Annotated in this window: 48 protein-coding genes (2 of these 48 cut by a window edge); 22 read left to right on the top strand and 26 right to left on the bottom strand. The window is 60.9% G+C overall.

Annotated elements, in window-relative coordinates; genetic code table 11:
- The 8 genes from IE038_RS17645 to IE038_RS17680 form a co-directional block, all read left to right on the top strand.
- Window positions 1-603, top strand: the 3' portion of a protein-coding gene (locus IE038_RS17645) for a carbon-nitrogen hydrolase family protein (RefSeq protein WP_163939572.1). Its footprint begins 198 nt before the window's first position; the window shows 603 of its 801 coding nt (coding positions 199-801); the start codon falls outside the window, past its left edge; the stop codon is at window positions 601-603.
- A gap of 42 nt (window positions 604-645) precedes the next feature.
- On the top strand, window positions 646-2,988 hold the full coding sequence (pqqF, locus tag IE038_RS17650; RefSeq protein WP_189396018.1) for a pyrroloquinoline quinone biosynthesis protein PqqF: 2,343 nt from the start codon (window positions 646-648) through the stop codon (window positions 2,986-2,988).
- Between the two features lie 159 nt (window positions 2,989-3,147).
- Window positions 3,148-3,219, top strand: coding sequence for a pyrroloquinoline quinone precursor peptide PqqA (gene pqqA / locus IE038_RS17655; RefSeq protein WP_003243383.1), 72 nt, complete (start codon window positions 3,148-3,150; stop codon window positions 3,217-3,219).
- Window positions 3,220-3,286: 67 nt separating this feature from the next.
- On the top strand, window positions 3,287-4,198 hold the full coding sequence (pqqB, locus tag IE038_RS17660; RefSeq protein ID WP_189396019.1) for a pyrroloquinoline quinone biosynthesis protein PqqB: 912 nt from the start codon (window positions 3,287-3,289) through the stop codon (window positions 4,196-4,198).
- An 8-nt stretch (window positions 4,199-4,206) separates the two neighbouring features.
- Window positions 4,207-4,962, top strand: a complete 756-nt coding sequence (pqqC, locus tag IE038_RS17665) for a pyrroloquinoline-quinone synthase PqqC (RefSeq protein ID WP_189396020.1) — start codon at window positions 4,207-4,209, stop codon at window positions 4,960-4,962.
- A complete protein-coding gene (pqqD, locus tag IE038_RS17670) occupies window positions 4,959-5,234 on the top strand; it encodes a pyrroloquinoline quinone biosynthesis peptide chaperone PqqD (protein WP_189396021.1) in 276 nt (91 codons plus the stop codon). The genes pqqC and pqqD overlap by 4 nt, the downstream gene beginning before the upstream one ends.
- Entirely contained in the window at window positions 5,206-6,366 is a 1,161-nt protein-coding gene (pqqE, locus tag IE038_RS17675; RefSeq protein ID WP_163938132.1) for a pyrroloquinoline quinone biosynthesis protein PqqE, read from the top strand. Before pqqD ends, pqqE begins: the two co-directional genes overlap by 29 nt.
- On the top strand, window positions 6,332-8,167 hold the full coding sequence (locus IE038_RS17680) for a S9 family peptidase (RefSeq protein ID WP_163938134.1): 1,836 nt from the start codon (window positions 6,332-6,334) through the stop codon (window positions 8,165-8,167). Before pqqE ends, IE038_RS17680 begins: the two co-directional genes overlap by 35 nt.
- A 135-nt stretch (window positions 8,168-8,302) precedes the next feature.
- On the opposite strand, the gene IE038_RS17685 is transcribed toward IE038_RS17680, so the two are convergent.
- Genes IE038_RS17685 through IE038_RS17695 form a run of 3 tightly spaced genes read right to left on the bottom strand, consistent with a single transcriptional unit; the run spans window position 8,303 to window position 10,567 of the window.
- Window positions 8,303-8,590, bottom strand: coding sequence for a hypothetical protein (locus IE038_RS17685; RefSeq protein WP_229775686.1), 288 nt, complete (start codon window positions 8,588-8,590; stop codon window positions 8,303-8,305).
- Between the two features lies 1 nt (window position 8,591).
- The gene (locus tag IE038_RS17690; RefSeq protein ID WP_163938138.1) at window positions 8,592-9,872 is read right to left on the bottom strand and encodes an aspartate aminotransferase family protein; all 1,281 of its coding nucleotides are present in this window, start codon (window positions 9,870-9,872) and stop codon (window positions 8,592-8,594) included.
- Window positions 9,869-10,567 (bottom strand): MOSC domain-containing protein, encoded by a 699-nt coding sequence (locus tag IE038_RS17695; RefSeq protein ID WP_163938141.1) that lies wholly within the window; start codon window positions 10,565-10,567, stop codon window positions 9,869-9,871. Before IE038_RS17695 ends, IE038_RS17690 begins: the two co-directional genes overlap by 4 nt.
- 102 nt (window positions 10,568-10,669) lie before the next feature.
- Here IE038_RS17695 and IE038_RS17700 point away from each other — a divergent pair, with 102 nt between their 5' ends.
- On the top strand, window positions 10,670-11,590 hold the full coding sequence (locus IE038_RS17700) for a LysR family transcriptional regulator (RefSeq protein WP_065761424.1): 921 nt from the start codon (window positions 10,670-10,672) through the stop codon (window positions 11,588-11,590).
- 234 nt (window positions 11,591-11,824) lie between these two features.
- On the opposite strand, the gene IE038_RS17705 is transcribed toward IE038_RS17700, so the two are convergent.
- The 9 genes from IE038_RS17705 to bioB form a co-directional block, all read right to left on the bottom strand.
- A complete protein-coding gene (locus IE038_RS17705; RefSeq protein WP_163938144.1) occupies window positions 11,825-13,603 on the bottom strand; it encodes an acyl-CoA dehydrogenase C-terminal domain-containing protein in 1,779 nt (592 codons plus the stop codon).
- Window positions 13,604-13,728: 125 nt separating this feature from the next.
- Window positions 13,729-15,012, bottom strand: coding sequence for a GGDEF domain-containing protein (locus tag IE038_RS17710; RefSeq protein WP_163938148.1), 1,284 nt, complete (start codon window positions 15,010-15,012; stop codon window positions 13,729-13,731).
- A 198-nt stretch (window positions 15,013-15,210) separates the two neighbouring features.
- On the bottom strand, window positions 15,211-17,016 hold the full coding sequence (locus IE038_RS17715; protein WP_189396022.1) for a phenylacyl-CoA dehydrogenase: 1,806 nt from the start codon (window positions 17,014-17,016) through the stop codon (window positions 15,211-15,213).
- 271 nt (window positions 17,017-17,287) lie between these two features.
- On the bottom strand, window positions 17,288-17,584 hold the full coding sequence (locus IE038_RS17720) for a pyrroloquinoline quinone biosynthesis protein PqqE (protein ID WP_065761529.1): 297 nt from the start codon (window positions 17,582-17,584) through the stop codon (window positions 17,288-17,290).
- Window positions 17,585-17,691: 107 nt separating this feature from the next.
- Window positions 17,692-18,372 carry a dethiobiotin synthase gene (gene bioD / locus IE038_RS17725; RefSeq protein ID WP_163936552.1) on the bottom strand — a complete coding sequence of 227 codons (681 nt, stop codon included), beginning with the start codon at window positions 18,370-18,372 and terminating at the stop codon, window positions 17,692-17,694.
- A gap of 1 nt (window position 18,373) precedes the next feature.
- The gene (gene bioC / locus IE038_RS17730; RefSeq protein WP_163936549.1) at window positions 18,374-19,198 is read right to left on the bottom strand and encodes a malonyl-ACP O-methyltransferase BioC; all 825 of its coding nucleotides are present in this window, start codon (window positions 19,196-19,198) and stop codon (window positions 18,374-18,376) included.
- Window positions 19,191-19,922, bottom strand: coding sequence for an alpha/beta fold hydrolase (locus IE038_RS17735; protein ID WP_163936546.1), 732 nt, complete (start codon window positions 19,920-19,922; stop codon window positions 19,191-19,193). The genes bioC and IE038_RS17735 overlap by 8 nt, the downstream gene beginning before the upstream one ends.
- Window positions 19,915-21,087 carry an 8-amino-7-oxononanoate synthase gene (gene bioF, locus IE038_RS17740; protein ID WP_189396023.1) on the bottom strand — a complete coding sequence of 391 codons (1,173 nt, stop codon included), beginning with the start codon at window positions 21,085-21,087 and terminating at the stop codon, window positions 19,915-19,917. The genes IE038_RS17735 and bioF overlap by 8 nt, the downstream gene beginning before the upstream one ends.
- Before the next feature lie 7 nt (window positions 21,088-21,094).
- Complete coding sequence (bioB, locus tag IE038_RS17745) at window positions 21,095-22,153, bottom strand: biotin synthase BioB (RefSeq protein ID WP_163936543.1); 1,059 nt, start codon at window positions 22,151-22,153, stop codon at window positions 21,095-21,097.
- Between the two features lie 88 nt (window positions 22,154-22,241).
- On the opposite strand from bioB, the gene IE038_RS17750 reads away from it, so the two are divergent.
- The 5 genes from IE038_RS17750 to rarD all read left to right on the top strand — a co-directional run bounded on the left by IE038_RS17750 (window position 22,242) and on the right by rarD (window position 27,834).
- Window positions 22,242-22,979, top strand: coding sequence for a ComFC family protein (locus IE038_RS17750; RefSeq protein WP_189396024.1), 738 nt, complete (start codon window positions 22,242-22,244; stop codon window positions 22,977-22,979).
- Window positions 22,980-23,037: 58 nt separating this feature from the next.
- On the top strand, window positions 23,038-23,802 hold the full coding sequence (locus tag IE038_RS17755; RefSeq protein ID WP_163936540.1) for a TOBE domain-containing protein: 765 nt from the start codon (window positions 23,038-23,040) through the stop codon (window positions 23,800-23,802).
- A 64-nt stretch (window positions 23,803-23,866) separates the two neighbouring features.
- Entirely contained in the window at window positions 23,867-25,768 is a 1,902-nt protein-coding gene (locus IE038_RS17760) for a PhoX family protein (protein WP_189396025.1), read from the top strand.
- Between the two features lie 139 nt (window positions 25,769-25,907).
- Window positions 25,908-26,882, top strand: coding sequence for a serine/threonine protein kinase (locus tag IE038_RS17765; RefSeq protein ID WP_163936537.1), 975 nt, complete (start codon window positions 25,908-25,910; stop codon window positions 26,880-26,882).
- 64 nt (window positions 26,883-26,946) lie between these two features.
- A complete protein-coding gene (gene rarD, locus IE038_RS17770; RefSeq protein WP_163936534.1) occupies window positions 26,947-27,834 on the top strand; it encodes an EamA family transporter RarD in 888 nt (295 codons plus the stop codon).
- Window positions 27,835-28,044: 210 nt separating this feature from the next.
- Here the strand turns inward: rarD and IE038_RS17775 are convergent, their stop codons facing one another.
- Complete coding sequence (locus IE038_RS17775) at window positions 28,045-28,563, bottom strand: glycine cleavage system transcriptional repressor (protein ID WP_163936531.1); 519 nt, start codon at window positions 28,561-28,563, stop codon at window positions 28,045-28,047.
- Window positions 28,564-29,001: 438 nt separating this feature from the next.
- Here IE038_RS17775 and IE038_RS17780 point away from each other — a divergent pair, with 438 nt between their 5' ends.
- Window positions 29,002-31,179: a malate synthase G gene (locus tag IE038_RS17780; protein WP_163936528.1), complete on the top strand. Its 2,178-nt coding sequence runs from the start codon at window positions 29,002-29,004 to the stop codon at window positions 31,177-31,179.
- A gap of 67 nt (window positions 31,180-31,246) precedes the next feature.
- Here IE038_RS17780 and IE038_RS17785 read toward each other — a convergent pair whose 3' ends face one another.
- A complete protein-coding gene (locus tag IE038_RS17785) occupies window positions 31,247-31,693 on the bottom strand; it encodes a response regulator (protein ID WP_163936526.1) in 447 nt (148 codons plus the stop codon).
- A gap of 245 nt (window positions 31,694-31,938) precedes the next feature.
- Between IE038_RS17785 and IE038_RS17790 the strand changes: the two genes are divergently transcribed.
- Together IE038_RS17790 and IE038_RS17795 are read left to right on the top strand one after the other, a co-directional pair.
- A complete protein-coding gene (locus IE038_RS17790) occupies window positions 31,939-33,876 on the top strand; it encodes a DUF294 nucleotidyltransferase-like domain-containing protein (protein ID WP_163936521.1) in 1,938 nt (645 codons plus the stop codon).
- On the top strand, window positions 33,873-34,583 hold the full coding sequence (locus tag IE038_RS17795) for a 3'-5' exonuclease (RefSeq protein WP_163936519.1): 711 nt from the start codon (window positions 33,873-33,875) through the stop codon (window positions 34,581-34,583). The genes IE038_RS17790 and IE038_RS17795 overlap by 4 nt, the downstream gene beginning before the upstream one ends.
- A gap of 16 nt (window positions 34,584-34,599) precedes the next feature.
- Here the strand turns inward: IE038_RS17795 and IE038_RS17800 are convergent, their stop codons facing one another.
- The 8 genes from IE038_RS17800 to glnE all read right to left on the bottom strand — a co-directional run bounded on the left by IE038_RS17800 (window position 34,600) and on the right by glnE (window position 44,632).
- On the bottom strand, window positions 34,600-36,039 hold the full coding sequence (locus IE038_RS17800; protein WP_189396026.1) for a lipopolysaccharide kinase InaA family protein: 1,440 nt from the start codon (window positions 36,037-36,039) through the stop codon (window positions 34,600-34,602).
- Window positions 36,039-36,791, bottom strand: coding sequence for a lipopolysaccharide kinase InaA family protein (locus IE038_RS17805; RefSeq protein WP_163936516.1), 753 nt, complete (start codon window positions 36,789-36,791; stop codon window positions 36,039-36,041). The genes IE038_RS17800 and IE038_RS17805 overlap by 1 nt, the downstream gene beginning before the upstream one ends.
- A complete protein-coding gene (locus IE038_RS17810; protein ID WP_163936512.1) occupies window positions 36,788-37,522 on the bottom strand; it encodes a lipopolysaccharide kinase InaA family protein in 735 nt (244 codons plus the stop codon). The genes IE038_RS17805 and IE038_RS17810 overlap by 4 nt, the downstream gene beginning before the upstream one ends.
- Window positions 37,522-38,328 (bottom strand): lipopolysaccharide core heptose(I) kinase RfaP, encoded by an 807-nt coding sequence (gene rfaP / locus IE038_RS17815; RefSeq protein WP_163936509.1) that lies wholly within the window; start codon window positions 38,326-38,328, stop codon window positions 37,522-37,524. Before rfaP ends, IE038_RS17810 begins: the two co-directional genes overlap by 1 nt.
- The gene (locus IE038_RS17820) at window positions 38,325-39,449 is read right to left on the bottom strand and encodes a glycosyltransferase family 4 protein (protein ID WP_163936506.1); all 1,125 of its coding nucleotides are present in this window, start codon (window positions 39,447-39,449) and stop codon (window positions 38,325-38,327) included. Before IE038_RS17820 ends, rfaP begins: the two co-directional genes overlap by 4 nt.
- Complete coding sequence (waaC, locus tag IE038_RS17825) at window positions 39,449-40,507, bottom strand: lipopolysaccharide heptosyltransferase I (RefSeq protein ID WP_163936502.1); 1,059 nt, start codon at window positions 40,505-40,507, stop codon at window positions 39,449-39,451. Before waaC ends, IE038_RS17820 begins: the two co-directional genes overlap by 1 nt.
- Window positions 40,508-41,557, bottom strand: coding sequence for a lipopolysaccharide heptosyltransferase II (waaF, locus tag IE038_RS17830; protein WP_189396027.1), 1,050 nt, complete (start codon window positions 41,555-41,557; stop codon window positions 40,508-40,510).
- Window positions 41,558-41,701: 144 nt separating this feature from the next.
- Window positions 41,702-44,632, bottom strand: a complete 2,931-nt coding sequence (glnE, locus tag IE038_RS17835) for a bifunctional [glutamate--ammonia ligase]-adenylyl-L-tyrosine phosphorylase/[glutamate--ammonia-ligase] adenylyltransferase (protein WP_189396028.1) — start codon at window positions 44,630-44,632, stop codon at window positions 41,702-41,704.
- 386 nt (window positions 44,633-45,018) lie between these two features.
- On the opposite strand from glnE, the gene aceE reads away from it, so the two are divergent.
- Together aceE and aceF are read left to right on the top strand one after the other, a co-directional pair.
- Entirely contained in the window at window positions 45,019-47,664 is a 2,646-nt protein-coding gene (gene aceE / locus IE038_RS17840; protein ID WP_189396029.1) for a pyruvate dehydrogenase (acetyl-transferring), homodimeric type, read from the top strand.
- A gap of 13 nt (window positions 47,665-47,677) precedes the next feature.
- Window positions 47,678-49,306 (top strand): dihydrolipoyllysine-residue acetyltransferase, encoded by a 1,629-nt coding sequence (gene aceF / locus IE038_RS17845; RefSeq protein ID WP_189396030.1) that lies wholly within the window; start codon window positions 47,678-47,680, stop codon window positions 49,304-49,306.
- Window positions 49,307-49,408: 102 nt separating this feature from the next.
- Here the strand turns inward: aceF and IE038_RS17850 are convergent, their stop codons facing one another.
- Window positions 49,409-49,648, bottom strand: a complete 240-nt coding sequence (locus IE038_RS17850) for a DUF7683 domain-containing protein (RefSeq protein WP_163934968.1) — start codon at window positions 49,646-49,648, stop codon at window positions 49,409-49,411.
- A gap of 314 nt (window positions 49,649-49,962) precedes the next feature.
- Here IE038_RS17850 and IE038_RS17855 point away from each other — a divergent pair, with 314 nt between their 5' ends.
- The 3 genes from IE038_RS17855 to IE038_RS17865 all read left to right on the top strand — a co-directional run bounded on the left by IE038_RS17855 (window position 49,963) and on the right by IE038_RS17865 (window position 54,048).
- Window positions 49,963-52,656 (top strand): putative bifunctional diguanylate cyclase/phosphodiesterase, encoded by a 2,694-nt coding sequence (locus tag IE038_RS17855; protein WP_189396031.1) that lies wholly within the window; start codon window positions 49,963-49,965, stop codon window positions 52,654-52,656.
- Between the two features lie 87 nt (window positions 52,657-52,743).
- Window positions 52,744-53,406, top strand: coding sequence for a peptide-methionine (S)-S-oxide reductase MsrA (gene msrA, locus IE038_RS17860; protein WP_163934970.1), 663 nt, complete (start codon window positions 52,744-52,746; stop codon window positions 53,404-53,406).
- 9 nt (window positions 53,407-53,415) lie between these two features.
- Window positions 53,416-54,048, top strand: a complete 633-nt coding sequence (locus IE038_RS17865; protein ID WP_189396032.1) for a glutathione S-transferase — start codon at window positions 53,416-53,418, stop codon at window positions 54,046-54,048.
- A gap of 207 nt (window positions 54,049-54,255) precedes the next feature.
- Here the strand turns inward: IE038_RS17865 and creD are convergent, their stop codons facing one another.
- The 3 genes from creD to creB all read right to left on the bottom strand — a co-directional run.
- The gene (creD, locus tag IE038_RS17870; RefSeq protein WP_189396033.1) at window positions 54,256-55,596 is read right to left on the bottom strand and encodes a cell envelope integrity protein CreD; all 1,341 of its coding nucleotides are present in this window, start codon (window positions 55,594-55,596) and stop codon (window positions 54,256-54,258) included.
- Between the two features lie 96 nt (window positions 55,597-55,692).
- Complete coding sequence (gene creC / locus IE038_RS17875) at window positions 55,693-57,126, bottom strand: two-component system sensor histidine kinase CreC (protein ID WP_163939666.1); 1,434 nt, start codon at window positions 57,124-57,126, stop codon at window positions 55,693-55,695.
- On the bottom strand, window positions 57,126-57,671 hold the 3' portion of the coding sequence (gene creB / locus IE038_RS17880) for a two-component system response regulator CreB (protein ID WP_163939668.1). Its footprint extends 135 nt past the window's final position; 546 of the gene's 681 nt are visible here — the last part of the coding sequence; its start codon lies off the right edge, out of view; it ends in the stop codon at window positions 57,126-57,128. The genes creC and creB overlap by 1 nt, the downstream gene beginning before the upstream one ends.

Genomic DNA, 57,671 nt, shown 5'->3' on the forward strand with positions numbered 1-57,671 from the left:
ATGGCCGTGGTGGAAATCGCCCAAAGCAACCGTATTGCCATCGCCTATGGCTACCCTGAGCGGGCTGATGATGGTCGGCTGTACAACGCAGTACAGCTGATCGACGCCCACGGCAGCAGCCTGTGCAATTACCGTAAGACGCACCTGTTCGGCGGACTTGACCGGGCGATGTTCAGCCCGGGCCCGGATCACTTCCCCGTGGTTCAGCTCAACGGCTGGAGACTTGGCCTGTTGATCTGCTACGACATCGAGTTCCCGGAGAACGCCCGACGTCTGGCCCTGGCCGGCGCCGAATTGATACTGGTGCCAACCGCAAACATGGTGCCCTACGACTTTGTCGCCCAGGTCACCGTGCGTGCCCGCGCTTACGAAAACCAGTGTTACCTGGTCTACGCCAACTACTGCGGTGCCGAGGACACAATCCAGTACTGCGGGCAGAGCAGCATCGTCGGGCCGGATGGCAGCCTGCTCGCCATGGCCGGGCGCGAGGCCTGCTTGCTGGTCAGCGATCTGGAACGCCAGCAGGTCATACAGGGCCGTGCCAACACCCCTTATTTGCACGACCTGCGCCCAGAGCTGTACGGCGACCCGCGCAAAGGCTGAGTTATCCGCTAGCATGACGGTTCGCGTCCTGCCGGAGCCGTTATGCCTGCCACGTTTGCACACCACACCCTGGCCAACGGCCTGCAACTCACACTGCGTCATGCACCGCACTTGAAGCGCTGTGCGGCGGCAGTGCATGTGGCTGCTGGCAGCCACGATGCCCCGACAGCGTGGCCAGGGCTGGCGCACTTCCTTGAGCACCTGTTTTTTCTCGGCAATAGCCGCTTTCCGGCTGAAGACGGCCTGATGCGCTACGTGCAGCGCCACGGTGGCCAGGTCAATGCGAGCACGCAGGAACGGGCCACTGAGTTTTTTTTCGAAGTGCCGGTCGCGGCATTCAGCGGCGCCCTGGAACGGCTGTGCGACATGCTTGCGCGCCCCCGCCTGGACGACCATGCAGCGCAGTTGCGCGAACGCGAAGTACTGCATGCCGAGTTCATAGCCTGGTCTCGCGACCACGCCTCGCAGGCGCAATTCGCCTTGCTCCAGTGCGTTTCGGCAGGCCATCCACTGCGGGCTTTCCATGCTGGTAACCGCTACAGCCTGGGTGTTCAGCAGGCCGCCTTTCAACGGGCACTGCACGACTTCCACCAAGGCTACTACCAGGCCGGACAAATAACCCTGAGCCTGACCGGGCCACAGCCACTGAGCGAACTGCTGGCAATGGCCGAAACCTGTGGCCAGGTTTTCAAACCCGGGTTGAAAACAGCCCAAGCGCCGGTCGCCCCCCTGCAACTGTGCAGTGCCCCCACCCAACAGGCAGGCTTGCTGGACCTGCTGTTCGCCTGCGAACGCTTGCCTACCGGTAGCGAAGACGCCATTGCATTCCTCAGCACCTGGCTAACCGACAGCCAACCCGGTGGCCTGCTCGCACTGCTGCGCGAAAAGGGCTGGGTAACGAGCCTCCGTTTCAAAACACTTCACCAGTATGAGCAGCAGGCCCTGCTGCATGTGCAGTTCAGCCTGAAGGATGAGCCGCACCGCTACGACGTAGAACGACTGTTTTTTGACTGGCTGGCGTTTTTCAACAACGCCGACTGGACGCTGCTGATTGATGAGTACGCCCGGCTCCTGAGCTGCCAGCAAGGGCGCGCTGGCGCCCTGCAACTGGCACGTCAAGACAGCACGGGCAAAGCTCTCGGTACACCGGGCAGTGCTGGGTTGAGTGCGTTGCTCACCCAGCTTCGGGCTAGCGCATCCCCCCGGCGCGAAACAGCCACGGCTTGGAGGCTGCCGGAACCCAACCCGTTCCTGGTGGGCACCGATACAGCGGCTCAGGCTGCATCGAGCACTGCCGGCATCGCCTACAACTCGATCCTGCCGACCAAGCGCCAGACCGGCATCCTGTACCTGCGCTGGCAACTCGACTCAAGCAACCACGATAACCTCTACGCTCGGCTCAACACGGCGTTGCAAAAACTCACCGAGCGCGCAGCACAAGCCTGTGTAGAACTGGAGTTCAGCGCCTGCGCCCACTACTGGCAATTGCGCTGCGCTGGCGCCCCCAGAGCCGTCAATGCGGTCGTCACGCAAGCCCTCGCGGTGTTGCGTAGCCCTCCTGCGGACACCTGGCGAGCTGAGGTTGCCCCAGTCCAGGAACCACGGCTGATTCCGATCCGCCAACTGTTGCGACACTTACCAGAGGTTGTTCTGGGTGCGGTAAACGCAGCCACCCGGGAGCACGCCACAACCGAGGCAAACCTTGACGCCATGTGGGAACGCGCATGCTGGCAAGGACTGGCTACAGGCTTTTCGGCAACCGAACGGCCTCTACTGAACATTCCCGGCAGCGCGGGCAGCCACACCCTGCCGCGCCTCATCAGTGGCAGACAGTGGTACCGCTCGACCGATGACAGCGCAGAACACGCCCTGCTGTTGTTCTGTCCGGTAGCCGATGAGGCTGTCGGACGCTTGCTGGCACACCTGATCCAAGGGCCTTTTTACCAGCGTATGCGGGTTGAGCTGCAACTGGGCTATGCCGTGTTCAGCACCTTCCGTCAGGTTCAAGGCCATGCAGGGCTGTTGTTTGGCGTGCAGTCGCCGTCGGCTGGCCACGAACAGATCCTCGCACACATCATCACCTTCATCGATGAACTCACACTCTGGCTTGACGCTCATGCGGGTGGCCTGGAAAACCAACGTCGGGCACTGGCAGCGCAATTCGCTGAACCAGACATGAGCAACAACGATGTGGCCGAATGGGCCTGGCAGGCGCAACTGGCCGGGCACCCCAAACAGACCCTGGGGCAGTTGCAAGCGCGCATTCTGGCGGTAGACCTGGCAACCCTCAAAACAGCAACCGATGCCCTGCGCCAGGCTCATCAGGGCTGGCTATGCTTGGCCAACGGTACAGCGCCGTCCGCTGCCTGGCAGAGCACACGCTGATTTTTACGCCAAAGAAAATGGAATTCATCCTAGATTTAACCTTTCAGCTGCGCATTTTTAGTAAGATAGCGCAATCTCGGCCACCGAAAGCCCTTCATTACGAGGGTGGACTAAATAAGTAGCCGACTACCCCAAGACCTATCCGGAAGGAGTAATCCCATGTGGACCAAACCTGCATACACTGATCTGCGTATCGGCTTTGAAGTGACCATGTACTTCGCAAACCGCTGAGTTTGCGGTCAGTACAACGCCTCGGTCAGCCGGGGCGTTTTCATTTTCAGACGCGGCAGGAGTGGCCATGTACATCCAGATTCTCGGTTCCGCCGCCGGTGGCGGTTTCCCCCAGTGGAACTGCAACTGTGACAACTGCAGGGGCTTTCGTGACGGCACCCTGCGTGCCACGGCGCGAACCCAGTCGTCGATCGCCTTGTCCGATGACGGCGTTCACTGGGTACTCTGCAATGCTTCGCCAGACATCCGCGCCCAACTGCAAGGCTTTGCGCCGATGCAGCCGGCCCGGGCACTGCGCGACACGGGCATCAACGCAATCATCCTGCTCGACAGCCAGATCGACCATACCACCGGCCTGCTCAGCCTGCGCGAAGGCTGCCCTCATCAGGTCTGGTGCACCGACATGGTTCATCAGGACCTGAGCACCGGCTTTCCGCTGTTCAACATGCTCAGCCACTGGAACGGCGGGCTGGTCTGGAACCGTATCGAACTGGAAGGTAGCTTCGTTATCGACGCGTGCCCGAACCTGCGCTTCAGCCCTTTCCCGCTGCGCAGCGCAGCACCGCCTTACTCGCCCCATCGTTTCGACCCGCATCCGGGGGACAACCTCGGGCTGATGGTCGAAGACCTGCGCACTGGCGGCACCTTGTTCTATGCCCCGGGCCTGGGGCAAGTCGATGACGGGCTGATGGCGAAAATGGCCAAGGCCGATTGCCTGCTGGTCGACGGAACCTTATGGGACGATGATGAAATGCAACGCCGTGGCGTCGGCACCCGTACTGGCCGGGAGATGGGTCACCTGGCCCTGAACGGCCCGGGTGGCATGCTTGAAGTGTTGGAACACCTGCCAACGCAGCGCAAGGTGCTCATCCACATCAACAACACCAACCCGATCCTCGATGAGGACTCGGTCGAACGCGCCGAACTGAACCGCCGTGGCGTCGAAGTTGCCTTCGACGGCATGAGCATCGTGTTGTAGGAGCAGACATGAACGACGCCAAAGCGCTGTCCCCCGCCGAGTTTGAACAGGCCCTGCGGGCAAAGGGTGCCTACTACCACATTCATCACCCTTATCACGTGGCCATGTACGAAGGTCGGGCCAGCCGCGAGCAGATCCAGGGCTGGGTTGCCAACCGCTTCTACTATCAGGTGAACATCCCGATGAAGGATGCAGCGATCCTGGCCAACTGCCCGGATCGCGAGATCCGTCGCGCGTGGATTCAACGCCTGCTGGACCATGATGGCGCGCCCGGCGAAGATGGCGGCATCGAAGCCTGGTTGCGTCTGGGCCAGGCCGTTGGCCTTGACCCCGAGCAACTGCGTTCTCAAGAACTGGTGCTGCCCGGCGTGCGCTTTGCGGTAGACGCCTACGTCAACTTCGCCCGGCGCGCCTGCTGGCAGGAGGCCGCCAGCAGCTCCCTGACCGAACTGTTCGCACCACAGATCCACCAGTCACGCCTGGACAGCTGGCCGCAACACTACCCGTGGATCGACCCCGCCGGTTACACGTACTTCCGGACTCGCCTGGGCCAGGCACGCCGCGATGTCGAACATGGCTTGAGCATCACCCTACAGCACTACACTACAGTAGAAGGCCAGCAACGCATGCTGGAGATTCTCCAGTTCAAACTGGACATTCTCTGGAGCATGCTCGACGCCATGAGCATGGCCTATGAACTGAACCGCCCGCCCTATCACACCGTCACCCATGAGCGGGTCTGGCACAAGGGGATTGCCCTATGAGCTTCGATCGCAACCTGACCCCGCGCTGGCGCCCGGGTTATCGCTTCCAGTACGAACCGGCACAGAAAGCCCATGTACTGCTGTATCCGGAAGGCATGATCAAGCTCAACGAAAGCGCCTCGGCCATCGGCCAATTGATTGATGGTCAACGCACTGTCGCCGCGATCATCACCCATCTGGACGAACAGTTTCCCGGCGTACCCGAACTCGGTGATGACATCGAGCAATTCATGGAGGTCGCCCGTGCCGAACACTGGATCGAGCTTGCCTGACGTACCCGCCCCCCCACAGGTCGGCCTGCCGTTGTGGTTGCTGGCCGAGCTGACCTACCGCTGTCCGCTGCAGTGCCCGTACTGCTCCAACCCACTGGACTTCGCCGCCCAGGGTCAGGAACTGAACACTGAGCAGTGGTTCAAGGTGATGCGTGAAGCGCGGGAAATGGGCGCTGCGCAACTGGGCTTTTCCGGTGGTGAGCCGTTGGTTCGCCAGGACCTTGCCGAACTGATCGGCGAAGGCCGCCGCCTGGGCTACTACACCAACCTGATCACCTCAGGCATTGGCCTGACCGAACAGAAAATCGCCGACTTCAAGCACGCCGGGCTGGATCATATCCAGATCAGTTTCCAGGCCAGCGACGAAGAGGTGAACAACCTGTTGGCCGGCTCGAAGAAAGCCTTCACGCAGAAGCTGGAAATGGCCCGTGCAGTGAAAGCCCACGGCTACCCGATGGTGCTGAACTTCGTTACCCATCGGCACAACATCGACAAGATCGACCGCATCATCGAGCTGTGTATTGCCCTGGAAGCGGATTTCGTCGAACTCGCCACGTGCCAGTTCTACGGCTGGGCCCACCTGAATCGACTCGGCCTGCTGCCAACTCGCGCCCAACTGGAGCGCGCCGAACGCATCACCAACGAGTACCGGGAAAAACTGCAGGCTGCCGGCAACCCCTGCAAACTGATCTTCGTTACCCCGGACTACTACGAAGAGCGCCCGAAAGCCTGCATGAACGGCTGGGGCAGTGTATTCCTCACGGTCACCCCGGACGGCACCGCGCTACCCTGCCACGGCGCACGGCAACTGCCGGTGCAGTTTCCCAACGTGCGCGAACACAGCATGCAGCACATTTGGTACGACTCGTTCGGCTTCAACCGCTTTCGCGGTTACGACTGGATGCCTGAACCGTGTCGCTCCTGCGACGAGAAAGAAAAAGACTTTGGCGGCTGCCGCTGCCAGGCCTTCATGCTCACCGGAGACGCCAGCAAGGCTGACCCGGTATGCGCCAAATCGGCCGATCACGGGATCATCCTTGACGCCCGAAGAGACGCAGAGCATGCCAACCTGTCCATCGACCAGATGACCTTCCGCAATGATCGAAACTCCCGTGTCATCGCTCGCGGCTGACCGTTTCAGCGCCGAACAGGCCGTTGCCGCCGGCGCCGACTTTGCCGAACTCAAGGTCGGCCAGCACGGGCTGTTCTGGAATGCCTTTCGCCCTCAGGACGGTGCCTGCCGGATCTGGCATTGGCACAAGGGCCGCACCCGCTGCCTGACGCCCGATGGATTCAGCGTGCGCAGCCGGGTATACGAGTACGGCGGGGGCGCGTTCTGCCTTACACACAACGGCCTGGTGTTCGTTAACGAAACGGACCAGCAGCTGTATCGGCAAGGCCTCGATGGTGGTCAACCGCAAGCGCTCACCCACGGCCAGCGCCGTTACGGTGACGTGTACTGGGCCGACGGCAAGGTTGTGGCCGTAGAAGAAACGCACACGCCAGACCAGGTCGAACACCGCCTGGTCGCCATTGGCCAAGGCTCACGGGAAGTACTGGCCGAAGGTGCAGATTTCTATGCATCGCCAACCTTGAGCGAGGATGGTTCCCGTCTGGCCTGGATCGAGTGGAATCGCCCCGACCAACCCTGGACCGCCACCCGCCTGCTGTGCTGCCAGCGTCTGGCAGATGGCCGCTGGAGCCCGGCACAGTGCATCGCGGGGGACGGCGAACAGGAGTCCCTGCAGCAGCCGCGTTTCGACCGTAGCGGCCATCTCTACTGTTTGTCTGACCGCGAAGGCTTCTGGCAACCCTGGGGCGAAACCGAACACGGCTGGCGGGCACTACCTGCCACTGCCGCCGACCATGCCGGCGCGCCCTGGCAACTCGGGGCCAGCACTTGGCGACCGCTGGACCATGGCTGCTACCTGGCCAGTTGGTTTGAAGACGGTTTCAGCCGCCTGGGCGTACGTCATCCCGATGGTACGCTGGAGGACTTCAGCGGCACGTTCACCCGCTTTCGCTGCCTGGACCTGGACAACACACACCTGTATGCCATCGCGTCATCGGCCACCCGCCCACCAGCGGTCATTGCCATCCACCGGCGCAGCCACCATGTTGAGGTACTGAGCGGCGGTGCATTGCCGCTACCGGCCGAGCACATCAGCCGTCCACAAACCCTCCGCTACCCCAGCGGTGATGGTATTGCCCATGGTTTTTTCTACCCAGCCATGAACGGCACTTCACGCCCACCACTGGTAGTGTTCATCCATGGCGGCCCGACATCCGCATGCTACCCGGTGCTTGACCCGCGTATTCAATACTGGACCCAACGCGGCTTTGCCGTCGCTGACCTCAACTATCGAGGCAGCAGCGGCTATGGCCGCGCCTACCGTCAGGCGCTATGCGGGCGCTGGGGCGAAGTCGATGTGGAAGATGCCTGTGCCGTGGTCAGCTACCTGGCCGGGCGAGGCCTGATTGATCCAGCCCAGGCCTTTATTCGGGGAGGTAGCGCCGGTGGCTACACCACCCTGTGCGCGCTGGCCTTTCACGACGTGTTTCGCGCTGGCGCCAGCCTCTATGGGGTCAGTGATCCACTGGCACTGACCCGCGCCACGCACAAGTTCGAAGGTGACTACCTTGACTGGCTGATCGGCGACCCCGTGCAGGACATCGAGCGCTACCGACAGCGCACACCGCTGCTGCACGCAGCACAAATCAAGGTGCCCGTGATCTTCTTCCAGGGAGAACTGGATGCGGTGGTCGTACCCGAACAAACCCGCAGCATGCTCGATGCCCTGAAACGCCGCGGTATTCACGCCGAAGGGCACTTCTACGCCAACGAACGCCATGGCTTTCGCACGGCGGCGAACCTCGCCCACGCGCTGGAAGAAGAATGGAAGTTCTACCGTAACGTCCTGAGCACGGCGTAGGGTGTCAGCCGTGCCAACAGCCAGCCCTTGCTCGATGTGCCATTGAGTACCTGACGACCGATAAAAAAACGCCCCGAGCCAAAATGATCAGGCCCAGGGCGATGCGCAGGAACGCGAGACGGTTCGTAAAATTCGTTAGTGCAGCACGTTGCCAGAAAGAATCAGGTGGTCCAGTTGGTCCGCCACCAGCACTTGCTTGCCGGCACTCAAGGCCTTTTCAAGCAGGCGTCGCTCAGCATCACGCCAGGGCTCCAGAGCTTGCTCGGGCCCCAGGTCGATCAGTAGATCGAAGCTGTCCAGCCGTGGCATGCGGGCATGGGCGTAAAGGTGGCAGATGTGTACCGCTTCAGCGTTTTGCAACAGCCAGCGGTTGAGTGGCCCATGACGCTGGGCGGGCGAGTGTTGCAGGACAAGTACACGCATCTCAGGCAATAGCCTCGCGACGACGGTTCAATTGCGCGGTATGCACCCGGGCGAATGCCCGCGCCAGGCGCAGCAGCATTTCATCGATGTTGCCTTTGCTCACGGTCAGCGCTGGTGAAAAACGCAGCACGTTCGCTTGCGGTGCGTTCAACAGCAAGCCTTCCTGTAGCGCAGCCTTGACCACCGCTGCAGCCGAGTCATCCGCCAGCTCCAACCCCCAAAGCAAGCCCTGGCCACGGACTTCACCTTGGCCGTAGCGTGCTGTCAGACGCCCCAAGCCATCACGCAGATGCCGTCCGGCCTCCTGCACATGCTCAAAGAACCCCGACTCGAGAACCGTTTGCAGAACGGCCAGGCCAGCAGCACTCATCAATGCGTTACCGTGATGGCTACCCTCCAACTCGCCCGGCTCGGCACAGCAGGCCGCGCCACGCGCCAGCAATGCGGCCAGCGGCACGCCGCCACCCAAACCTTTGCCGAGGGTCACGATATCGGCACGCACACCGTAGGTTTGCTCGGCGAGCAAGGCACCACAGCGACCGATACCGGTTTGAACTTCATCGAGAATAAGCAGGATGCCCAACTCGCGGCACAGGCGCTCGACGCCCTGAAGATAGTCCTGGGTCGCCGGAATGACCCCGGCCTCTCCCTGGATCGGCTCCAGCATGATCGCAACCGTACGTGAGTCGACGGCGGCATGCAGGGCTGCCAGGTCGTTGTAGGGCACCTTGCTGAAACCTGGCAAGCCAGGTTCACAACGGTTGCACGGCGACGGATCAGAGGCCGACAACGCCCCGAGCGTGCGCCCATGGCAACTCTGGCTGGCAGTGATGATGTGATAGGCACCATTGCGATGCAGTTGGCCCCACTTGCGCGCCAGCTTGATCGCACCCTCACAGGCTTCTGCGCCACTGTTGAGCAGGTAGGCCTGATCACTGCCTGTGCTTTCGCACAGGCGATTGACCAGTTGCAACAACCCACGGTTATGAAACCCTGCCCCTGGGTTAATCAGCGCCTGGGCCTGAGCACCCAGTGCTTGAACCAGTGCTTTGGGGCTGTGGCCAAGACTGTTGACCGCACAACCCTGGGTGAAATCAAGGTACGCCCGCCCGTCGCTGTCCCACAGCCAGGAGCCCTGCCCACGGACAAAGACTTGTGCTGGGCGCTCTGCCACTGGCATCAGGTACTCACGCGACAACGACTCGACAGGTGCCGTGGCCACAGGAACGGGGTCGTGCTCTTCAGGTACAGCCGACGAACGACGCAGGTTGAACAGGTTCATGCGCGCAGCCCTTCCAGCGGCAAGCCGAGCAGACGCGAGGTCCAGTCTTCGACCTGGCCGGTACGTAGACGCTTGATCGCGGTATCGCGCCAGCGTGACGACAGGGCCGGACAATCCACCAGCTTTTTCAAACCTGCATGCTCCAGGGGTTCACGAAAAAAAGCATGTAACGCCCAGGCTACGGTGAGGCCTGGATAGCTACGCTGAATCAACTCAAAAGGCTCTTCGGCACTGACGAAACCTGGCTTGAGCACACGGTAAAACCAGCCACAACGGCCCGTTTGCTGAGCCAGCTCTGGCAAATCCGGCAGGCCCCAGCGATGACTGAGCCGGTAGCAAGGCGAACGGGGTTGGCTGACCTGCAACAACGCGCCCCCCCAACGAAACATGTCACCCAGGCACACAGACTCTTCGTTCATGCCGTGGGTAGAGAGGTTTTCGCCGAATGCCGGTGCACACCAGTCGATCTGCGGATAACGTTTGCGCCAATAGGCGTAGTGCTCGGCGGGGTAGTGATGCAAGGCCCGTTCAGGGCCGGTATGGAAGCGTGGGTCGCCGTGTTCATCGCTGCCCAATCCCTGTGGCCATAACCACAGCCTTCTTGCAACCTGTTCCTTATCGATATCGGTCATTAAGCCATGACCGATGTTTTTAGCCTTGCCTATGTAAACACCATCCACATACACGGTATTCATCGCGCCCTATGGCCCTGTAAACCTTGTGAATACGGGATAGACTAGGCTTCTTGAGGGCTAACAGCCATTTCGTTTTTCGAGCTTTTTTGATAAGTATTCCTTATGGATTTTCGCCAACTGCGTTATTTCGTCGCGGTCTACGAAGAAGGTCATGTCGGCCGGGCGGCCGAACGCCTTTCACTGTCCCAGCCGGCGCTGTCGCAACAGATCCGCCAGCTCGAACACAGCCTGGATGTCAGCCTGTTCGAGCGCGGTAACAAGCGCTTGCTGCCGACCTTGGCGGCACACACGCTGTACAACCATGCGCTGCCCCTGCTTGACGGCCTGCAGCGAGCGAGCGACGCCCTGCGCAATTTCAAGGGGCAGTCATTGCGTACTCTGGCCATTGGCGTGCTGCAGACCGTACGCCCAAGCCTGGTACCCCAGCTGCTCGACCGAGTGCGCAAGGCCCAGCCGCACCTGGTGGTACAGATCTACGAACTGTCAGGCATGGAAATCGAACGACGCTTGCTCAACGGCACGCTGGACATCGGTATCAGCTACCTGCCGCCGCGCCAGCCGGGCCTGCACGGCCTGATGCTGTACGAAGATGAATTGCAATTGGTGATCCCCAACACGCACCCTTTGCGCGAATTCAAGAAAGTCTCGCTTAAACAGGCCGCTGAGCTACCGATGCTGCTGCTGGGCGAAGAATTCCAAGTGCGTCAGATCTGGCAATCGCAACTGGCCAACCTCGGTCGGCGCCCGCAGGTACAAGCGGAAATGAACAACATGGGCGGGATCCTCGACAGCCTGCCACATACCTCACTGGCCACGGTTTTACCCGGCCGGGCTCAAGAGGTAACCGATGATCAGGAACTGCTCTGGAAGCCGTTGAGCGAGCCACGGGTGCCGTTGAAAGTGGGGTTGGTATTCCGGGATGCACAGCGCCAGCAAGCCTCGATCGAGTTGCTGCGTACGCTATTGGAAGAAGAGATCGACCCACGGCACATCGGCGTATCGCCGCTTGATGTACTAGGCTGACAGATCGCTGGAATAGCTGGAATAAGAAAACCCCGCCGAAGCGGGGTTTGCAGACTGTTTCCCTGACATCCATTTCACCCGCCATCCTGGCAGGAATCCTGCGTGTCCCTGTTCTGTACATTGCGCATCCTGCGCGACGTCCATGTGGCAAAGATTAGCAATGGATCCAATCTTTAGATAGAGGCTAAAAGTCACCACGCCGTGTAAGCATTTTCCTACACGACGTAATACAACTTAAAACTGTTCGGCACTGAGCAGGTAAAGCGACTCGCTACCGGCTTTTACCGAAGCACTCAAGGCATGGATACGCGGCAACAAACGGGCGAAGTAGAACTGTGCTGTGCCCAGTTTGCTGGCATAGAAATCATCCTGCCCTTGCTTGGCCAGCGCTGTACGCGCCATCAGCGCCCACATGTAGGCATAAGCAACGTAGCCGAACGCCTGCAAGTATTCCACCGACGCAGCCCCTATCTCGTTCGGATTGCTCTTGGCGCGGTCCAGCACCCAGTCGGTCAGCTCGTCGAGACTGTTCAAGGCGGCTTCCAGCGGCGTGCTGAATGCCTGCAAATCGCTGTCGGCCGAAGCGATGAACTGGCGGATTTCGTCGGCGAACAACCGATAAAACGCCCCGCCGCTACCAACAACCTTGCGACCGATCAAGTCCAGCGCCTGAATACCGTTGGTGCCTTCGTAGATCTGCGTGATACGCACATCGCGCACCAGTTGCTCCTGGCCCCACTCACGGATGTAACCATGGCCACCGAACACCTGCTGCCCATGCACGGTCGCTTCCAGACCCAGGTCCGTGAGAAACGCCTTGGCCACCGGCGTCAGCAAGGCCACCAGGTCTTCGGCCCGTTTGCGCACCGCCGGGTCTTCGCTGTACTTGGCCGTGTCCAGTTGCATTGCTACATAGCTGGAAAACGCGCGCCCGCCCTCGTTAAAGGCCTTCATGGTCAGCAGCATGCGCCGAACATCCGGGTGAACGATGATCGGGTCAGCCGCCTTGTCTTTCGCTTGCGGGCCAGTCGGAGCACGACTTTGCAGGCGGTCACGGGCGTATTCAATAGCGTTCTGGTACGAGCGCTCTGCCGACGCCAGCCCCTGAATACCCACCCCCAGGCGTTCATAGTTCATCATGGTGAACATGGCCGCCAGGCCCTTGTTTGGCTCACCGACCAGATACCCGACCGCTTCATCGAAATTCATCACGCAGGTAGCGGAACCCTGGATACCCATCTTGTGCTCGATGGAGCCGCAATTGACCGGGTTGCGTGCGCCGAGGCTACCGTCGGCATTGACCAGGAACTTTGGCACCAGAAACAATGAAATGCCTTTCGGCCCAGCGGGTGCATCTGGCAGCTTGGCCAACACCAGGTGAATGATGTTCTCGGTCAGGTCGTGCTCACCGCCAGTGATGAAGATCTTCGTGCCACTGACCTTGTAACTGCCATCGGCCTGAGGTTCTGCACGGGTACGGATGATGCCCAGGTCGGTACCGGCATGGGGCTCGGTCAGGCACATTGAGCCAGCCCAGACACCGGCATACATGTTCGGCAGGTAGGTCGCCTTGAGCGCCTCACTGGCGTGGGCATTGATCGACAGACAGGCGCCGGCGGTCAGCATCGGGTACAACCCAAACGCCAGGCTGGAGGCGTTGACCATCTCTTCGACCTGGGCAGAAATCACTTTGGGCATGCCCATGCCGCCAAACGCGGGGTCACCGCCAACACCTACCCAGCCGCCCTCGGCATAGGTGCGATACGCGTCGATAAAACCTGCTGGCGTACTGACGACGCCATTGTCCCAACGGCAACCCTCTTCGTCGGCGCCACGGTTCAGCGGTGCGATGCTTTTGCTGGTGACCTTTCCGGCCTCCTCGAGCACGGCCATGGCCGTCTCTTCATCAACGATTTCAGCCAAGCCGGGCAGCTGGGCCCACAGCTTGGCAACCTCGAAGACTTCATTGAGGACGAAGCGCATATCGCGCAAGGGCGCTTTATAGTCAGCCATGGCAACCTCTCACAGAACCAGTCAGGGGGCAGTCCCGGAGGACCGATACTCAGTTAGGAAACCAGTGTACCCGAACAACTTTTGTGAGACATAGGACCATCTTTTGACCATAAAGTCACATTCGGTCACGCAGTGCGCACGGCTCCTCGCTTGTTTTCCAAACCGTAGGCAACCACGCAGTTACGGCCCGCCCCCTTGGCGCTGTAGAGCGCCTGGTCGGCCGACTTGAGCACTTCGTCAGGCGTGCGATGCTCCATCTGCCGCTCGGCGACACCGATACTGATCGTCACCGACACACTGGTGGCCGCAGCAGAGCCACGACGCTGGCGCCCCTGAGTATCGTCCTGCGGGCGGTTATCCGGGTTACGCAGCAGGATATTGTAGTTGGCGATCACCTCGCGCACCGCTTCCAGGTGAGGCATGCACTCCTCGATACTCTTGCCGGCAAACACCAGGCAAAACTCCTCGCCACCATAGCGGTAAGCACGGCCTCCGCCGGTGACCTTGGACAGCTTGCTGGCCACCAGGCGCAACACCTGATCACCCACATCGTGACCATGGGTGTCGTTGAATTTCTTGAAGTGATCGACGTCGGTCATCGCCAGCACATAGGTGCGCCCCAGACGCTGCATTCGCTCGTTCAATGCACGTCGTCCCGGCAACCCGGTCAACTCGTCGCGAAAAGCCATTTGATAGGCCTCGTGGGACACCGCCGCGGCAATCATCAACATCACCTGACTGCACATGATGTTGAGGGTAAATGGCAGGATGAAAGTCTTGGGCAGCATCCAGAAAATGCCGAGCAGGCCAATGACCTGGGTCGCATGCAATGGCCGTGGCTGACGCAGGTACTGCACCACCAGCAGCCCGAAGGCAATCAGAAACACCGGGTACGCCATCTGGATCAGGCTCATCCATTGGCCATGCAGCGACGGCCAGCGAATCTCCGCCAACCACGCCAGCAACGGTTGCGGGAAGCTCTGCTCAAGCCCCAGGGCGACACTGCCAACAGCCAGCAACACGGCAAAGCGCGCCACCATATCCTGGAACAGATGCGTACGCTCCTGCCAGGCGCCAAACAGCCCGAACAACATGGGCAATAACAAACACACTAAATGGAAGACAACGGCCGCATCCTCGCGGACGCGACCATTGTCTCGATAAAAGTCGGTCTGGGTATCCAGCAGGAAGTAGGCGATATAGACCGTGACCATCAGAAACAGCTCACGCTGACGTCGGTAAACCGCGCAGTAGGCTCCACCAAGCAGTAACACCAAGGTTGGCAGCACGTTGAACAGTGATGTGAAAAAAACACTCAGGTCCCGCACATAGGCCGCCGCCAATCCGCAGAGCAGAAGGAACAGTGATGGCAGAAAGTGGCTGAGGCGTACAGCAGATAAACGAAACAAGGGAATCTCCGACCCGGCAGATCAACAATGGCATTGTGCCTTCACTGCATCGGCAACGCACATGAATAGATGAATATTTACCGGCACTTTCATTTAACGGCAGCACGAGACGAGGACTTGATGCCTCCTTCCCATTCGTACACACAAAAAAAAACGCCTGCCGGTTAGGGCAGGCGGTTTTTCAGCTCAGGCACGCTCTCAGTAAGCGAGGCCGAAGTCTTCTTCTTTCATGTCCATCAGGTTGTTGGCGCCCGACAGCATGGCTTCAACATGCACACGGGTACGCGGCAGGATGCGCTGGAAGTAGAAGCGTGCAGTCTGCAGCTTGGCGGTGTAGAACGCGGCTTCGCTGGTACCAGTTGCCAGTTTTTCCGCAGCCAGGCGCGCCATGTCGGCCCAGAAGTAGGCCAGGCAGGCGTAACCGGAGTACATGAGGTAGTCCACCGACGCGGCACCGACTTCCTCACGGTCTTTCATGGCGGCCATACCGACTTTCATGGTCAGCTCGCCCCACTCCTTGTTCAGCTTGATCAGCGGCTCGACGAACTCCTTGACCGCATCGTTGCCTTCCTGGGCCTGACAGAACTTGTGGACGATCTTGGTGAAGCCCTTCAGTGCTTCGCCTTGGGTCATCAGGACTTTGCGGCCCAGCAGGTCCAGTGCCTGGATACCCGTGGTGCCCTCATAAAGCATGGAGATACGGCTATCGCGCACGTTCTGTTCCATGCCCCACTCGGCGATGAAACCGTGGCCACCATAGATCTGCACGCCATGGTTGGCGGCTTCGAAGCCGACTTCCGTCATGAACGCTTTGGCGATCGGGGTCATGAAGGCCAGCAGCGCGTCGGCTTTCTTCCGCTCTTCCGCGTCCTGGCTGTACTTGACGATATCGACCAGTTTGGCCGTGAAGTAGACCATCGCCCGGTTACCTTCGGCGAAGGCCTTCATGGTCAGCAGCATACGCCGCACATCCGGGTGAACGATGATCGGGTCAGCGGCTTTGTCCGGTGCTTTCGGGCCGGTCAGCGAGCGCATTTGCAGGCGGTCGCGGGCGTACTTCAAACCACCCTGGAAGGCCACTTCAGCATGGGCCAACCCTTGCAGCGCGGTACCCAGACGTGCGGTGTTCATGAAGGTGAACATGCAGTTCAGGCCCTTGTTCGCCGGGCCGATCAGGTAACCGGTCGCGGCATCGAAGTTCATCACGCAGGTGGCGTTGCCGTGGATACCCATCTTGTGTTCGATGGAACCGCAGGCAACAGCATTGCGTTCGCCCACCCCGCCGTCAGCGGTAGGCAGGAACTTCGGCACGATGAACAGGGAAATCCCTTTAGTGCCAGCAGGTGCGTCGGGCAGGCGCGCCAGAACGATATGGACGATGTTGTCGGCCATGTCGTGCTCACCGGCGGAGATGAAGATCTTGGTGCCGGTGACTTTGTAGGAGCCGTCAGCCTGAGGCTCGGCCTTGGTGCGCAGCATGCCCAGATCAGTACCGCAGTGCGGCTCGGTCAGGCACATGGTGCCGGTCCACTCGCCGGAAACCAGCTTGGTCAGGTAGGTGTGCTGCTGCTCGGCAGTGCCGTGCTCGGAGATGGTGTTCATCGCACCGTGGGACAGGCCAGGGTACATGCCCCAGGACCAGTTGGACTCACCCACCATTTCGCTGATCGCCAGGCCCAGCGACTCAGGCAGGCCTTGGCCACCATGGTCGATGTCATGGGCCAGGCTCGGCCAGCCGCCTTCGACGAACTGCTTGTAGGCTTCCTTGAAACCGCTCGGGGTTTTCACGCCCGACTCGCTCCAGGTGCAACCCTCCAGATCACCAACACGGTTCAGCGGGGCCAGTACCTGTTCACAAAACTTGGCGCCTTCTTCAAGGATGGCATTCACCATGTCTGGTGTGGCGTCCTGACAAGCCGGCAGGCTCTGATAGTGCGCGTCGTAACCGAGCAACTCGTCACGAACAAAGCGAATATCACGCAAGGGGGCTTTGTAATCAGGCATAGCGATAAACCTCTGCTGATGAATCCTGGAAAGGGAGACCGTGACACACCGACCAGCTGTTGGCGACTTTCGGTCAAACAGTTGTTTGAAACATACGTTTACGCCAATGGGTTGTCAAGCATCGTCCAGAGGGCAATTCCGCCATCTCAAACTGCTGCACGGCCCTCATTGCGCGCGCCATGCACACACGAACGAGCGCCTGGCGACAAGGCCAAGGCGCTGATACATAAAGCGTAGTAGAGGGGTAAAGCGCCGGTAGACCGAGGGCCGGTCAGGCGTAGGTGTCGATCAGGGTGCCGAGCATTTCGTCCGATGCTTTGGCGACTTTGACACCCAGTTCGACCTGGAACTTGCCCAGGGCCAATTCGACCGTGCTGGTAGCAAGGTCCTGTTGCTGGCTGCGATCGACTGAACGCAGACGCTCAGCCTGATAGTCGCTGGACTGGCTGGTGGCGGCGCGCTCAACGGTGGTGTTGGCAATCTGGCTGGCGGCCTGATCGACACGGTTCTGCCCAGTCTGAATAGCGCCCAGACCGGCATAGAACGCTGAATTGCCCGAGATTTCCATTTCGACACTCCATGACGCTAACGGCAGGTACTGCCTATTGAAGCAGACCCGAAGGGAAAAGGCCCGTCAAAAACACTAATAGCCTATTGCCTGCCAATAGCCTTCCGCTAGTCCAACAGGTCCAGTTGCAGGTACTCAGCCACCGCGTCAGCCGTCACGTTCTTGAGTTTGGGAACACGTCCCAGGCAAGGAGCCGGCAACCGCTCAGCCAGGGTTGCGAGGTTCTCTTCCAGGCGCGACGTGCGTGGGTCGACGATGTTGGCCACCCAGCCGGCCAACTGCAGGCCGTCGCGTGCGATGGCTTCGGCGCTGAGCAAGGCATGGCTGATACAGCCCAGACGCACGCCGACCACCAGGATCACCGGCAGTTGCAAGGCAATGGCCAGATCTGAAAGATTGGCCTGATCAGACAGCGGCACCCGCCAACCGCCAGCCCCTTCAATCAGGGTGAAATCTGCCCGCTGCGCCAACACATGACGCATTGGCGCGAGCAGGCCCTGCACCGTCAATGCCACGCCCGCCTCACGTGCGGCCAAATGCGGTGCAATGGCCGGCTCGAAGGCGAAAGGGTTGATCTGCTCATAGGGCAATGCAATCGAACTTTGCGCCATCAGCGCCAGGGCGTCGGCATTGCGCAGGCCCTTGACGCTGACCTCACAGCCCGAGGCGACCGGCTTGGCACCCAGTGTACTGAGCCCCGCCTGGCGCGCAGCCTGCAGCAACCCGGCAGCGATCGTGGTCTTGCCGACGTCGGTATCGGTACCGGCGATGAAATAGGCTGCGTTCATTTCAGACTCCACCTTCCAGAGGTTTCTGCAGCACCCCGTAGACCACCTGATAGGTCGCCGGCAGGCCTTGCGGCTCACGGAAACGCTCGTAAGCCTGTAGCAAGCCTTGCATACGCGCCCGCCCCGTCAAGCCGGTGGGCCGACCTGGGTTGAGATTGTGGGCGCCCAGGGCCTTGAGCTCATGGGTCAGGCTGCGCACATCCGGGTAGTGCAATACATGCGGACGGTTCTCCAATACCTGCACCTGCATGCCGCTGGCAATGCACAGGCGCTGATACGCTTCCCATTGCCGAAAACGGTTAACGTGAACCAACCCGTCCACCGCCTGCCAGCTGTCGCGAAGCTCCTGGAGCGTACCGACACACAGGCTGGCAAACGCCAGCACGCCGCCGGGCTGCAAGACCCGCCGCGCCTCGCTGAGCACGCCCGCAAAATCGCCGCACCACTGCACCGCCAGGCTGGAGAAGATCAGCCCGACGCTAGCCTCTCGCAGCGGCAAACGCTCGGCATCACCCGCGACATGGTAATGCGCACCACCCTGTTCGCGAGCATGACGAAGCATGCCTTCGGCAATGTCCACCGCCACACCGACACACTGTGGGTAACGCTGTTTCAGCATCCGACTGAAGTAGCCCGTGCCACTGCCCAGGTCGACCCAGTTCGAGGGCTCCAACGAGGCGGGCAACTGCTCCAGCAAGGTACTTCCTACATCGCGCTGCAACTGCGCAACGCTGTCATAGCTGACGGCCGCACGGGAAAACGACGCCGCGACCTGGCGCTTGTCGGGCAAGGCGCCGGGCAAGCCCGGCTGGGATAGATCAGTCATCACCGCTCTCGTGCAAAAACGCTTTAATCGCGCAGGCCAGCTCGTGGGGCGACTCCATCAGGAAGCCATGGGCACTGTCTTCGATCAGGCCAACCTCCACATCGGGCAGCACATTCAGCAACTCACGTGCAGCCTCTGCCGGCACCAACGCATCGCTCCCGGCAAACAAGTGCAACTGCGGGCCATCAAACGCCTGCAGCGCCGCACGGGTATCCAGTTGCGCCAGCAGTTCCAGGCCCGTCACCAGAAACTCCTCACGGGTCTGCGGCATGCCGGCCGTCAACAGCCGAGCCAAGGTGCGCGGTTCCTGCGCCCCCTGGCTGCACAGTGAAATGAAGCGTTTGAGGGTTACCTGCGGATGGTGGCGGCAGCCGTCGAGAAACGTCTCGAACGTGGCGGGCGCCATCCCTTGTGGCCAATCTGGACGGGCGACAAAACTGAGGTTGCTGGCCAGGGTCAGAACGCCACAGCACTCATCGCCACGACGGGCGGCCAACTCAGCCGCCAGCATTCCACCCAGCGACCAGCCGCCCAACCAGGTATTGCGCGGCACGCTGCGATCCAGCGCCGAGAGCCAAGCGTCCAGATCACTGGTGTCGAGTTGTGGCAAGGCGTGCACCTCGACTTTGAGCGTCGGGTCCAATGCACGCAAGGCAGCAGCCAACGGCTCCAACGCCGAGGTCCCCAGCCCCCAACCCGGCAACAGTATCAGACGGTCACGCATCGACAGGCTCCAGCAGCGGGTAGCACTCGGCCAATGCAGTTAACAATAGCTGCACCTGTTCCTGACTGTGGGCCGCGGTCAGGGTGACACGCAACCGCGCCCCTCCCGCCGGAACCGTTGGAGGCCGAATGGCAGTGACCAGCAGGCCGCGCGCGCGCAGCAACTGCGACAACCGCACAGCCCGTGCGCTGTCACCGATCATGATCGGTTGGATCGGGGTGAAGCTGTCCATCAGCGTCAAACCGATCTGCTCGGCGCCACTGCGAAATTGTTGGATCAAGGCGGCCAGGTGCTCTCTGCGCCAGGTCTCAGTACGCAGCAGCTCAAGGCTTTTCAAGGTTGCACACGCCAGCGCCGGTGGCTGACTGGTGGTGTAGATATAAGGGCGGGCGAACTGGATCAGGCACTCGATCAGCTCTTCGCTGCCCGCAACAAATGCGCCCCCGGTGCCGAAGGCCTTACCCAGGGTGCCGACCAACACCGGAACGTCCTCCAGACCCAGACCGAAATGCTCGACCACCCCACCGCCTTGTCGGCCAAGGGTGCCAAAACCATGCGCATCGTCGACCATCAACCAGGCGCCTCGCGCCTTTGCCGCCTTGGCCAATGCGGGCAGGTCGGCCACATCGCCGTCCATGCTGAACACCCCGTCGGTGACCACCAGGGTGTTGCCTTGGGCTTTTTCCAGACGGCTGCTCAGGCTCAGGGCATCGTTATGCAGGTAGCGATTGAAACGCGCGCCGCTGAGTAGCCCGGCATCAAGCAATGATGCGTGGTTGAGCCGGTCTTGCAAGACCGTATCGCCCTGCCCGACCAATGCTGTCACGGCCCCCAGGTTGGCCATGTAACCTGTGGTGAACAGCAACGCCCTGGGGCGCCCGGTGAACTCGGCCAACGCCTCTTCCAGCGCGTGATGCGGGCCGCTATGGCCGATCACCAAGTGCGAAGCACCGCCGCCGACACCCCAGCGCTCGGCACCGTCGCGCCAGGCAGCAATCACATCCGGGTGATTGGCCAGGCCCAGGTAGTCGTTGCTGCAAAAGGCCAACAGCGGTTGGCCATCGACCACCACGCTGGGGCCTTGCGGGCTCTCCAGCAAAGGTCGTTGCCGGTACAGGGAGGCCGCGCGCCGTTCTTCCAGGCGCGCACGAAGATCGAAGCTCATCCGCACCTCAGACCGAGGCGGCGTTGTAGAACAACTCGTTGCTTTTCTGCTCGATCAAGGCCTGTTCGATCGCCGCTTGATGGACCTCATCGGCATGTTCTTCGCGGGCTTCAGGCTGGATACCAAGGCGCGCGAACAATTGCATGTCCTTGTCGGCTTGCGGGTTGGCAGTGGTCAGCAGCTTCTCGCCGTAGAAAATCGAGTTGGCGCCGGCGAAGAAGGCCAAGGCCTGCATTTCTTCATTCATGGCTTCACGGCCGGCCGACAGACGGACATGGGACTTCGGCATCAGAATGCGGGCAACGGCGAGCATGCGAATAAAGTCGAACGGATCGACAGCGTCAGCGTTCTCCAGCGGCGTACCGGCCACTTTTACCAGCATGTTGATCGGGACCGACTCCGGGTGTTCTGGCAGGTTGGCCAGTTGAATCAGCAGGCCTGCGCGGTCGTCCAGCGACTCGCCCATACCGAGAATACCGCCTGAACAGATCTTCATCCCGGCATCGCGCACGTAGGCCAGGGTTTCCAGGCGTTCGCCGTAGGTACGGGTGGTGATGATGTTGCCGTAGAACTCCGGCGAGGTATCGAGGTTGTGGTTGTAGTAGTCCAGCCCGGCTTCGGCCAGAGCCTGGGTCTGCTCACGGTCGAGCTTGCCCAGGGTCATGCAGGTTTCCAGGCCCATCGCCTTGACCCCTTTGACCATCTCCAGCACGTACGGCATGTCCTTGGCTGACGGGTGTTTCCAGGCGGCACCCATGCAGAACCGGGTAGAGCCGATAGCCTTGGCCCGTGCGGCTTCTTCCAGCACCTTCTGCACTTCCATCAGCTTCTGCTTGTCCAGGCCGGTGTTGTAGTGACCGGACTGTGGACAATATTTGCAATCTTCCGGGCACGCACCGGTCTTGATCGACAGCAAGGTCGATACCTGGACGCGGTTAGCGTTGAAGTGCGCGCGATGTACGGTTTGCGCCTGGAACAGCAAGTCGTTGAACGGCTGTTGGAACAGGGCTTTGACCTCAGCCAGGGTCCAGTCGTGACGAAGAGTTGCAGTTGTGCTGGCGCTCATGGGCGATTCCTTGTTTAGGCTTGACTGGCGCCGGGACAGGAAAGCCCGCCAGCGCATCACGGAGTGTTTGCATGATTAAGGAAGCCCCATGCACTGTCAACCGAAGCTTAAACAATGGGTTTACAAGTGGTTAAATAATAACCACGCGTGTTTATTGTGCGATGAGCCCACTCACGCCCCCATCCCTATCTGTATTGCCTGCGAGACTGAGCTGCCATGGCTTGATGAACGCTGCCGGGTATGCGCACTGCCCTTGCCCATGCAAGGGCTGCTCTGCGGGCAATGCAATCGCCGCCGCCCGGCCTTCCAACAGGTTGAGGCCCCCTGGCACTATGGGTTTCCAGTAGATGCGTTGATCACCCGGTTCAAGTATCACCGCCAGTGGCCATTGGGTCGGCTGCTCGCCGAACTGCTCGGCAACTGGCTGGCTTACCGATTCGCCGAGGGCCTGACACCGCCAGCACTTCTGCTGCCTGTACCGATGGCCGCCCGCCGGTTGCGTGAGCGCGGCTACAACCAGGCCGGGATGCTGGCCAACTGGCTTGGCACACAACTGAAGATCACCTGCGATGAGCGCCTGTTGGTGCGCACACTCGATACGCCGCCACAACAGGGCCAGAATGCCCGGACCCGCAAGCGCAACCTGCACCACGCCTTCGCGGTGACGGATGTGAACGCCGTGGCCGGCCGGCATCTGGCCTTGATCGATGACGTACTGACCACCGGCGCTACCGCACAGGCCTTGGCGAGCCTGCTGCTCAAGGCCGGCGCTCGACGGGTTGATGTGTACTGCCTGGCGCGCACGCCAAAGCCGGGCCGCGCTTGACTTGGCACCCGTGGGCGGGCACTTTCGCAGCGATCACCGTCACCCTGCGTAGCCATTCATGTCCCTGCCCGCCCTGCTCAACCAGTACCTCGTCAAACGCCCGCAACGCATCGCCCTGCTGCAGCACATCGGCGAGCAAGGCTCGATCACGCGGGCGGCCAAAAGCGCCGGCATCAGCTACAAGGCCGCCTGGGACGCTATCGACGAGCTGAACAATCTGGCTGGCACGCCGCTGGTCGAACGCAGCGTCGGCGGCCGGGGGGGTGGCGGCGCGAAACTGACCGAGGAAGGCGCTCGTGTGCTGCGCCTGTATCAACGCCTGCAAGCTTTGCAGGCGCAGATTCTCGAAGCCACTGAAGACGCCGCCGACCTCGACCTCCTCGGTCGGCTGATGCTGCGCACCAGCGCACGCAACCAGTTGTATGGCAAGGTCCGGGCCGTCAATGCGCAGGGCCGCAATGACCTGATCGAGTTGGCGCTGGCCGACAACCTGAGCCTCACCGCGCAGATCACCCACGACAGCACGTTGCGCCTGGAACTGGCTCCAGGTGACACCGTCGTTGCGCTGATAAAGGCTGGCTGGTTGACGCTGCTGGCAACCACTGTGCAACCCACGCCGGGCTACAACTGCCTTCAGGCGACCGTCGAAGAACGCCTCGACGATAGCGAAGGCCCCAGCGAAGTGCGTTTGGTGCTCAGCAACGGCCAGACCCTTTGCGCCCTCGCCGAAGCCCAGTGGCTGGATGAACTGCGCGTAGCACCTGGAAGCCTGCTGCAGGTTCAGTTCCCGCCGTCCCACGTACTGCTCGGAACCCCAGTCTAAAATTCGACACATTACCGTCATATAGGCTGACTAAGGTGACTGCCAAAACAGCAGGAAGCCGATCATGACCCTCTTAGACGAAAACCAGCCTACCGACCTCGAACAGATGGTCGGCCTCAGCCGGCGCCGTTTCATCGGCGCCGGCGCCTTGTGTGGTGCCGCGCTGTTTCTTGGCGGCAGCCTGCTGAGCCGCAGCACACTGGCGCAGAGCGTCAAGGCCGCCAACGATAGCCTGCTGGGTTTTCCGTCGATCCCTGCCGCAACCACTGACAGCATCAGCCTGCCGCCAGGCTACAACGCCTCGGTGCTGATCAGTTGGGGCCAGCCGCTTCATGCCGATAGCCCGGCCTTCGACGCCTCGGGCAATGGCAGCGCCAAAGCGCAGGAACTGCAGTTTGGCGACAACAACGATGGCATGAGCCTGTTCCCCTTCCCTGGCGATGAAAACCGGGCGTTGATGGCCATCAACAACGAGTACACCAACTACCGCTACCTGTTCCCTCACGGTGGCCAGCCAACGTCCGCCGAAGACGTGCACAAAGCCCAGGCAGCCGAAGGTGTGTCGGTAATCGAAGTGCAACGCAACAATAGCCAGTGGCAGTTCGTCCAGGGCTCGCCCTACAACCGCAGGATTCACGGCAATACGCCGATCCGCATGAGTGGCCCGGCCAGCGGCGATGCGTGGCTCAAGACCACTGCCGACAACAGCGGCAGCAAGGTACTGGGCACTTTCCAGAACTGTGCCAATGGCAAGACGCCGTGGGGCACCTACCTGACCTGCGAAGAAAACTTCACTGACTGCTTCGGCAGCAGCAACCCTCAGCAAACGTTCGATGCTGGCCAGAAACGCTACGGTGCCTCGATAGCCAGCAAGGACATTGGTTGGCACCCGCACGACCCGCGTTTCGATTTGGCGAAAAACCCCAACGAACTCAACCGGCATGGCTGGGTGGTCGAAATCGACCCCTTCGACCCACATTCGACACCGGTCAAACGCACCGCACTGGGCCGCTTCAAACATGAAAATGCGGCGCTTGGCGAAACCCGCGACGGCCGGGCGGTGGTCTACATGGGCGACGACGAACGCGGGGAGTTCATCTACAAATTCATCAGCCGCGACCGCATCGACCACAAGCACCCCAACGCCAACCGTAACCTGCTCGACCATGGCACCCTGTATGTCGCCCGCTTCGATAACGGCGACGGCAACCCTGACCAGCCGAAAGGCAAAGGCCAGTGGCTGGAACTGACCCACGGCAAGAACAGCCTGAACGCGGCCAATGGCTTCGCCAATCAGGCTCAGGTGCTGATTCATGCGCGCCTGGCAGCCAGCCTGCTCGGCGCCACACGCATGGACCGCCCGGAATGGATTGTGGTCAGCCCCAAGGATGGCCAGGTCTATTGCACCCTGACCAACAACGTCAAACGTGGTGAGGAAGGTCAACCCGTGAACGGGCCGAACCCCCGCGAGAAGAACATTTACGGACAGATACTGCGCTGGCGGGAAAGCGCCGACGACCAGGGCGCCATGACCTTCAACTGGGACCTGTTCCTGATTGCCGGCAACCCGGGTGTTCATCCCGGCGACGCGAAAGCCGGCTCTGCCAACATCAACCCGCAGAACATGTTCAACAGCCCGGATGGACTGGGTTTCGATGCCGACGGGCGGCTGTTGATTCTCACTGATGGCGACTACAGCAACCGTGGCGATTTTGCCGGCATGGGCAACAACCAGATGCTCTGCGCCCACCCGACGACCGGCGAGATTCGCCGTTTCATGGTCGGCCCCGTCGGCTGTGAAGTCACCGGCATCGCCTTTGCGCCAGACCAGCGCACACTATTCGTGGGCATCCAGCACCCAGGCGAGAGCGGCGGCTCGACGTTTCCCGAGCACCTGCCCAACGGCAAGCCACGTTCGTCAGTCATGGCGATCCGCCGGGAGGACGGCGGTATCATCGGTGCATGACGCACCCAGCAGGCGCCGGTTGTGCGGGGGACAGGGCCGTCAGCCGTAACCCGCCCCCTGCACTTCGGCGCACGCCTCGGGTGGATTGCGATACCATGCCAGACATGATGCGGCTGTCTGCCGCACGGCAGGAGCGCGTATGTCACACCCCTTCGATACCCTCACCCCCGACCTGGTACTGGATGCCGTAGAAAGCACCGGGTTTCTCAGCGATGCCCGGGTATTGGCCCTCAACAGCTACGAGAACCGCGTCTATCAAGTCGGCATCGAAGACGCCGAGCCGTTGATCGTCAAGTTCTACCGGCCCGGTCGCTGGAGCAACGAGGCCATTCTCGAAGAGCACGCCTTCACCGCCGAGCTGGCCGATTGCGATGTACCTGTGGTCGCACCACTGGTCCACAACGGCGCCACCCTGTTCGAACACGCCGGCTTTCGTTTCACCCTGTTCCCACGACGTGGCGGGCGAGCGCCCGAGCCGGGCAATCTTGACCAGCTCTATCGCCTTGGCCAACTGCTGGGACGCTTGCATGCTGTAGGCGCAACCCGCCCATTCCAACACCGTGAAACCCTCGCGGTGGATAACTTCGGCCATGCTTCGCTCGCCACCTTGCTCGAAGGCAACTTCGTCCCCAAGAGCCTGCTGCCAGCCTATGAGTCCGTCGCCCGCGACCTGCTCAAGCGCGTCGAGGCCATCTATGCGCAAACGCCGCATACGCTCATCCGCCTGCACGGCGACTGCCACCCCGGCAACCTGATGTGCCGGGATGACGTGTTCCATATCGTCGACCTGGACGATTGCCGCATGGGGCCAGCCGTTCAAGACCTGTGGATGATGCTTGCTGGCAGCCGACAGGAGCGCCTGGGGCAACTGGCCGAGCTGATGGACGGCTACAACGAATTCCACGATTTCGATCCGAGGGAACTGGCCCTGATTGAACCGCTGCGCGCCCTGCGCCTGCTGCACTACAGCGCCTGGCTGGCACGTCGCTGGGATGACCCGGCCTTCCCCCGCAGTTTCCCCTGGTTCGGTCAGGAGCGTTACTGGGGCGACCAGATCCTCGCACTACGTGAACAACGGGCCGCACTGGATGAAGAACCGCTGAAATTGTTCTGACATCCGAAGCCGTCTGTCTACAATGGCAGCTGCTTTTAGTTAGCTGCCTAAGCAAGGAATCTGCATGCACGCCGCCAACCCGCGCCGCGGGTACATCCTGGGCCTGACCGCCTATATAATCTGGGGCCTGTTTCCCCTCTACTTCAAAGCCCTGCAGGCCGTTCCCGCAGTCGAAATCATTGTTCACCGGGTGCTCTGGTCAGCCTTGTTCGGCGCCCTGTTGCTACTGGTCTGGAAACACCCCGGCTGGTGGCGCGAGCTCCGCGAAAACCCTGGTCGGCTGGCGACCCTGGCCCTGAGTGGCGCGCTGATCGCCGGTAACTGGTTGACCTATGTCTGGGCCGTGAACAACGGTCGTATGCTCGAAGCCAGCCTGGGCTACTACATCAATCCGCTGGTCAACGTACTGCTGGGCATGCTTCTGCTGGGCGAACGCCTGCGTCGCCTGCAATGGCTCGCCGTGGGCCTTGCGGGACTGGGAGTGGCACAGCAGGTATGGCAGGTCGGCAGCCTGCCGTGGGTCTCGCTGACACTGGCATTGAGTTTCGGTTTCTACGGCCTGATCCGCAAAAGGGCACCTGTTGCGGCGCTGCCAGGGCTAGTGGTGGAAACCTGGATGCTGGTGCCGCTGGCCCTCGGCTGGCTGCTGCTCAACCCGCAAGCCAACAGTGCTCAGGCCAGCTTCTACAGCAGCAGCGAAGCGCTCTGGCTGATTGCCGCCGGGCCAGTCACGCTGGTACCACTGGTCTGCTTTAACGCCGCTGCGCGCCACCTGCCCTACACCACCTTGGGCTTCCTGCAGTACCTGGCGCCGACGCTGGTCCTGCTGCAGGCGGTGTGGTTGTTTGGTGAGCACCTGTCGAGCAGTACGCTGGTCGCGTTCATCTTCATTTGGACGGGCCTGGCGCTGTACAGCCTCGAAAGCTGGCTACGCCTGCGCAAAAACAACTGATCAAAAAATACACAAATCACTGCAGGCCACATAGCACGTGGCCTGTAGTAACCTCTCCCAAGGTTATCCACAAGCTGATCCCCGTGCTTTGTGAACAAGCCCTTGAATGTGCTCATTTTTTGCTCAAACCTCTGCACGCCCCAGCCAGCCTGGCGTTGCCATGAGGCTCCCCAGGTTATCCACAAGGGCATCCCCGGTAAAACGGGATAACTATTCTTCCGCTCGCAAGGTGAGTTCTACCATCAGGTCGTCTGCCAACGCTTCCAGGTGTTTCTGCAACTGTTCGAGCGACAAGGTCAACGGCAGCGCCAGCAGCGCTTCGGCGTAGAACAGTGGCTCACTGCTCATTGGCGCCGGTCTTACATCGGTGTTCAAGCGTTCGACGTTGATTCCCAGCTCGGCCAACAGACGCGTGATATCGCGAACGATGCCTGGCCGGTCATTGCCCACCAACTCCATCGCGATAGGCTTCCAGGTACAGGAAGGTTCGATGCCGCTTTCGGCGATCAGCACGCGAATACCCTGGCTGGCCAGCGCCTGCAGGGCTTCGACCAACTCATCATAAGACTCGGCCGGCACGGCCACGCGCAAAATCCCGGCAAACTGACCGGCCATCCGCGCCATGCGGCTCTCAAGCCAGTTGCCGTTATGCTCGGCAATGCACTCTGCGATGCGCTCCACCTGGCCCGCCTTGTCGGCGGCAATCACTGTCAATACGAGATGATTCACGCGGCAGCCCTCTGCGTTTAACGGTTCGATTCGCCCGAATTGCCAAGGCGCGGAGAAAGTATAGGCAAGGCGCGGCAACCTGCCGCAGTCGTCTGGAAAGACAAATCGTGTACCGTTTTAAGATTTATCTGGAACAATCTCTCTGTTTTTTGAGAACATGCTGTCTTCCAGCGTGACCCCATGCGACCAAACGGTCGCAGAACGACGTATTTAGTCTAATTTTCACAACCGCCGCGCATCATGTAGTATGCCGCAGCGCGGACTACATAACGTTGATTCGATGTCTGCCAAGGCGCCTGTGAAAATACGCAACCGCCCACCAGCACGCCTGGTTGGCGGCACCCAGCCGCCCTCCGGGCAAGTTCTGGTGCCGTGTTTAGAGAAGCGCTACAGGCTTTAAATAGAAGAGCTGAATAGCTGAGCAGAGTGAGGCAAGCAATGACTGAACACGTTCAAGTCGGTGGCCTTCAGGTCGCCAAAGTCCTGTTCGACTTCGTGAACAACGAAGCCATTCCTGGAACCGGCGTCAACGCCGAACAGTTCTGGGTGGGTGCGGAAAAGATCATCAACGACCTCGCTCCAAAGAACAAAGCCCTCCTGGCCAAACGTGACGACCTGCAGGCGAAGATTGACGCCTGGCACCAGGCACGCAAAGGCCAGGCACACGATGCTACGGCCTACAAAGCCTTCCTTCAGGAAATCGGCTATCTGCTGCCAGAAGCGGCAGATTTCCAGATCTCCACCGAAAACGTCGATGACGAAATCGCTCGCATGGCCGGCCCACAACTGGTGGTTCCGGTAATGAATGCGCGCTTTGCCCTGAACGCATCCAACGCCCGCTGGGGCTCGCTGTACGACGCCCTGTATGGCACCGACGCCATCAGCGAAGCTGGCGGCGCGGAAAAAGGCAAAGGCTACAACAAGGTCCGTGGCGACAAGGTCATTGCCTTCGCCCGCGCCTTCCTCGATGAATCCGCGCCACTGGCAGCCGGCTCCCATGTCGACTCCACCGCCTACCGTATCGAAGGCGGCAAACTGTTGGTCGCCCTCAAGGGTGGCAGCAACAGCGGCTTGCGTGATGACGCACAACTGATTGGCTTCCAGGGTGATGCGGCGAAACCGACCGCCATCCTGCTCAAGCACAACGGCCTGCACTTCGAGATCCAGATCGACGCCAGCACCCCTGTCGGCCAAACCGACGCTGCGGGCGTGAAGGACATTCTGGTCGAAGCCGCCCTGACCACCATCATGGACTGCGAAGACTCCGTCGCAGCAGTCGATGCCGATGACAAAGTGGTGATCTACCGCAACTGGCTCGGCCTGATGAAGGGCGACCTGTCTGAAAGCGTCAGCAAAGGCGGTCAAAGCTTCACCCGCACCATGAACCCGGACCGCGAGTACAGCACACCTGAAGGCGGTTCGTTGAGCCTGCACGGTCGTTCGCTGCTGTTTGTGCGCAACGTTGGTCACCTGATGACCATCGACGCCATTCTCGACAAAGACGGCAACGAAGTGCCTGAAGGCATCCTCGACGGCCTGATCACCAACCTGGCGGCGATGCACAACCTCAACGGCAACACCAGCCGCAGGAACAGCCGTACCGGTTCGGTGTACATCGTGAAACCGAAAATGCACGGTCCTGAAGAGGCCGCGTTTACCAATGAACTGTTCGGCCGTATCGAAGATGTTCTGGGCTTGAAGCGCAACACGCTGAAAGTCGGCATCATGGACGAAGAGCGCCGCACCACGGTCAACCTGAAGGCCTGCATCAAGGCTGCCAGCGAGCGTGTAGTGTTCATCAACACCGGCTTCCTCGACCGTACCGGTGACGAAATCCATACCTCCATGGAAGCGGGCGCCATGGTGCGCAAAGGCGCCATGAAAGCCGAGAAGTGGATTGGTGCCTACGAGAACTCCAACGTCGATATCGGTCTGGCCACTGGCCTGTCAGGTCGTGCACAGATCGGTAAAGGCATGTGGGCCATGCCGGACCTGATGGCTGGCATGCTTGAACAGAAGATCGCTCACCCGATGGCCGGTGCCAACACCGCCTGGGTGCCGTCGCCAACAGCCGCTGCACTGCACGCGCTGCATTATCACAAGGTCGACGTCTTCGCCCGCCAGGCGGAGCTGGCCAAGCGTACGCCGGCTTCGGTCGACGATATCCTGACCATCCCGCTGGCAACCCATACCAACTGGTCCGAAGAAGAGATCCGTAACGAGCTGGACAACAACGCCCAGGGCATCCTCGGCTATGTTGTGCGCTGGATCGACCAAGGCGTTGGCTGCTCGAAAGTGCCGGACATCAACGATGTCGGCCTGATGGAAGACCGCGCCACCCTGCGGATTTCCAGCCAACTGCTGGCCAACTGGTTGCGTCATGGCATTGTCAGCGAAGCCCAGGTCATGGAAAGCCTCAAACGCATGGCCCCAGTGGTCGACCGGCAGAATGCCAACGACCCGCTGTATCGCCCACTGGCACCAGACTTCGACAACAACATCGCGTTCCAGGCGGCAGTCGAACTGGTGGTAGAAGGCACCAAGCAGCCAAACGGCTACACCGAGCCGGTCCTGCACCGCCGTCGTCGCGAGTTCAAAGCGCGTAACGGCCTGTAATGCAATCGCCAGCAACACGGCCTTTCAACAGGCCCGTGTTGCTGGCGGCGGCACGCGTGGTTGCCCGTCAGCACATACCCAGTTCCCGCCGCACCAAGACCAGCAACGTCTCCATATCGATTGGCCTGAGCAGAAAGTCCACCACGCCCAGGTGCATCGCCGAAATCGCATCCTGCACCTCAGCCTCGCCCGCAATGATTACAACGGGCAAAGCCGCACGTTCCGACGCCCGAATCAATCGAATCAGTTCCAGGCCTTCCACCGGCGCCATATGCAGGCCGGTGATCAACAGACCTATCGTCCGGTCCGTCTGCAATCGCTCAAGTGCGGCATTACCGTTATCCAGCACCTGGCACTGGAAGCCATGCGCGCAAAGCTGCTCAGCCACATGGTTCGCGGCATCGCGCTGATCATCAACGATCAATACGCTGAGGACCGTCGCCACCGGAGCGTGCATGACCGCACTGAGCGCTTCACGCTCGGCATCGCTCAAAATGTTTTCATGATCGGTCATGGCCGCTCCGTGCGCTGTGAAATTGCCCACCTCATCAAGTTCAGACTGCATTACGACGCCTTGCAACCTGCCTTTCGTCGCTCAATGGATGACCGACAACCCACTCCTGACGCCAATCAGCCTGCCTACACCGCGCTTTTTAGACTTACGTCCAATGGGCACTGCCGTGCCTGCGACCGACCATGGAGGCAGACAAGAACAATCTTCGGCGCTGCGCCGCCGAGCCCAGAGATTTGGTCGAACACATGAGTAAAATGGACGCCTTCGCCCAAGCCGGCAAGACGGCAGTCATGCAGAACATTCAGGGAACCATGCAGTTTTTGCAACGTTTCCCTCCGTTCAACCAGATGGAGAACACCCATCTGGCCTTTCTGGTGGAACAGTGCCAGCTGCGTTTCTATGCTGCCGACGAAAGCATCATCAAGCCCGCTGACGGGCCGGTGGAGCATTTCTACATCGTCAAACAAGGCCGTGTGGTCGGCGAACGCCCACACACGGCCAAGCGCGGCACTGAAACCACCTTTGAAATCACCAGCGGTGAGTGCTTCCCACTGGCGGCACTGCTGGGTGAGCGAGCGACTCGCACTGAGCATCTGGCAGCCGAGGACACCTTCTGCCTGCGCCTGCCGAAAGCGGCGTTCATTCGCCTGTTCACCCTGTCCGACGTGTTCCGGGACTTCGCCCTGCGCGGTGTCAGCAGCCTGCTCGACCAGGTGAACCAGCAAGTTCAGCGCAAGGCCGTCGAAACCCTCGGCACCCAGTACTCGCTGAACACGCGCCTGGGTGAACTGGCGATGCGTCACCCAGTGGTCTGCGGCCCCGAAACAGCCCTGCGCGAAGCCGTCCGGCTGATGCATGAACAGCAGGTTGGCAGTATTGTCATCGTCGACCCGCAGCGCGCGCCCATTGGTATCTTCACCCTGCGCGACCTGCGTCAGGTAGTGGCCGACGCCAGCGCCGACTTTTCGGCGCCGATCGAACAACACATGACCCATGCGCCGTTCTTCCTCAGCCCCGAGGCCAGTGCCTTCGATGCGGCCATTGCGATGACCGAACGGCACATCGCCCATGTCTGCCTGGTGGAAGACAAACGCCTGTGCGGCGTGGTGTCCGAACGTGACCTGTTCTCCCTGCAGCGGGTAGACCTGGTACACCTGGCCCGTACCATTCGCAACGCTCCGCGCATCGAGAACCTGGTATCGATGCGCGGCGAGATCGGCCAACTGGTCGAACGCATGCTTGCCCACGGGGCATCCTCGACCCAGATCACCCAGATCATCACCCTGCTGAATGACCATACCGTCTGCCGGGTCATCGAACTGGCGATTCAGGACAAGGGCGATCCGGGCGTGCCGTTCAGTTGGCTGTGTTTTGGCAGCGAAGGACGACGCGAACAAACCCTGCATACCGATCAGGACAACGGCATTCTCTTTGAAGCACGCGATGCAGCTGACGCCGAAGAGATACGCAGCAAGCTGTTGCCACTGGCACTGCACATCAACCAAGGCCTGGCCCAGTGTGGTTTCACCCTGTGCAAAGGCAACATCATGGCCAGTAATCCGCAACTGTGCTTGTCGCGCGCCGAATGGGCCCGTCGCTTCGCCGCCTTCATTCGTGAGGCCACGCCGGAGAACCTGCTGGCCTCAAGCATCTACTTCGACCTTCGGGTGGTCTGGGGCGACGAGAGTGCCTGCGAGCAACTGCGTCAGGGCATTCTTGAGCAAGTGGCCGACAACCGTCTGTTCCAGCGCATGATGGCCGAAAATGCCTTGCGTCAGCGTCCACCGGTTGGCCGCTTCCGTGACTTCGTTCTGACTCGCCAGGGCGACGACAAGGCCGCGACGCTCGACCTCAAGGTCCAGGGCCTGACGCCGTTCGTCGACGGCGCACGCCTGCTGGCGCTGTCCAACGGCATTGGCGCCAACAACACCCTGGAGCGTCTGCGCCAACTGGTCACCAAGGATGTCATCGACCCACTGGACGGTGCAGCCTATGAAGAGGCCTACCACTTCATCCAGCAGACCCGGATGCAACAACACCAGTTGCAAACCCGGCATAACCTGCCCTACTCCAACCGCGTCGACCCAGACAGCCTGAACCATCTGGACCGACGCATCCTGCGTGAATCCCTGCGCCAGGCCCAACGCCTGCAAGCCAGCCTGACCCTGCGGTATCAGTTATGAGCCTGTTTGCCTGGCTGCGTCCCCGCCAGCCCCGTCTCAATGAACACCAAGCCCGACGCCTGGCGCAATTGCCTGGCGCGGTCGCACTGGACGAGCGCCCGTTAAACGCACAACGCTGGGTTGTTCTCGACCTGGAAACCAGCGGGCTGAACGTCAACCGTGACCAGGTGCTGTCCATTGGTGCGGTGGTCATTGAGGACGGCGCTATCGACTTAGGCCAACAGTTTGAGCGCACCCTGCACCGGCATGACCACAAGCTCAGCCCCAGCGTGCTGATCCACGGCCTTGGCCCAAGCGCCATTGCTGCCGGTTGCGACCCGGTCGAAGCCTTGCTCGACCTCATGGAGTTCATCGGCGAAAGCCCGATACTGGCGTTCCATGCGCCTTTTGATCAGCGCATGCTCAGCCGCGCCCTGAAAGACAGCCTGGGTTATCGCCTGCAACACCCCTTCATCGACGTGGCCGAACTGGCTCCCCAGCTCAACCCCAACGCCACCTTGCGTGAAGCTGGGCTCGACGACTGGACCTATTACTTCGGCCTTGAAGCCAGCGAGCGCCACCATGCCAGCGCTGACGCCCTGGTCACTGCCGAACTGGCACTGATCCTGTTCAGCCAGGCCAAACGGCAACACATCGACAGCCCCTTGGCACTTGAACAGCGGTTAAGCGGCTGGCGTCGGCGCCAGCAGCAGCGTCAGCTCTTCTAAGCGAGCACGCTGACGCTCAGACAAGCGTTGGCAGTTCTCGATCCAGCCGCTGGTACAGGGCGCTGCCCGTTGGCCAGTTGCGCAGCAAACGCGCACGGTCGCGGGCAAATGCCGGTGCGAAGCTGAGCTGGGTGGCATGGTGGCTCATCGCATCAAGGTCAATCAGCGCCCAGTTGCCATCCTGCCAGAACAGATTATGCCCCTTGAGGTCACCGTGGCTGATGCGCTCGTGGATCAAGCGCTCCAGCAGGTGCTGCAAGGCATGCAACTGCTCCTGAGGCACGTCGCCGCTTTCGACATACGGCGCAAAGCACTCGACCAGATCAGGACCACCGAGGTACTCGGTCACCAGGTACGCACGGCCACGCAAGCCACAGGTGCGCCGCTCCAGTACCGCTAGCGGCTTTGGCGTGGCGATATCCAGAAACGCCAGGCGATGCCCTTCGATCCACGAATGCCAGGCTCGGCTAGGGCGCCAGAAGCGCTTGAGCCAGTGTGTGGCATTCTTGATGTTGTAGCGTTTGATCACCAGACGGCGACCATCGACCTCAACCCGCGCGACGCTGGCTGCCCCGCCGGTCTTGTACATATGCCCCTGCTCGATCAACGTATCGGCCTGCTCCAGCACGGCACTCATCGCGGCCAACTCATCGCGGCGAATTGCCCTCAGCCCGGAAAGCCCACGTTCGACGCTGAACAGCGTGCATTCACGGCCCGCCTTGTCCAGGTAGTCCTTCAGGCGCCAGGCACGCACCTTGTCGATCTGCTTCTGCAGCGCTTCCAGCACCAGCGCATGCTCGCCGTTAGCCAACAGGTAATGCACCAGCAACTCTTCGATGTAGGGTTCAAGGCGCTTGGGCAGTTGCGCAAACAACACCCCAAGGTTCTGCTGCACCTGATCACGCGACAGCGGCTGCCCTGGGGTTTCGGCCTTGATGCCGGCGCCATCGATCAGGTACAGCTGACCGTTATGGCGCAGCAGGTTGTCCAGGTGCAGGTCTTCCTGCCAGAGGCCCTTGGCATGCATCTGCGCCACGGCAGCCAATGCATCACCGAGCACGTGTTGTTGTTCATCGGCCAACAACGGCAGGTTTTCCACCTCGGCCCACGCATCGGCCAGGCTGGTAGCGCCTTCAAGAAACTCGAACAGCAACCAGCCACCTTCGCCCTCGCGCAGGCCATCGGCCAATAGCTGTGGCGTGGTCAGCCCTTGCCCGGCAAGCAAGCGCACGCCTTCCAGCTCACGCTGAAAGTGCCGTGCAGCGCTGCTGCCCACCAACAGCTTGGCCAGCACGGGCTTACCACGCCAGACTCCGGCACCGACATAGCGCTGCCCAGGCAGCACCCTCAACAGCGTCAGCAGTTGCAAATCGGCAGCACCGGCCGCATCGGCCAGGGAAATGCTCAGTGGCAGCGTCGGGCTGCGTCCGGCGCTCTTGAGTTCAGACAATTGCATCAGCGGGCCTCTTTATTACTGCGGCGGCGCATCAGGCGCTGCAACCAATTATCGACCAAGACGCTGTCCGCAGCCTGCTCCAGATAAGCGGCCAGCAACGCGCGCACATCGCCATCACTCCAGGACCGGGCACGCCGAAACAGCGGCTCCAGGTCTTTCAGGCGGTCACGCATGCCAAACAACAGCGGTCGTGTTTTCTCCAGATCGATCAGTTGCGCCTGCCAGGCCTCGCGGCGTTCACGCAGGAAAATATGCTTGGGATAGAAGCAGCCGTGCACCTGACCGGCACGGTGTAACGTACGCGCCAATAGGCCACAGGCCTGAAGAATGGCATGACGCTTCGACACCTGCAGTTGCGGCCATTGTGCCAGCAGGCTTTCCAGGTCGCTCCAGTCATCCAGTGCGCGGGTCATCAGGATCGCACGGCGCTCACCCTCGATACGCCGCTCACCATAATAAACCGCCTGTAACGCCGGAATGTGCAGGGTCTGGTAACGGCTGATGTTACGAAACTCGCGGGCAAAGGTCGGCTCACCGAGCGGCCGGTGCAGCGTGCGGGTCAAGTAATTGCTCTGACGCTTGAGGTAGTAGCCCTTGCCCTCCAGCTCCAGGCGATAAACGCTGCTCCAGCCGCCACGCCCGGTGTTGGGTTCATCGACCGCATCGAGCTGCAACGCCCAGAGCTGGTCGAAGGTGTTCAGGCCATGGCGGTCGAGCAATGCCGACTCGGCGCTGGCCAGAAAATCGCTCATTCGCGCCCCTCAAAAAACCTTACAACATGCCGAATGCGCCGCTTGTCTGCCGCATTCAGCCGTTTGCACCCACGGTACTGCAGGTAGAAACGCAGCCGTTGGGTCGCAGACAATTGATACTTGGCCACTTTGTCCAGGCATGCCAAATCCTTTGTAATCCGGTAGCGCAACATGAAGCCCCACCAGAAATCACCCGTCGGGCAGTCGATCAGGAACAACGTACCCTGATCGTCGACCAGCAGGTTGCGCCACTTCAAGTCATTGTGGGTAAAGCGCTGGTCATGCATGCAGCGGGTATGCCGCGCCAGTTGCCGACTCAGGTGGTCAACCCAGGCGCGGTCACGCAAGCGAGGATCACCGCGCTCGGCCAGCACAGACAGGTCTTCGGTATGCGGCAACTCACGGGTAATCATTGCCCCGCGACTGAAACTCAGGCCATTACGCTCCAGGCCCCAGGCGATCACTTCGGCAGTAGGAATGTTCCATTTGGCAAACAGCCGGAGGTTCTGCCATTCCGCTTTGATCCGTGGTCGCCCGAGGTAGCGGCGCAAGCCTTTGCCAGCACCGACATAGCGTTTGACGTAGTAGTTGATACCGTCGCGCTGAACCCGGATCACCTCACTCAACAGGTCATGAGTCAAACGCTCACCCTGAAGTGCGAAGACCGCCTCGATACTGCCAAAATCGGCTGCAAGTGCCGCATAGGCAGGGTCAAGTGTCCAACCCGCCATCAGAGCGCATCCCCATACCGTTGTTTGCGCGCATAGAGCTTCTGGGCCTTGCCCTCCAGCCAGCGCAGCAAGGCTGCTTCTTCAGCCAGGACCTGACGCAACGGCTGCTGGAAGTAGCCGCGCAGGAAACGCAACTTGTCGCGCGGGGTCAGGCCAATATCCAGTGCGGAGAAGTACAGGGCCGCCAGGTCTTTGTCGCGCCAGCGCCGGGAGATCTGCGCACGGGTTTGGGCGCGGTGCAGGTCGATCACCGAAAGCTTGAAGTCGTCCGCCGTCACTGGACGGTCGGTATGCAGCAGGAAGTGACAGATGTAACAGTCACGGTGATTGACCCCCGCGCGGTGCATGGTTCCGGTCATGCGTGCCACTTCGGCAATCAACGCCCTTTTCAGACGCGGCGCGGGTGGCTGCTGGACCCAGTTCAGGCTGAAATCTTCCAGGCTGACAGTGGGTGCCAGTTCCTCGGTCACGATGAACGAGTGCTGGGTCGCCGGGTTGCTGCCGCGCTCACCGTAGGCGACCGCGGTCATGGTCGGTACGCCTGCCTGATGCAAGCGCTCGATGGCGCGCCATTCCTGGCCGGCACCAAGCACCGGCAGCTTGGCGGTGAACAGGTTCTTGAAGATCTCACCCCAGCCAATGCCACGGTGAATCTTGACGAAATACCCCCGCCCCTCGACCTCGGTGCGCAGGGTACGGCGGCCTTCCAGCTCGCGGTACACCTGACCTTGCAGGGCTTCAACAGCCTCGAAGGCATCACACCCGGCCCACAGGCGCTTGAAGGGTTCAGCCAGTTTCAGTTTCATGCGCGCTCCTGCGCCAGAATCACATCGGCGGCATGCTGCGGCATGCTGTACAGGTCGGCGCTGTCGGCAAACGCCAGGCCATTACGCGCCCAAGCGGCCCGAGCGCTGCTGTCTTCGAGCATGCGCTGCAGGTACTGATTGAGTTGTTCCTGCTCGAATGGCTCATCGAGCACCAGGCCGCTGTCGGCCTCGGCAATGTAGTGGGCATAACCGCAGACCGCCGAGACCAACACCGGCAGGCCGGCCACCAGGGCTTCCAGCAACACCGTCCCGGTGTTCTCGTTGTAAGCCGGGTGAATCAGCAGGTCGGCCCCAAGCAGAAAGCGCGGAATATCGCTGCGCCCCTTGAGAAACTGCACGTGATCGCCCAGCCCCAGCGCAGTGCTCTGCAGCTGGAAGACCTTGGGGTCGTCCTGACCGATGACCATCAGTCGAGTACGTTTGCGTAACTCAGAAGGCAGCGCCGCCAAGGCTTTCAGGCTGCGGTCAACGCCTTTGGTCTTGAACCCCGAGCCGATCTGGACCAGCAACAGGTCATCATCGGACAACGCGAATTCACGGCGAAACGCCGCACGAACTTCAGCCGCATTGGCCGGTGCCCGACGGTCCTGGGAGATGCCGGGTGGCAGCAAGTGGAAACGTTGCAGCGGCGTGCCGTAGTGCTTGATGAACAGCGGCTGCTGCACTTCGGAGATCATCAGGACTTCGGTCTTGGACTCTGGTGCGAACACCGCCCGCTCATACTCGGCGAAGTGCCGGTAGCGTCCCCAGCGCCGGTACAGCGAGTTACGCAAGGTCTGCGCCTTGTCCTCGAAGCACCCATCAGCCGCATAGTAAACGTCCAGGCCAGGCATCTTGTTGAAACCGATCAACCGATCGACTGGGCGTTTGGCCAGGTCGGCGGCCATCCAGGCACTGAGCTTTTCATTACGCCGGTGATTGAACAGCGCCTTGACCGGCGCCACCAATACTTCAAAGCCTGGCGGCACATCGCCTTCCCAGATCAACGTATAGACACGAATCTGGTGCCCGCGCCGCTGGCACTCCAACGCAATACGCATGAAGTCGCGCTGCAGACCACCGAAGGGGAAATACTTGTAGAGCACAAAAGCCAGTTGCATCAACGAACATCCTCAGCCAGCAGCAGCGCGCTCAGTCGGCCCGCTACGTGCTCGGGATTCAAGCGAGTGAAGCACAGCGGCCACTCGCGTTTGAGATCGAACCGACGCTGATCCTCTGCGCTCGGTTTGTAGGTGCATTTCTTCTGCAGGCACGGCGCACAGGGGAAATTGCTGCCCAGGTGTATCTGCGCCTTGCCATAGGCACCGGTCAGCCCGGGGTTGGTTGGTCCGAACAACGACAGGGTGGGCACATCCAGCGCTGCGGCCAGGTGACCAAGCCCAGTGTCGACCGCCACACAGGCCTTGGCCGAAGCCAGCACCCGGGCGACACCGGCAAGATTCAATTTCGGCAAGACCTTGGCATTGGCCAGTCCTTGGGCAATACGCTCGGCGCGCGCGCGCTCAGCCGGGTTACCCCACGGCAGACGTACCTCGACACGCAAGCGGCCCATACGCTCGGCCAACTCACGCCAGTAGGCTTCAGGCCAGTGCTTGGTGTCCCAGGTGGTGCCATGGAGAAACACCACGAACGGTGCGGCCGGGCCTTCCTGCAAACGCGAGCGGTCCAGGCCGTAATCACCTAGCCCGGAAGGCAGGTCGTACCCCAGCGACAGGGCGAACAACTGACGCACCCGCTCCACCGCGTGCTGGCCGTTGGCAACCGACAGTCGGCGGTCATAAAACCGGCTCGACAGGCCTTCACGTGCCGAATAGCGGTCAAGTCCGGCCACCGGCGCCTTGACGTAACGGGTCAACCAGGCGCTCTTGACCAGGCCTTGGGCATCGATCACCAGGTCGTACTGGCGCTCACGCAGACGCTGCTTGAACTGGCGCCATTCGCCGTTCTTGAAGGTCTGCCAGAGGTTCTTGCGCCAACGGCGGATGGCCACCGGAATGACCTTGTCCACCGCAGGGTGCCAGCTGGGGATCTCCGCGAACCCCTCTTCGACCACCCAGTCGAAGCGGATGCCGGGAATCGCCCGGGAAGCATCGGTCAGCGCTGGCAGCGCGTGAATCACGTCACCCAGCGAGGACGTCTTGATCAGCAATACCCGCACTTAGTCGACCTCGGCCATGACATCGATCAGCGTTGGACCGTTCAGCCGCTGCAGCGCGGCAGCCACGGCCTCCGGCTCCAGCTGGCGCAGGCAGTTGTAATGGCCAAAGCGGCAGGTACGCTCGAAACACGGGCTGCACTCCAGGCCCAGGCGAACAATTTCCACCTGGTCGGCCAACGGCGGAGTGAAGCCCGGCGAGGTCGAACCATAAACCGCCACCAGCGGACGGTTCAGGGCCGCAGCCACATGCATCAGGCCAGAGTCGTTGGACACCACGGCGTCACTGCAGGACAGCAGGTCGATCGCCTCGGCCAAGGAGGTTTCGCCACTGAGGTTGGTCGACTCTTCGCGCAGCCCAGGGATCAGCCGCTCACGGATTGACTCGCCCACGGCATGGTCGTTCTTCGAGCCAAACAGCCATACCTGCCAGCCTTCACGGATCTTGATCTCGGCGACCTTGGCGTAATGCTCGGACGGCCAACGCTTGGCCTCACCGAACTCGGCGCCTGGGCACAACGCCAATACCGGGCGATCCAGTGCCAGGCCGAATTTGGCCAAGGCGGCATCACGGCTTTCGGCCTCGATGCGCAGGTTCGGACGCGGGTATGGCGTGGGCAACTCGGCGCCAGCCGGGTACGCCAGGGCCATGAAGCGCTCGATCATCAATGGATAACGCGCCTTGTCGAGCGTGCGCACGTCATTGAGCAGGCCATAGCGAAACTCGCCACGCCAGCCCGTACGCCGAGCGATCCCGGCAAAGAACGGCACCAGCGCCGACTTCATCGAATTGGGCAGCAGGATCGCCTGATCGTACTCGCCCACCAGGGACTTGCCGATGCGTCGACGGGTCGCCAACTCCAGCGCGCCGTGGCCAAGCGGAAAGCTCAAGGCCTTGCGCACTTCAGGCATGCGCTCAAGGATCGGCCGGCTCCACTCAGGTGCCAGCACATCGATCACACACTCGGGGTGATGCTGCTTCAGGCAATGGAACAGGGTCTGTGCCATTACCATATCGCCCACCCAGCTGGGCCCAATGATCAAAATTCTCATGCTTTATCCAGAAACGATCAGGGAGGCTGCAGCCTGTTCATCAACAGCCTGGCCTCCCCTCTTTATAATCAGGCTTGATCCGACCAGTGTACGCCATGTGGTCGCAGCAGGCCTTCCATCGCCTGAATCAACGGCTCGAACCCCTCACTTCAGACCCAGCTCAGCCCAGATACGTCGCACCTCGCGACGCTCGCTGACGAACTGCCCCGCATCGATGACCCCGGCCTGTTTCTGCAAGGCCTGGCGATGCGCAGCCGAGCGGAATGCCTTATAGACCTCACGCAGCAGCACGGCATCGCTGACCGGCATCAATCCAGCCTCCTCAAGCCCTTCGAGGATACGGATGTTATCGGTGTAGCGGAGCAAGGCCGGATGCTTGTCAGACCAGGCCAAAGCGGCGTATTGCACCATAAATTCGATATCGACGATACCACCGGCGTCCTGCTTGATATCGAAGGGCACGCCGGTTTCATAGGCATTGGTCGCCGTACCGGCGGCTGTCGCCTTGGTCCCCAGGTTGTCGCGCATCTTGGCGCGCATCTCACTGACCTCGGTCTGCAGTTTCTCCAGGTCACGGTGCTGACCAAGGATCCGGGCACGTACGGCCTCAAATGCTGCGCCGACCTGCGGGCACCCGACCAACACACGGGCACGTACCAGCGCCTGATGCTCCCAGGTCCAGGCCTCATTCTGCTGATAACGCTCGAACGCACCCAGTGAACTGACCAGCAACCCCGAAGCGCCGGACGGACGCAGGCGCATGTCGACATCGTACAACTGACCAGAGTTGGTCTGCGTGGTCAGCAGGTGAATGATCCGCTGCCCCAGACGCGTGAAAAACTGCGCGCTGTCGATCGGCTTGGCACCATCGGTCTCCGCCTGCGGGTCACCGTCATGAATAAACACCAGGTCCAGGTCCGAGCCATGACCCAGCTCGATACCGCCCACCTTGCCGTAACCCACAATAATGAAGCCCGGGTCGCACAGGCTGCCGTCGCTACGCTTGGGCTGGCCATGCCGGGCCACCGTCTGGCGCCAAGCCAAGGCCAGTACCTGATCGAGGATCGCTTCAGCCAACCAGGTCAGGTAGTCACTGACCTTCATCAGCGGCAGGTTGCCGGCAATTTCCGACGCGGCAACACGCAGACTGTGCGCCAGCTTGAAGTGCCGCAGCGCCTCCATCTGCTGCTCCAGATCGTCTTCGGGAATACGCGTCAGCCGCTCGCGCAGCTCGGCCGCCAGCTCCGGCGCGTGGGGCGGGCTGAACAGGCGACCTTCGTTAAGCAATTCATCAAGCAGCAGCGGGAAGCGCGCAATCTGCTCGGCAATCCAGGGACTGGCGGCGCAGAGGGTCAACAAGCGCCGCAAGGCACCCGGGTTTTCCGTCAGCAGAACCAGATAGGCGGAACGCCGGGCTACCGCCTCGACCAGCGGCAGTACCCGCTCCAGTACCAGATCAGGATTGGCATGCTCCACCGCTTGAGCCAGCAGGCGTGGAATAAAGGCATCAAGACGCTCACGACCGAGGCGTTGCATGGCGCGCAACTGCGGGCTGGCGCGCAGCCCGGCCAGTTGTTTCAGCGCCTTGGGCCCGTCAACAAACCCAGCATCCTGCAACTGGCGGCACGCGGCCTCTTCATCCTGAACCTCTTCCCACAACGGCAGCCATTCACCACCGACAACCTCTTCACCGGCTTCGCTGTCTTCGTCAGGGTCGGCAATGACCTGGCGGAAATGCCAGTCGATTCGCCCACGCCAGTACATCAACTGTTCATGGAAGGCTGCCCAGTCGGCAAAACCAAGCATGAAGGCGATACGCACACGGTCCTGCTCGCTGTCAGGCAGCATTTGAGTCTGGCGGTCGGCAATCGCCTGAATGGCATGCTCGGTGTAGCGCAGAAACTCATAACCCTCACGTAGCTCAGCGACCACCGCCGGCGGCAGATAACCCTGCCCTTCGAGCGTCGCGAGCACTTTGAGCAACGGCCGTTGCTGCAGGCTCAGGTCGCGCCCGCCGTGAATCAACTGGAATGCCTGGGCGATAAACTCCACCTCGCGGATACCGCCGGCCCCCAGTTTTATATTGTCGGCCATCCCTTTGCGCCGAACTTCCTGCTGGATCAACTGCTTCATGGTGCGCAGCGCTTCGATCGCCGAGAAGTCCAGATAGCGCCGGTAAACGAACGGTCGCAGCATTTCCTGCAACTGCGCGCCAGTGGTCTGATCGCCAGCCACTACCCGCGCCTTGATCATCGCGTAGCGTTCCCAGTCGCGCCCCTGGTCCTGGTAGTACTGCTCAAGGGCATTGAAGCTGAGCACCAGCGCGCCAGCCGAGCCATAAGGGCGTAAACGCATGTCGACGCGGAACACGAAGCCATCGACGGTGACCGGGTCCAACGCCTTGATCAGACGCTGGCCAAGGCGGGTAAAGAACTCCTGGTTGTCCAGGGAACGCTTGACCCCCTCGGTTTCCCCACCTTCCGGGTAGGCGAAGATCAGGTCAATGTCCGAGGACAGGTTCAGCTCGACCGCACCGAGCTTGCCCATGCCAAGGACCACCATGTGCTGCGGTTCGCCGCTGCGGTGGCCCATGGGGGTACCGAACTGTTGGCACTGGCGCGGGTACAGCCATTGATAGGCCTGATCGATAGCCGCGTCGGCCAGGTCGGAAAGGTCGCGGCAGGTTTGTACCAGATCCGCCTGGCGATTCAGGTCGCGCCAGATTATCCGCACCTGCTGGCGCGTGCGCTGACGACGCAGGTTGCGCGCCAATTCGTCTTCGGTCGTAGCCGCCTGGGCGACGGCAGCCACCTGCGCGCACAGCTCGCCAGCGGCGAACGGGCGGTCCAGCTCGCCACTGGCCAGCAGGTCCAGGAGCATCTGTGGGTCACGCAGCGACTGCTGCAGTACGAAGTCACTGGCCGCACAGACCCGGTCGAACTGCTGCCAGCGCTCGGCGCTCCAGTCGTCCAGTTGCAGGCAAGCGTCTGCGACAGCACTGCGCAATGACTGTTTATTGCGCTCGACCAGCGGCGCGAGGGTGGCGGGAAACTCGGCCAGCGGAGGCAAGCTCATGGTCTATCCTTGATCGGCGTGAAAAGAGGGAGGGCTGCGAGGCAGGTAAAACACGACCTCGGGCAGACTGTCGTACAAAAGTTATAAATAGCTGAAAAAGTCGATTTCTTGGTAGAAAACATCACGGCGACCCCTTTGGTGACGGAGCTTTTACCACCCATATCGATTTTTCCCACAACCCGAGCAGAGGCCACGAGCCATTTTCATGTAGTTTTACTACTGTCATTTCGCCTCAAAAGCATGAAATGCCGATTGATTTGTAGTAAAACTACACAGCGCCGGGACCCACTCCGGTAATCCAAGAATTCATGTCGCCTGCCCACAAGGCCAGGCGCAAAAAAACTCAGGCCACCGATTCTGGTAGCCTTTCCGCCCTGGAGCAAGCCATGCAAGACCTCGATCCCGTCGAAACCCAGGAATGGCTGGACGCCCTGGAGTCGGTTCTCGACAAAGAAGGCGAAGACCGCGCTCACTACCTGATGACCCGTATGGGCGAGCTGGCAACCCGCAGTGGTTCGCAGCTGCCATATGCCATCACCACGCCATACCGCAATACCATCCCCGTCACCCACGAAGCACGCATGCCTGGCGACCTGTTCATGGAACGCCGCATCCGCTCGCTGGTGCGCTGGAACGCGCTGGCCATGGTAATGCGTACAAACCTGAAAGACTCGGATCTGGGCGGCCACATCTCCAGCTTCGCCTCCAGCGCCACCCTGTATGACATTGGCTTCAACTACTTCTTCCAGGCCCCGACCGATGAACACGGCGGCGACCTGATCTTCTTCCAGGGTCACGCCTCGCCTGGCGTCTACGCCCGCGCCTTCATGGAAGGCCGCATCAACGAAGACCAGATGAACAACTTCCGTCAGGAAGTCGATGGCAATGGCCTGTCGTCGTACCCGCACCCTTGGTTGATGCCTGACTTCTGGCAGTTCCCGACCGTTTCGATGGGCCTGGGCCCAATCCAGGCGATCTACCAGGCACGCTTCATGAAGTACCTGGAAAGCCGCGGCTACATCCCTGAAGGCAAGCAGAAAGTCTGGTGCTTCATGGGCGACGGCGAGTGCGACGAGCCGGAATCCCTGGGCGCAATCGCCTTGGCAGGCCGCGAGAAGCTGGACAACCTGATCTTCGTCATCAACTGCAACCTGCAGCGCCTCGATGGCCCGGTTCGCGGCAACGGCAAGATCATCCAGGAACTCGAAGGCGTGTTCCGTGGCGGTGGCTGGAACGTCAACAAAGTCGTCTGGGGCCGTTTCTGGGACCCACTGCTGGCCAAGGACACCCACGGTATCCTGCAGCGCCGCATGGACGAAGTCATCGACGGCGAGTACCAGAACTACAAGGCCAAGGACGGCGCGTTCGTCCGTGAGCACTTCTTCAACACCCCGGAACTCAAGGCCATGGTCGAAGACCTGTCCGACGACGAGATCTGGAAGCTCAACCGTGGTGGTCACGACCCGTACAAGGTCTATGCGGCCTACCATCAGGCGGTCAACCACAAAGACCAGCCGACTGTCATCCTGGCCAAGACCATCAAGGGTTACGGTACCGGTGCAGGCGAAGCCAAGAACACCGCGCACAACACCAAGAAGGTCGACATCGACAGCCTGCGGCTGTTCCGCGACCGCTTCGACATCCCGGTCAAGGATGACGAGCTGGAAAATCTGCCGTTCTTCAAACCGGAAGAAGGCAGCGCCGAAGCCCGTTACCTGAGCGAGCGTCGTGCCGCCCTGGGTGGTTTCGTGCCTCAGCGTCGCGCCAAGAGCTTCAGCATCCCGACGCCGCCACTGGAAACCCTCAAGGCCATCCTGGACGGCTCGGGCGACCGCGAAATCTCCACCACCATGGCGTTCGTGCGGATCCTCGCGCAACTGGTCAAGGACAAGGAAATCGGCCAGCGCATCGTTCCGATCATCCCGGACGAAGCCCGTACCTTCGGTATGGAAGGCATGTTCCGCCAGCTGGGCATCTACTCCTCGGTCGGCCAGCTCTACGAGCCAGTCGATAAAGACCAGGTGATGTTCTACCGCGAAGACAAGAAGGGCCAGATCCTCGAGGAAGGCATCAACGAAGCAGGCGCCATGTCCTCCTTCATCGCTGCCGGTACCTCGTACAGCTGCCATAACCAGCCGATGCTGCCGTTCTACATCTTCTATTCGATGTTCGGCTTCCAGCGTATCGGCGACTTGGCCTGGGCCGCTGGCGACAGCCGCACCCGTGGCTTCCTGATCGGCGGTACCGCCGGCCGTACCACCCTCAACGGTGAAGGCCTGCAGCACGAAGACGGTCACAGCCACATGCTGGCCGCGACCATCCCGAACTGCCGCACCTACGATCCGACCTACGGCTACGAGCTGGCGGTGATCATTCAGGACGGCATGAAGAAGATGACCGAAGAGCAACAGGACGTCTTCTACTACATCACCGTGATGAACGAAGCCTACACCCAGCCAGCCATGCCGGCCGGTGTCGAGGAAGGCATCATCAAGGGTATGTACCTGCTCGAGGAAGACACCCGCGAAGCGGCGCACCACGTTCAGTTGATGGGCTCCGGTACCATCCTGCGTGAAGTCCGCGAAGCGGCGAAGATCCTGCGTGAAGAGTTCAACGTCGGTGCCGACGTCTGGAGCGTTACCAGCTTCAACGAACTGCGTCGCGACGGCCTGGCCGTAGAGCGCAGCAACCGCCTGCACCCTGGCCAGAAACCACAGCGTACCTACATCGAAGAGTGCCTGACTGGCCGTAAGGGCCCGGTCATTGCCTCCACCGACTACATGAAACTGTTCGCCGAGCAGATTCGTCAGTGGGTACCGAGCAAAGAATTCAAAGTCCTGGGTACCGATGGCTTCGGTCGCAGCGACAGCCGCAAGAAACTGCGTCACTTCTTCGAAGTCGACCGCAATTTCGTTGTGCTGGCTGCCCTGGAAGCCTTGGCTGACCGTGGCGATATCGAACCGAAAGTGGTGGCTGAAGCCATCGCCCGTTTCGGCATCGACCCGGAAAAACGCAACCCACTGGACTGCTGAGGAGTATTTCTAAGTGAGCGAACTCATTCGCGTACCTGACATCGGCAGCGGTGAAGGTGAAATCATTGAGCTGTTCGTCAAAGTTGGCGACCGCATTGAAGCAGACCAGAGCCTGCTGACCCTGGAGTCCGACAAGGCCTCCATGGAAATCCCGGCCCCGAAAGCCGGCGTGATCAAGGCACTGAAGGTCAAGCTGGGTGATCGCCTGAAAGAAGGCGACGAGCTGATGGAACTGGAAGTCGAGGGCGCCGCTGCGGCGCCTGAGGCTCCGGCCGCTGCGCCTGCAGCCGCCCCGGCACCTGTTGCAGCGCCAGTCGCTGCAGCTGCGCCAGCGGCTGCCCCTGCGGCTGCCACTGTTCAGGACATCCATGTTCCGGACATCGGCTCCTCGGGCAAGGCCAAGATCATCGAAGTACTGGTCAAGGTCGGCGACAGCGTCGAAGCTGACCAGTCGCTGATCACCCTGGAATCGGACAAGGCAAGCATGGAAATTCCATCGCCTGCCGCTGGCGTGGTCGAAGCGATCATTGCCAAGCTGGACGACGAAGTCGGCACTGGCGACCTGATTCTGAAGCTGAAGGTTGCAGGCGCAGCTCCGGCTGCGGCGCCTGCCCCTGCCAAGGCCGAAGCGGCTCCAGCAGCTCCAGCGGCCGCACCTGCTGCAGCACCAGTCGCAGCGGCCAAGGTTGAAGTAGCGCCAGTCGCAGCTCCAGCCGCCAACAACGGTGCCAAGGTTCACGCCGGTCCTGCCGTTCGTCAGCTGGCCCGCGAGTTCGGCGTCGAGCTGAGCGCTGTTTCGGCAAGCGGCCCGCACGGTCGTGTGCTCAAGGAAGACGTGCAGGCCTACGTCAAGGCCATGATGCAGAAGGCCAAGGAAGCTCCGGCCGCCGGTGCTACCGGTGGTGCAGGCATCCCGCCGATCCCGGAAGTCGACTTCAGCCGTTTCGGCGAAGTCGAAGAAGTGGCGATGACCCGTCTGATGCAGGTCGGTGCTACCAACCTGCACCGCAGCTGGCTGAACGTGCCTCACGTTACCCAGTTCGATTCGGCCGACATCACCGAACTGGAAGCCTTCCGTGTTGCACAGAAAGCCGTTGCCGAGAAAGCTGGCGTCAAGCTGACCGTGCTGCCACTGCTGCTCAAGGCCTGCGCACACCTGCTCAAGGAACTGCCAGACTTCAACAGCTCGCTGGCTCCAAGCGGCAAGGCCATCATCCGCAAGAAGTACGTGAACATCGGCTTCGCCGTGGACACCCCGGATGGTCTGCTGGTTCCGGTCATCAAGAACGTCGACCAGAAGAGCCTGCTGCAACTGGCTGGTGAGGCTGCGGCCCTGGCTGAAAAAGCCCGGACCAAGAAGCTCTCGGCTGACGACATGCAAGGCGCCTGCTTCACCATCTCCAGCCTCGGACACATTGGCGGCACCGGCTTCACGCCGATCGTCAACGCGCCGGAAGTGGCGATCCTTGGTGTCTCCAAGGCCACCATCCAGCCAGTCTGGGATGGTAAAGCCTTCCAGCCGAAGCTGATGCTGCCGCTGTCGCTGTCCTACGACCACCGCGTGATCAACGGCGCCGCAGCAGCACGCTTCACCAAGCGTCTGAGCGACCTGCTGGCCGACATCCGCACCATGCTGCTGTAATCGCTGTTCCCTGTCTCCCTCTGCCGGGGGAGACAGCCCCTTTTTCGAGCTGCCACGCTCGTACCTCAACCCCGCCAATTTGGCGGGGCTTTTTTTTGCCTGTTATTTGTGCTTTGCAATACACGCCAGTTGGATGATGTTATTCGACCCGGCTAATTGCGTACCTGTCCATTCTTCAATTCGGTGCAATTGCTCAGGGGACAGGTCATATACATAAATGGCATCTTCAGGCTCTTTCCAACCCATCAGAGCAACGAGCTCGGCTTGCCGAGCAAATGGGATTTCAACGGTTTTTAGGAGCTCTTCTGTTTCGCGATCAAACACTTCAATGACGTGATTCATTTCTCTACTGTCCTTGCCGGGTTCTCAGGCTTGGTTTGCTCGCCGATATTGGACCGTACTCCCCTTGTCGCGAAACTAGCAGGTGAACGGCGCCAAGCATGGGCAAAAGCATGCCTCGGTGGAAATTCGGCCCCCTCAAACCAAACAAGGCCCACGCCCATTAACTTCAGAAACTGTCGATCCGGCCGATAACCTGAAAAGTCGTAACCTCGTGTTGCGCTTGTAAGCCAGCACGGCATGATGCAACCTTGCGGGACGCATTTTTCCACGAGTTCCAGGCCACTGCGCATTCGTACTTTTGAAGCGAGCTCTCCATGAAAAGCCAACCCGATGCCGCCAGCCGTATGGTGGCCGAGGTAGTGACGCAATTGCCCGTGCCTTCGCGGCTCGGGATGCTGCGTTTCGAGCGGCTGAATGAAGCCAGTTGGGCCATGCTGTTTCTCGATCCAGGCTGCGAACGCCAATTCGGCATACCCGCTGTCGACCTCTGCGCGCTGATCGGCTCCCCTTACGCGAGCCTGATGGAGCCTGAGGCGCGCTACAAACTGCATGACACGATTGAGCTGCAGCTGAGCCAGCGCAGCCATTACCTGGTGCGCTACACGCTGCATACAAGCGAAGGGCCACTGCACCTGCTGGAAGTCGGCGAGGCTTACAAACAGCACAATCGCCAGCTGCTGCGCGGGTATCTGCTGGTGATCGACGGGCAGCCGGGCGATAGCCCTGAGCTTTCGGCCAACGAACTGGAAAACCGTAACAACCGCTTGCAGATCGCCCTGCAACTCAACCAGCAAGCGCAGCAGGAACAACTTGAGCACCTCGAGCGGGTACGTGCCCAGCAAGACCTGATCCTGCGCCTGGCCCGTCAGCGCTACAGCGCAGACAACTCGCTGCAGGAAGCTGCCGAACTGATTACCCGCAGCGCCTGCGAGATCTACAAGGTCGACTGTGCAAGTATCTGGAACCTGGAAGACCAACGCCTGGTACCCATCTCGGCCTACTACCGCGAAACCCAGGAATACCGCTTGCCCGAGGCGCTCGAAATCAGCCGGTTTCCCAACTACCTTGAGGCCCTGCACACCAGCCGCGCCATCGACGCCCACAACGCCAACCACGACCCGCGCACACGCGAACTGGTTGATCACCTGCGTCAGCGCAACATCAGCGCCATGCTCGATGCCAGTATCCGCATCGATGGCCAGGTAGTCGGTGTGCTGTGCCTGGAGCACGGCGGCTCGACACGCACCTGGCAGTCGGATGAGCTGGCGTTTGCCGGTGAGCTGGCCGACCAGTTTGCTCAGGTCATCAACAACCACAACCGCCGTACCGCCACCAGCGCACTGCACCTGTTCCAACGCGCCGTGGAGCAAAGCGCCAACGCCTTCCTGCTGGTCAACCGCGATGGCGTGGTCGAATACGTAAACCCCAGTTTCACGGCGATCACCCAGTACAGCGCCGAAGAGGTTCATGGCCACCGGCTGTCAGAGCTGCCGGCCCTGGAAAACCTCAACGACCTGCTCTTCGATGCGCCCTCCAGCCTGGCCATGAACAACAGCTGGCAAGGCGAGTTCAAGAGCCGACGCAAGAACCTCGAACCGTACTGGGGGCAGTTGTCGATTTCCAAGGTCTATGGCGATAACCGCGAACTGACCCACTACATCGGCATCTACGAAGACATCACCCAGAGCAAGCTGGCACAACAGCGCATTGAACGCCTGGCCTACACCGACAACCTGACCACCCTGGGCAACCGCCCTTCGTTCATCCGCAACCTCGACGAACGCTTTACCAGCGACAGCGACCGCAAGATCAGCCTGTTGCTGGTGGACATCGACAACTTCAAGCGGATCAACGACAGCCTCGGCCATCAGACGGGTGACAAACTGCTGATCAGCCTGGCCCGGCGCCTGCGCAACAGCCTGAGCCCCGGTGGCAGCCTGGCGCGGTTTGCCAGTAACGAATTTGCCGTACTGCTCGACGATACCGACATGGAGGGTGGCCAGCAGGTTGCCCAACAGTTGCTCAAGACCCTCGACAAGCCACTCTTTGTCGATAACCAGCTGATCAACGTCACCGCGTCGGTCGGCCTGGCCTGCGCACCGCTGCACGGGCGTGATCCACAAACCCTGATGAAGAACGCCGGGCTTGCGTTGCACAAGGCCAAGGCCAATGGCAAGCACCAGGTCCAGGTCTTCACCGAAGCGCTCAACGCCGAAGCCAGTTACAAACTGTTCGTCGAAAACAACCTGCGTCGTGCGCTGACCCAAAACGAACTGGAAGTGTTCTATCAGCCTAAACTCTGCCTGCGCAGCGGTCGCCTGCTGGGCATGGAGGCGCTGCTGCGCTGGAACCACCCGGAAAAGGGCATGATCCGCCCAGACCAGTTCATCAGTGTCGCCGAAGAAACCGGCCTGATCATTCCAATCGGCAAGTGGATCGCGCGTCAGGCCTGCCGCATGAGCCAGGAACTCGCAAGTGAAGGCCTCGGCAACCTGCAGGTGGCAATCAACCTGTCACCCAAGCAGTTCTCCGACCCGGACCTGGTTGCCTCGATAGCCAAGATCCTCAAGGAAGAAGCCCTGCCGCCACATCTGCTGGAACTGGAGCTGACCGAGGGCCTGTTGCTCGAAGCCACTGAAGACACTCACCGTCAGCTCGACGAGCTCAAGCAGTTGGGCCTGACCCTGGCCATGGACGACTTCGGTACCGGCTACTCGTCCCTGAGCTACCTGAAGAAGTTTCCGATCGACATCATCAAGATCGACCGCAGCTTCATCAACGAAATTCCCGACAACCAGGACGACATGGAAATCACGTCGGCGGTGGTCGCCATGGCTCACAACCTCAAGCTCAAGGTGGTTGCCGAGGGCATCGAGACCGCTGCGCAACTGGCATTCCTGCGCAGGCACCGTTGCGATGTCGGCCAAGGCTACCTGTTCGACCGGCCAATCTCCGGTCACGAGTTGGTGGACAAGCTCAAGCGCTATCCGCGTGGCCCAATCGCCTGACAGCCGCGTAACACTCGGGCACACTACAGGTCTAAGCCTTATCGACGCCGCTAGGCGGCCGTCCCATCTGACAAGAGGAGTGGGTTCATGGTCTTGCGCTCTGAAATCCTGGTAAACAAAAGCAATCTACCGACTGAAGAACAGGCCCTGCCGGGTCGCGAGCAACCAGTGACCGTCCCCGAGAAGCACTTCGTCAACGGCAATCCACTGCTTGGGCCATTCCCAGGCAATGTGGAATTCGCCATTTTCGGCCTGGGCTGTTTCTGGGGCGCAGAGCGCCGTTTCTGGCAGCGCGAGGGTGTGTACAGTACATCGGTAGGTTATGCCGGTGGCTTCACACCGAACCCGACCTACGAGGAAGTCTGCTCAGGCCTGACCGGCCACACTGAAGTCGTGCTGGTTGTCTATGAGCCGGAAACCGTCAGCTACCAGGAACTGCTGGCAATGTTCTGGGAACTGCATGACCCAACGCAGGGGATGCGCCAGGGCAATGACATCGGCACGCAATACCGTTCGGTGATCTATACCACTATCCCTAGCCAGCTGGAGCAGGCCCTGGCCAGCAAGGAAGTGTTCCAGGCCGAACTGACCAAGGCCGGCCTGGGCACCATCACCACCGAAATTGCCGAAGCCCCGACCTTGTATTTCGCTGAGGCCTACCACCAGCAGTACCTGGCCAAGAACCCGGATGGTTACTGCGGCATCGGCGGTACTGGCATCTGCATGCCGCCCAGCCTGCAAAACAACTGAGGAATCGACATGTCCGCACCGAGCATGACGTTGTTTTATTCGCCGTTTTCGCCGTTCGTACGCAAGATCATGGTCTTGCTGCATGAAACCGGGCAACTGGACCGGGTTGCGCTGCAGAGCGTCAACATCAGCCCGACCCAGCCCGACGCGACGCTGAACCAGGGCAACCCGGCCGGGAAAATCCCGGCCCTGCGCCTGGCAGACGGCTCGGTGCTGCATGACAGCCGAGTGATTTTCGAGTACCTCGACCTGCAGCATGTCGGCAACCCGCTGATTCCGCGTGAGGGTTCCTCACGCTGGCAGCGCCTGACCGTTGCCTCACTGGCCGATGCAATCGCCGAGTCTGCCGTCCTGACGCGCTACGAGACCTTCCTGCGCCCGGAAGAAAAGCGCTGGGATGCCTGGATCGACGCGCAACAGGAGAAAATCCGCCGAGGCCTGGCCCAACTGGAAGAGGCGCACATCGCCGAACTCAGCGCCGCGTTCGATGTAGCCGCCATTGGTGTCGCCTGTGCCCTGGGCTACATCGACCTGCGCATGCCGCAGTTCGGCTGGCGCGATGCTCAGCCGAAACTGGCGGCCTGGTACGCTGAAGTCAGCCAGCGGCCATCACTCCGGGCCACTGAACCGCCCAAGGCCTGATCGACGGCCTGCCTGCGATGCAATACGGGTGGGAGCAGGTCTTGCCTGCGATGCAGACGCCGCACACTCACGGCCCCCATCAATCCCATCGCAGGCAAGCCTGCCTCAACAAAAGCCTCGCATGACTGCGGGCACGCTCCTGATCGAACAGCCTGGCGATTTTCATCGCCAGCACTGTCCCTGCACAACGCTCCTCACGCAGGCCGCTCATTGCAGCTTGCCCTGCCCTACCCGGTACCAATCCAGGCGCCGGGTCAGGATCATGAACACACCCAGCAGGCCAAACAGCAGCAGCGACCCCATCAGCAGCGCGTAGTCTTCTGCGCTGAGCAAGCCATAGAGCATGCCGTACAGCACTGCCAACCCCACACTGAAGCTCAGCGCACGGCCCAGGCTGTGCAAGACATGGCTCAGGTAGAAACCAATCAACAACACACAGGCACTGGCCGAAATCGCATAGGCCGGACCAAAGCCCACGTGCTCGGACAACGACAGCAACAGCAGGTAGAAGAACGCCAGGGCAACCCCCACCAACAAGTACTGGATCGGGTGAACACTGAGGCTTTTCAGCACCTCGAAGAGGAAGAAACCGGCAAAGGTCAGGGCAATGAACAACAACGCATACTTGATCGCCCGTTCACTCTTGAGGTACTGGTCCACCGGGTCGATGAAGCTCACGCCAAAAGCACGCTCCTTGAACTCCAGGCAAGACTCGCTATTCACACACTGGCTCAAAGCGTCTTCCATGTTGGTGGAAAAGAACGAGGTTTTCCAATTGGCAGTGAAGCTCTGGCTGTCGATCAGACGACTGCTCGGCAGGTAGTTACCGACAAAACTGGGGTGTGGCCAGTTGGCTGCCATGGTCACATTGCTGCTTCTCCCAACCGGCAAGACTTGCAGTTTCCCGGTGCCTTGCAGGCTCAGGTCGAAGGCGTAGTTCAGAACAACCTCATTGCTACTATCCAGCGCTGGCAGTGCCACATGCACCCCGGCACTCAGCCAGCTCAGGCCTGTGCCCGGCTGGAAATCCATCAATTGGCCGTTCAGGTCCAGCTTCAGGCCTTTCTCGATACCGCGGATGTCGCTGATCGCCACCGCCAGGAACGGTGCATCGAAGGTGTAGTCCTCAAAATCGCTGCCCAACCCCAGCTTCACCGGGATCTGGAACTGCCCGCTGATACGGTTTTCAGCGTGGTACAGGCGTGCTTCATAGATGCCACGCGAGCGCAGTTCAGTGTCAATCCTGGCGTTCAGGTCGAAGGTTTCCGGCAGAAAATACAGGTGACCGTTGACCGTTTTCACGTCCTGATAAAGCGCGCCACCACCCTCCGGGGTCTTCCATTGGCGCTCAATCTTGCGGTACGGCACCACCAGTAACGGGCCGCTGAGGGTCTGGCTGAAGCTGGAGCTCTGGGCAATTTCCCGCACTACGCCGTCGCGCAGTTCCTGACGCTCCTGGATCAGCCCGCCAATCATCAGCAACGGCACCAGCAACAACACAATCAAAAAGGCGATAGCGCCCAGTTTCACGCTTAGGTTTCGGTTCATGCTCAAGGCTCCGGTTTCGATGCCACAGAGTGTGTGTCAGCGTTATGGAGCCTTGAGGGAGCGTATGTGGAGACACTGTGTAGATGCGGTGAAGCTTCAGTTCAAACGGTTGGCCGGCAGCCACAGGCGAACCCGCACGCCACCCTCGACATTGCCAACGTCCAACGTGCCGCCGTGCAACTGCAGCACTTCCTCGACAAAGTTCAGCCCAAGACCGGTGCTCTTGCGCCCAGTGCTCGGCCGCGGCAAGGAATAGAAGCGCTCACTCAGGCGCCCCAGCGCATAATCGGGAATCGCCTCGCCCTGGTTGAACAGGCTCAAGGCGACACGCGGCCCATCCCGCTCCAGTTCGAACAGCAACACCCCGCCTGGTGGCGTGAAATCCAGTGCGTTATCCAGCAGGTTGGCGATAGCCTGGTGCATCAGGAACGGCTCGCAGAGCAACTGCAGGTCGTGCGGCAAGCGCTGCCGCACCTGTAGGCCGGCACTCTCGATACGGGCACTGTGGGCCAGTAACAAGTCGTCGACCATCCGCGCCAGTGGCACCCAATCCTGCGCATCAAGGCTTTGCAGCTGTTCGACCTGAGCAAGGTTGAGCAGCCGCTCGATCAGTTGCTGCATACGTGCGCTTTCGCTTTCTATATTGCCGGCGAAGCGTTGGCGTTGTGCCTCAGGCATGGGCCCTTGAAGCAACTCGCTGGCACCACGAATAGCCGCCAGCGGGCTTTTCAATTCGTGGGTCAAGGTGTGTACATAGCGCTCGACATACGCTTTGCCTTCAAGCTGAGTACGCATCCGCTCAACCGCCCCGGCCAGTTGCGCCAACTCGCCACCGCGGTAGTGTGGCAGCTCCGCACGCTCACCCTCGCTGACGGCCAGGGCATAACGGGTGAGGCGCCGCAATGAAGTCGCCAACCACCAGGACAGCCCCGCCCCCACCAGCAACCCGAGGGCGATCAGACCAATACCCAGGTACAGCAAACGGCGTTCGGAGCGGTCGATGTAGGGCTGCAGCGAGCTGTTGGGCTTGGCCACCGTGACCACACCAATGATCTTGCCGTTATCCAGAATCGGCGCACCGACATGCATCACCGACGATGCCGGATCGTCCGGGTCGCTGCGGGTCGAACGGGCACCGTATTGCCCGCGCAGGGTCAGGTAGACATCGTTCCAGCGCGAATAGTCCTGGCCCACCGCCAGATCACTGGAGTCGAGCAGCACGATACCCTTGGCATCCGTCACGTAGATACGGTGGTTGACCTCCGTCTTGGGCAACCCCCAGATCTGCGCTTGCGGCTGACGCTGGCCATACGCCTGGAGCACCTGTGGCAACTGGCTCTGGCCCAAGGTGCCGGCCTTGACGTCGGCACGCAGGATTTCAGCCAGCAGGTTGGCAGTGTCCACCAGGGTTTCCTCGGCCGACTGACGTACACCGGGGCGAATCTCCTCGCGCACGGTATTGATCAGAAAGTAGCCGGTCAGGCCGACAAACAGGAAGTAGACCAGGAAAATCCGTATCCCCAGGCGCATCAGCTATGGCTCGGGCTGTAGCTGTAACCCAGCCCGCGGTGGGTCTGGATCGGCTCTGCCTCGCCAGCCACCTGACGCAACTTGGCCCGCACGCTCTTGATGTGGGTATCGATACTGCGCTCATACCCGGCATCGGCCGCGACACCGACGGCGTCGAGCAACTGCTCGCGACTGAAAACCCGTTCTGGTTGCTCCAGCAGGCACTGCAACAGGCGGAACTCGTGACGAGTCAGGCTCAGCGGCTGACCACGGTAATTGATCTGCATACGCACGGTGTCGAGCACAAAGGGCTCAAGGCTGCCCAACGCCTCGGTGCGTGGTGCCATGCGTTTGAGAATCGCCCGAACCCGGGCCGCGACTTCACGCGGGCTGAAGGGTTTGACCACATAATCATCGGCACCGATCTCCAGCCCGACCACACGGTCGATCTCACCATCGCGGGCGCTGAGAAACATCACCGGCACCTCACTGAAACGACGCAACTGGCGACAGGTTTCAAAGCCACTGATGTCCGGCAGGCCGATATCCAGAATTACCAGATCGGC

Source organism: Pseudomonas laurentiana (assembly GCF_014648275.1).
Taxonomy (GTDB): Bacteria; Pseudomonadota; Gammaproteobacteria; order Pseudomonadales; family Pseudomonadaceae; genus Aquipseudomonas; species Aquipseudomonas laurentiana.

What these genes read in the sequence shown, in the direction of transcription:
- IE038_RS17715 (WP_189396022.1), bottom strand. Translation starts at nt 17,016, where the DNA reads ATGCCTGATTACAAAGCCCCCTTGCGTGATATTCGCTTTGTTCGTGAC.
- glnE (WP_189396028.1), bottom strand. Translation starts at nt 44,632, where the DNA reads ATGAGCTTGCCTCCGCTGGCCGAGTTTCCCGCCACCCTCGCGCCGCTG.
- bioB (WP_163936543.1), bottom strand. Translation starts at nt 22,153, where the DNA reads ATGAGCGCCAGCACAACTGCAACTCTTCGTCACGACTGGACCCTGGCT.
- bioC (WP_163936549.1), bottom strand. Translation starts at nt 19,198, where the DNA reads ATGACTGATCTATCCCAGCCGGGCTTGCCCGGCGCCTTGCCCGACAAG.
- IE038_RS17690 (WP_163938138.1), bottom strand. Translation starts at nt 9,872, where the DNA reads ATGAACCTGTTCAACCTGCGTCGTTCGTCGGCTGTACCTGAAGAGCAC.
- IE038_RS17780 (WP_163936528.1), top strand. Translation starts at nt 29,002, where the DNA reads ATGACTGAACACGTTCAAGTCGGTGGCCTTCAGGTCGCCAAAGTCCTG.
- IE038_RS17855 (WP_189396031.1), top strand. Translation starts at nt 49,963, where the DNA reads ATGAAAAGCCAACCCGATGCCGCCAGCCGTATGGTGGCCGAGGTAGTG.
- rarD (WP_163936534.1), top strand. Translation starts at nt 26,947, where the DNA reads ATGCACGCCGCCAACCCGCGCCGCGGGTACATCCTGGGCCTGACCGCC.
- waaF (WP_189396027.1), bottom strand. Translation starts at nt 41,557, where the DNA reads ATGAGAATTTTGATCATTGGGCCCAGCTGGGTGGGCGATATGGTAATG.
- rfaP (WP_163936509.1), bottom strand. Translation starts at nt 38,328, where the DNA reads ATGAAACTGAAACTGGCTGAACCCTTCAAGCGCCTGTGGGCCGGGTGT.
- IE038_RS17680 (WP_163938134.1), top strand. Translation starts at nt 6,332, where the DNA reads ATGATCGAAACTCCCGTGTCATCGCTCGCGGCTGACCGTTTCAGCGCC.
- IE038_RS17765 (WP_163936537.1), top strand. Translation starts at nt 25,908, where the DNA reads ATGTCACACCCCTTCGATACCCTCACCCCCGACCTGGTACTGGATGCC.
- IE038_RS17795 (WP_163936519.1), top strand. Translation starts at nt 33,873, where the DNA reads ATGAGCCTGTTTGCCTGGCTGCGTCCCCGCCAGCCCCGTCTCAATGAA.
- aceE (WP_189396029.1), top strand. Translation starts at nt 45,019, where the DNA reads ATGCAAGACCTCGATCCCGTCGAAACCCAGGAATGGCTGGACGCCCTG.
- IE038_RS17820 (WP_163936506.1), bottom strand. Translation starts at nt 39,449, where the DNA reads ATGCAACTGGCTTTTGTGCTCTACAAGTATTTCCCCTTCGGTGGTCTG.
- IE038_RS17760 (WP_189396025.1), top strand. Translation starts at nt 23,867, where the DNA reads ATGACCCTCTTAGACGAAAACCAGCCTACCGACCTCGAACAGATGGTC.
- IE038_RS17685 (WP_229775686.1), bottom strand. Translation starts at nt 8,590, where the DNA reads ATGCGTGTACTTGTCCTGCAACACTCGCCCGCCCAGCGTCATGGGCCA.
- IE038_RS17850 (WP_163934968.1), bottom strand. Translation starts at nt 49,648, where the DNA reads ATGAATCACGTCATTGAAGTGTTTGATCGCGAAACAGAAGAGCTCCTA.
- bioF (WP_189396023.1), bottom strand. Translation starts at nt 21,087, where the DNA reads ATGAGCTTCGATCTTCGTGCGCGCCTGGAAGAACGGCGCGCGGCCTCC.
- pqqC (WP_189396020.1), top strand. Translation starts at nt 4,207, where the DNA reads ATGAACGACGCCAAAGCGCTGTCCCCCGCCGAGTTTGAACAGGCCCTG.
- IE038_RS17785 (WP_163936526.1), bottom strand. Translation starts at nt 31,693, where the DNA reads ATGACCGATCATGAAAACATTTTGAGCGATGCCGAGCGTGAAGCGCTC.
- IE038_RS17865 (WP_189396032.1), top strand. Translation starts at nt 53,416, where the DNA reads ATGTCCGCACCGAGCATGACGTTGTTTTATTCGCCGTTTTCGCCGTTC.
- IE038_RS17800 (WP_189396026.1), bottom strand. Translation starts at nt 36,039, where the DNA reads ATGCAATTGTCTGAACTCAAGAGCGCCGGACGCAGCCCGACGCTGCCA.
- pqqF (WP_189396018.1), top strand. Translation starts at nt 646, where the DNA reads ATGCCTGCCACGTTTGCACACCACACCCTGGCCAACGGCCTGCAACTC.
- msrA (WP_163934970.1), top strand. Translation starts at nt 52,744, where the DNA reads ATGGTCTTGCGCTCTGAAATCCTGGTAAACAAAAGCAATCTACCGACT.
- IE038_RS17755 (WP_163936540.1), top strand. Translation starts at nt 23,038, where the DNA reads ATGTCCCTGCCCGCCCTGCTCAACCAGTACCTCGTCAAACGCCCGCAA.
- IE038_RS17705 (WP_163938144.1), bottom strand. Translation starts at nt 13,603, where the DNA reads ATGGCTGACTATAAAGCGCCCTTGCGCGATATGCGCTTCGTCCTCAAT.
- bioD (WP_163936552.1), bottom strand. Translation starts at nt 18,372, where the DNA reads ATGAACGCAGCCTATTTCATCGCCGGTACCGATACCGACGTCGGCAAG.
- IE038_RS17735 (WP_163936546.1), bottom strand. Translation starts at nt 19,922, where the DNA reads ATGCGTGACCGTCTGATACTGTTGCCGGGTTGGGGGCTGGGGACCTCG.
- IE038_RS17720 (WP_065761529.1), bottom strand. Translation starts at nt 17,584, where the DNA reads ATGGAAATCTCGGGCAATTCAGCGTTCTATGCCGGTCTGGGCGCTATT.
- creC (WP_163939666.1), bottom strand. Translation starts at nt 57,126, where the DNA reads ATGCGCCTGGGGATACGGATTTTCCTGGTCTACTTCCTGTTTGTCGGC.
- creD (WP_189396033.1), bottom strand. Translation starts at nt 55,596, where the DNA reads ATGAACCGAAACCTAAGCGTGAAACTGGGCGCTATCGCCTTTTTGATT.
- IE038_RS17750 (WP_189396024.1), top strand. Translation starts at nt 22,242, where the DNA reads ATGCACTGTCAACCGAAGCTTAAACAATGGGTTTACAAGTGGTTAAAT.
- IE038_RS17805 (WP_163936516.1), bottom strand. Translation starts at nt 36,791, where the DNA reads ATGAGCGATTTTCTGGCCAGCGCCGAGTCGGCATTGCTCGACCGCCAT.
- IE038_RS17700 (WP_065761424.1), top strand. Translation starts at nt 10,670, where the DNA reads ATGGATTTTCGCCAACTGCGTTATTTCGTCGCGGTCTACGAAGAAGGT.
- IE038_RS17810 (WP_163936512.1), bottom strand. Translation starts at nt 37,522, where the DNA reads ATGGCGGGTTGGACACTTGACCCTGCCTATGCGGCACTTGCAGCCGAT.
- IE038_RS17790 (WP_163936521.1), top strand. Translation starts at nt 31,939, where the DNA reads ATGAGTAAAATGGACGCCTTCGCCCAAGCCGGCAAGACGGCAGTCATG.
- pqqB (WP_189396019.1), top strand. Translation starts at nt 3,287, where the DNA reads ATGTACATCCAGATTCTCGGTTCCGCCGCCGGTGGCGGTTTCCCCCAG.
- IE038_RS17695 (WP_163938141.1), bottom strand. Translation starts at nt 10,567, where the DNA reads ATGAATACCGTGTATGTGGATGGTGTTTACATAGGCAAGGCTAAAAAC.
- pqqD (WP_189396021.1), top strand. Translation starts at nt 4,959, where the DNA reads ATGAGCTTCGATCGCAACCTGACCCCGCGCTGGCGCCCGGGTTATCGC.